Source organism: Aminobacter sp. GW821-FHT11F06 (assembly GCF_058808215.1).
Window position 1 is genome coordinate 1 of record NZ_JBXARL010000015.1, and the last position, 57,671, is coordinate 57,671.

At 63.3% G+C, this 57,671-nt stretch carries 48 protein-coding genes and 1 pseudogene (1 of these 49 running past the window's edge); 20 read left to right on the forward strand and 29 right to left on the reverse strand.

Going from position 1 to position 57,671, the window contains the following annotated elements; all coding sequences use genetic code 11:
* Positions 1 to 521 precede the first annotated feature (521 nt).
* Complete coding sequence (locus AC1RTB_RS25210) at positions 522 to 3,560, reverse strand: putative Ig domain-containing protein (protein ID WP_492882013.1); 3,039 nt, start codon at positions 3,558 to 3,560, stop codon at positions 522 to 524.
* A gap of 626 nt (positions 3,561 to 4,186) precedes the next feature.
* On the opposite strand from AC1RTB_RS25210, the gene AC1RTB_RS25215 reads away from it, so the two are divergent.
* Positions 4,187 to 4,870: a Crp/Fnr family transcriptional regulator gene (locus tag AC1RTB_RS25215; RefSeq protein ID WP_492882012.1), complete on the forward strand. Its 684-nt coding sequence runs from the start codon at positions 4,187 to 4,189 to the stop codon at positions 4,868 to 4,870.
* A gap of 178 nt (positions 4,871 to 5,048) precedes the next feature.
* On the opposite strand, the gene AC1RTB_RS25220 is transcribed toward AC1RTB_RS25215, so the two are convergent.
* From AC1RTB_RS25220 to AC1RTB_RS25275, 12 genes are all read right to left on the reverse strand, one after another.
* Positions 5,049 to 5,840 (reverse strand): transporter, encoded by a 792-nt coding sequence (locus tag AC1RTB_RS25220; RefSeq protein ID WP_492882011.1) that lies wholly within the window; start codon positions 5,838 to 5,840, stop codon positions 5,049 to 5,051.
* 66 nt (positions 5,841 to 5,906) lie between these two features.
* Positions 5,907 to 6,701 carry a hypothetical protein gene (locus tag AC1RTB_RS25225; protein ID WP_492882010.1) on the reverse strand — a complete coding sequence of 265 codons (795 nt, stop codon included), beginning with the start codon at positions 6,699 to 6,701 and terminating at the stop codon, positions 5,907 to 5,909.
* Between the two features lie 658 nt (positions 6,702 to 7,359).
* Entirely contained in the window at positions 7,360 to 8,985 is a 1,626-nt protein-coding gene (locus AC1RTB_RS25230; RefSeq protein ID WP_492882009.1) for a GMC family oxidoreductase, read from the reverse strand.
* A complete protein-coding gene (locus AC1RTB_RS25235) occupies positions 8,982 to 10,496 on the reverse strand; it encodes an FGGY-family carbohydrate kinase (RefSeq protein ID WP_492882008.1) in 1,515 nt (504 codons plus the stop codon). The genes AC1RTB_RS25230 and AC1RTB_RS25235 overlap by 4 nt, the downstream gene beginning before the upstream one ends.
* Positions 10,497 to 10,518: 22 nt before the next feature.
* A complete protein-coding gene (locus AC1RTB_RS25240; RefSeq protein ID WP_492882007.1) occupies positions 10,519 to 11,361 on the reverse strand; it encodes a class I fructose-bisphosphate aldolase in 843 nt (280 codons plus the stop codon).
* Positions 11,352 to 13,064, reverse strand: a complete 1,713-nt coding sequence (locus tag AC1RTB_RS25245; protein ID WP_492882006.1) for a glycerol-3-phosphate dehydrogenase/oxidase — start codon at positions 13,062 to 13,064, stop codon at positions 11,352 to 11,354. The genes AC1RTB_RS25240 and AC1RTB_RS25245 overlap by 10 nt, the downstream gene beginning before the upstream one ends.
* Positions 13,065 to 13,082: 18 nt before the next feature.
* Positions 13,083 to 14,078, reverse strand: a complete 996-nt coding sequence (locus tag AC1RTB_RS25250; RefSeq protein ID WP_492882005.1) for an aldo/keto reductase — start codon at positions 14,076 to 14,078, stop codon at positions 13,083 to 13,085.
* A complete protein-coding gene (locus AC1RTB_RS25255) occupies positions 14,075 to 15,055 on the reverse strand; it encodes a sugar-binding transcriptional regulator (protein ID WP_492882004.1) in 981 nt (326 codons plus the stop codon). Before AC1RTB_RS25255 ends, AC1RTB_RS25250 begins: the two co-directional genes overlap by 4 nt.
* 20 nt (positions 15,056 to 15,075) lie before the next feature.
* Positions 15,076 to 16,062, reverse strand: a complete 987-nt coding sequence (locus AC1RTB_RS25260) for an ABC transporter permease (protein ID WP_492882003.1) — start codon at positions 16,060 to 16,062, stop codon at positions 15,076 to 15,078.
* A gap of 19 nt (positions 16,063 to 16,081) precedes the next feature.
* Positions 16,082 to 17,620 (reverse strand): sugar ABC transporter ATP-binding protein, encoded by a 1,539-nt coding sequence (locus tag AC1RTB_RS25265; RefSeq protein ID WP_492882002.1) that lies wholly within the window; start codon positions 17,618 to 17,620, stop codon positions 16,082 to 16,084.
* Positions 17,621 to 17,712: 92 nt separating this feature from the next.
* Positions 17,713 to 18,744: a substrate-binding domain-containing protein gene (locus AC1RTB_RS25270; protein ID WP_492882001.1), complete on the reverse strand. Its 1,032-nt coding sequence runs from the start codon at positions 18,742 to 18,744 to the stop codon at positions 17,713 to 17,715.
* Between the two features lie 332 nt (positions 18,745 to 19,076).
* The gene (locus tag AC1RTB_RS25275; RefSeq protein ID WP_492882000.1) at positions 19,077 to 20,321 is read right to left on the reverse strand and encodes a TCR/Tet family MFS transporter; all 1,245 of its coding nucleotides are present in this window, start codon (positions 20,319 to 20,321) and stop codon (positions 19,077 to 19,079) included.
* 218 nt (positions 20,322 to 20,539) lie between these two features.
* On the opposite strand from AC1RTB_RS25275, the gene AC1RTB_RS25280 reads away from it, so the two are divergent.
* Positions 20,540 to 21,988 carry an aldehyde dehydrogenase family protein gene (locus tag AC1RTB_RS25280; protein WP_492881999.1) on the forward strand — a complete coding sequence of 483 codons (1,449 nt, stop codon included), beginning with the start codon at positions 20,540 to 20,542 and terminating at the stop codon, positions 21,986 to 21,988.
* Positions 21,989 to 22,238: 250 nt separating this feature from the next.
* Here AC1RTB_RS25280 and AC1RTB_RS25285 read toward each other — a convergent pair whose 3' ends face one another.
* From AC1RTB_RS25285 to AC1RTB_RS25295, 3 genes are all read right to left on the reverse strand, one after another.
* The gene (locus tag AC1RTB_RS25285; RefSeq protein ID WP_492882015.1) at positions 22,239 to 22,910 is read right to left on the reverse strand and encodes an MBL fold metallo-hydrolase; all 672 of its coding nucleotides are present in this window, start codon (positions 22,908 to 22,910) and stop codon (positions 22,239 to 22,241) included.
* Positions 22,911 to 22,960: 50 nt separating this feature from the next.
* The gene (locus AC1RTB_RS25290) at positions 22,961 to 24,127 is read right to left on the reverse strand and encodes a diphosphate--fructose-6-phosphate 1-phosphotransferase (RefSeq protein ID WP_492881998.1); all 1,167 of its coding nucleotides are present in this window, start codon (positions 24,125 to 24,127) and stop codon (positions 22,961 to 22,963) included.
* Between the two features lie 109 nt (positions 24,128 to 24,236).
* Complete coding sequence (locus AC1RTB_RS25295; protein WP_492881997.1) at positions 24,237 to 24,983, reverse strand: L,D-transpeptidase; 747 nt, start codon at positions 24,981 to 24,983, stop codon at positions 24,237 to 24,239.
* A gap of 175 nt (positions 24,984 to 25,158) precedes the next feature.
* Between AC1RTB_RS25295 and AC1RTB_RS25300 the strand changes: the two genes are divergently transcribed.
* From AC1RTB_RS25300 to xylB, 3 genes are all read left to right on the forward strand, one after another.
* A complete protein-coding gene (locus tag AC1RTB_RS25300; protein ID WP_492881996.1) occupies positions 25,159 to 25,782 on the forward strand; it encodes a LysE family translocator in 624 nt (207 codons plus the stop codon).
* Positions 25,783 to 25,796: 14 nt separating this feature from the next.
* Positions 25,797 to 27,116, forward strand: a complete 1,320-nt coding sequence (locus AC1RTB_RS25305; RefSeq protein WP_492881995.1) for a tetratricopeptide repeat protein — start codon at positions 25,797 to 25,799, stop codon at positions 27,114 to 27,116.
* A 209-nt stretch (positions 27,117 to 27,325) separates the two neighbouring features.
* Positions 27,326 to 28,777, forward strand: coding sequence for a xylulokinase (gene xylB, locus AC1RTB_RS25310; protein ID WP_492881994.1), 1,452 nt, complete (start codon positions 27,326 to 27,328; stop codon positions 28,775 to 28,777).
* Between the two features lie 212 nt (positions 28,778 to 28,989).
* Here xylB and AC1RTB_RS25315 read toward each other — a convergent pair whose 3' ends face one another.
* Positions 28,990 to 29,349 carry a nuclear transport factor 2 family protein gene (locus AC1RTB_RS25315; RefSeq protein ID WP_492881993.1) on the reverse strand — a complete coding sequence of 120 codons (360 nt, stop codon included), beginning with the start codon at positions 29,347 to 29,349 and terminating at the stop codon, positions 28,990 to 28,992.
* A gap of 151 nt (positions 29,350 to 29,500) precedes the next feature.
* Between AC1RTB_RS25315 and xylA the strand changes: the two genes are divergently transcribed.
* The 3 genes from xylA (at position 29,501) to AC1RTB_RS25330 (ending at position 31,973) form a co-directional block, all read left to right on the forward strand.
* The gene (gene xylA, locus AC1RTB_RS25320; protein WP_492881992.1) at positions 29,501 to 30,826 is read left to right on the forward strand and encodes a xylose isomerase; all 1,326 of its coding nucleotides are present in this window, start codon (positions 29,501 to 29,503) and stop codon (positions 30,824 to 30,826) included.
* 102 nt (positions 30,827 to 30,928) lie between these two features.
* Positions 30,929 to 31,156, forward strand: a complete 228-nt coding sequence (locus AC1RTB_RS25325) for a hypothetical protein (protein ID WP_492881991.1) — start codon at positions 30,929 to 30,931, stop codon at positions 31,154 to 31,156.
* A gap of 25 nt (positions 31,157 to 31,181) precedes the next feature.
* Positions 31,182 to 31,973 (forward strand): TIGR01458 family HAD-type hydrolase, encoded by a 792-nt coding sequence (locus AC1RTB_RS25330; protein WP_492881990.1) that lies wholly within the window; start codon positions 31,182 to 31,184, stop codon positions 31,971 to 31,973.
* Positions 31,974 to 32,191: 218 nt separating this feature from the next.
* Here AC1RTB_RS25330 and AC1RTB_RS25335 read toward each other — a convergent pair whose 3' ends face one another.
* Positions 32,192 to 33,172 (reverse strand): GlxA family transcriptional regulator, encoded by a 981-nt coding sequence (locus AC1RTB_RS25335; protein WP_492881989.1) that lies wholly within the window; start codon positions 33,170 to 33,172, stop codon positions 32,192 to 32,194.
* A 76-nt stretch (positions 33,173 to 33,248) separates the two neighbouring features.
* Between AC1RTB_RS25335 and bcoG the strand changes: the two genes are divergently transcribed.
* The 7 genes and pseudogenes from bcoG to AC1RTB_RS25370 all read left to right on the forward strand — a co-directional run bounded on the left by bcoG (position 33,249) and on the right by AC1RTB_RS25370 (position 41,917).
* The gene (gene bcoG / locus AC1RTB_RS25340) at positions 33,249 to 34,166 is read left to right on the forward strand and encodes a 3-dehydrocarnitine:acetyl-CoA trimethylamine transferase BcoG (RefSeq protein WP_492881988.1); all 918 of its coding nucleotides are present in this window, start codon (positions 33,249 to 33,251) and stop codon (positions 34,164 to 34,166) included.
* Between the two features lie 32 nt (positions 34,167 to 34,198).
* Positions 34,199 to 34,828, forward strand: a complete 630-nt coding sequence (locus tag AC1RTB_RS25345; RefSeq protein ID WP_492881987.1) for an HD domain-containing protein — start codon at positions 34,199 to 34,201, stop codon at positions 34,826 to 34,828.
* On the forward strand, positions 34,825 to 35,913 hold the full coding sequence (locus AC1RTB_RS25350) for a carnitine 3-dehydrogenase (RefSeq protein ID WP_492881986.1): 1,089 nt from the start codon (positions 34,825 to 34,827) through the stop codon (positions 35,911 to 35,913). Before AC1RTB_RS25345 ends, AC1RTB_RS25350 begins: the two co-directional genes overlap by 4 nt.
* 293 nt (positions 35,914 to 36,206) lie before the next feature.
* Positions 36,207 to 37,370: an acyl-CoA dehydrogenase family protein gene (locus AC1RTB_RS25355; RefSeq protein ID WP_492881985.1), complete on the forward strand. Its 1,164-nt coding sequence runs from the start codon at positions 36,207 to 36,209 to the stop codon at positions 37,368 to 37,370.
* A gap of 216 nt (positions 37,371 to 37,586) precedes the next feature.
* Positions 37,587 to 39,806 (forward strand): annotated as a pseudogene (locus AC1RTB_RS25360) (acetate--CoA ligase family protein); the annotation flags it as partial.
* Positions 39,807 to 39,970: 164 nt separating this feature from the next.
* On the forward strand, positions 39,971 to 40,753 hold the full coding sequence (locus AC1RTB_RS25365) for a carnitinyl-CoA dehydratase (protein WP_492881984.1): 783 nt from the start codon (positions 39,971 to 39,973) through the stop codon (positions 40,751 to 40,753).
* Between the two features lie 222 nt (positions 40,754 to 40,975).
* Positions 40,976 to 41,917 (forward strand): alpha/beta hydrolase, encoded by a 942-nt coding sequence (locus AC1RTB_RS25370; protein WP_492881983.1) that lies wholly within the window; start codon positions 40,976 to 40,978, stop codon positions 41,915 to 41,917.
* A 9-nt stretch (positions 41,918 to 41,926) separates the two neighbouring features.
* On the opposite strand, the gene AC1RTB_RS25375 is transcribed toward AC1RTB_RS25370, so the two are convergent.
* The 7 genes from AC1RTB_RS25375 to AC1RTB_RS25405 form a co-directional block, all read right to left on the reverse strand.
* On the reverse strand, positions 41,927 to 42,229 hold the full coding sequence (locus AC1RTB_RS25375) for a type II toxin-antitoxin system RelE/ParE family toxin (RefSeq protein WP_492881982.1): 303 nt from the start codon (positions 42,227 to 42,229) through the stop codon (positions 41,927 to 41,929).
* A complete protein-coding gene (locus AC1RTB_RS25380; RefSeq protein ID WP_492881981.1) occupies positions 42,219 to 42,464 on the reverse strand; it encodes a type II toxin-antitoxin system ParD family antitoxin in 246 nt (81 codons plus the stop codon). Before AC1RTB_RS25380 ends, AC1RTB_RS25375 begins: the two co-directional genes overlap by 11 nt.
* 40 nt (positions 42,465 to 42,504) lie before the next feature.
* The gene (locus AC1RTB_RS25385; protein WP_492881980.1) at positions 42,505 to 44,163 is read right to left on the reverse strand and encodes an ABC transporter ATP-binding protein; all 1,659 of its coding nucleotides are present in this window, start codon (positions 44,161 to 44,163) and stop codon (positions 42,505 to 42,507) included.
* Entirely contained in the window at positions 44,156 to 44,986 is an 831-nt protein-coding gene (locus AC1RTB_RS25390; RefSeq protein ID WP_492881979.1) for an ABC transporter permease, read from the reverse strand. Before AC1RTB_RS25390 ends, AC1RTB_RS25385 begins: the two co-directional genes overlap by 8 nt.
* 10 nt (positions 44,987 to 44,996) lie before the next feature.
* Positions 44,997 to 45,956, reverse strand: coding sequence for an ABC transporter permease (locus AC1RTB_RS25395; RefSeq protein WP_492881978.1), 960 nt, complete (start codon positions 45,954 to 45,956; stop codon positions 44,997 to 44,999).
* A 16-nt stretch (positions 45,957 to 45,972) separates the two neighbouring features.
* The gene (locus AC1RTB_RS25400) at positions 45,973 to 47,556 is read right to left on the reverse strand and encodes an ABC transporter substrate-binding protein (protein WP_492881977.1); all 1,584 of its coding nucleotides are present in this window, start codon (positions 47,554 to 47,556) and stop codon (positions 45,973 to 45,975) included.
* Between the two features lie 142 nt (positions 47,557 to 47,698).
* Positions 47,699 to 49,711 carry a CocE/NonD family hydrolase gene (locus AC1RTB_RS25405; RefSeq protein WP_492881976.1) on the reverse strand — a complete coding sequence of 671 codons (2,013 nt, stop codon included), beginning with the start codon at positions 49,709 to 49,711 and terminating at the stop codon, positions 47,699 to 47,701.
* 151 nt (positions 49,712 to 49,862) lie between these two features.
* On the opposite strand from AC1RTB_RS25405, the gene AC1RTB_RS25410 reads away from it, so the two are divergent.
* Positions 49,863 to 50,111 (forward strand): type II toxin-antitoxin system Phd/YefM family antitoxin, encoded by a 249-nt coding sequence (locus AC1RTB_RS25410; protein ID WP_476802881.1) that lies wholly within the window; start codon positions 49,863 to 49,865, stop codon positions 50,109 to 50,111.
* Positions 50,101 to 50,382 carry a type II toxin-antitoxin system RelE family toxin gene (locus tag AC1RTB_RS25415; RefSeq protein WP_492881975.1) on the forward strand — a complete coding sequence of 94 codons (282 nt, stop codon included), beginning with the start codon at positions 50,101 to 50,103 and terminating at the stop codon, positions 50,380 to 50,382. Before AC1RTB_RS25410 ends, AC1RTB_RS25415 begins: the two co-directional genes overlap by 11 nt.
* A 4-nt stretch (positions 50,383 to 50,386) precedes the next feature.
* Here the strand turns inward: AC1RTB_RS25415 and AC1RTB_RS25420 are convergent, their stop codons facing one another.
* The 4 genes from AC1RTB_RS25420 to puuE are packed head-to-tail and all read right to left on the reverse strand — an operon-like array spanning position 50,387 to position 53,793.
* Positions 50,387 to 50,980 carry a nucleoside deaminase gene (locus AC1RTB_RS25420; protein ID WP_492881974.1) on the reverse strand — a complete coding sequence of 198 codons (594 nt, stop codon included), beginning with the start codon at positions 50,978 to 50,980 and terminating at the stop codon, positions 50,387 to 50,389.
* Positions 50,981 to 50,984: 4 nt separating this feature from the next.
* Complete coding sequence (locus AC1RTB_RS25425; RefSeq protein ID WP_492882014.1) at positions 50,985 to 51,485, reverse strand: ureidoglycolate lyase; 501 nt, start codon at positions 51,483 to 51,485, stop codon at positions 50,985 to 50,987.
* Between the two features lie 22 nt (positions 51,486 to 51,507).
* A complete protein-coding gene (locus AC1RTB_RS25430) occupies positions 51,508 to 52,353 on the reverse strand; it encodes a bifunctional allantoicase/(S)-ureidoglycine aminohydrolase (protein ID WP_492881973.1) in 846 nt (281 codons plus the stop codon).
* Between the two features lie 6 nt (positions 52,354 to 52,359).
* Positions 52,360 to 53,793, reverse strand: a complete 1,434-nt coding sequence (gene puuE / locus AC1RTB_RS25435) for an allantoinase PuuE (RefSeq protein WP_492881972.1) — start codon at positions 53,791 to 53,793, stop codon at positions 52,360 to 52,362.
* 181 nt (positions 53,794 to 53,974) lie between these two features.
* On the opposite strand from puuE, the gene uraH reads away from it, so the two are divergent.
* The 3 genes in view from uraH to xdhB are tightly spaced (at most 3 nt apart) and all read left to right on the forward strand, a layout consistent with a single transcriptional unit that may run on beyond the window.
* A complete protein-coding gene (gene uraH, locus AC1RTB_RS25440) occupies positions 53,975 to 54,340 on the forward strand; it encodes a hydroxyisourate hydrolase (protein WP_492881971.1) in 366 nt (121 codons plus the stop codon).
* 3 nt (positions 54,341 to 54,343) lie between these two features.
* Positions 54,344 to 55,825 (forward strand): xanthine dehydrogenase small subunit, encoded by a 1,482-nt coding sequence (xdhA, locus tag AC1RTB_RS25445; RefSeq protein ID WP_492881970.1) that lies wholly within the window; start codon positions 54,344 to 54,346, stop codon positions 55,823 to 55,825.
* A gap of 1 nt (position 55,826) precedes the next feature.
* Positions 55,827 to 57,671, forward strand: partial view of a xanthine dehydrogenase molybdopterin binding subunit gene (gene xdhB, locus AC1RTB_RS25450; protein WP_492881969.1) — the 5' portion only. Its footprint extends 516 nt past the window's final position; the window shows 1,845 of its 2,361 coding nt (coding positions 1-1,845); its start codon is at positions 55,827 to 55,829; its stop codon lies beyond the right edge, outside the window.

The window sequence follows — 57,671 nt, forward strand, 5'->3', positions numbered from 1 at the left end:
CGGGGTGGAGCAGCCCGGTAGCTCGTCAGGCTCATAACCTGAAGGTCACAGGTTCAAATCCTGTCCCCGCAACCAAACCAACTTGCAAACAACCCGCCCTCAAGGCGGGTTTTTTGTGTTCGGCGCTATGGCAAGGATTCCAGCGAGATCACCGCGCACGTCGATCTGGAGCTTGTCTGCTTGCGGTGTCAGGACGATCTCTTTCACCAGAAGACCGGAAAATCTCGGTAGCGGACAGTTCGGCGCCCTGCACCCGGTAGTAGGTCGCCATGTTCGGGTGCAGCGGGGGCAGATGGATTACCTCGCCTTCCGACAGTATGACGATCTTCACGCCATCATAAGCCATCCGGGTGGCGAGCCATCGCGTCATCCACGCCCGGGTCCATGAAAAAGACCTCAGGCGTTAGCTATACCCTCTCAGCCGGCCCTGCCTTTGCCAGATGGCCTCGGACATCCAAGGCCATAGGTGCAGGCCAGCATTTGGCCGCGGCTTTCCTTGTCAGCGCTTGCCTTGATACGGCTCAGAAGCTGCTGCTTGTACCAAGCTTCGCGCCGACGGACTTCTCGCCCTCGCCTTCGATGTTGAACAGCAAATCGGCGTCGAAGGCCCAGCCATTGACCGTCTGCAGCGACAGGCCGGTCGAGACCGAACCGAACAGGCCGGAGCCGTCGAGACCGGAGTAGCCCGCTGTTGCGCCGAACTTCGGCGAAAGCGTCGCCCCGTCCTGCAGCGTGAACGAACGGGTGATCTCGGCGCCCAGGCTGACGCGCAATTGCTCCTGTGTGAAGCCGTCGAGGCCGATCTCGGCGCCGGCGTCGTTGCGGACCGCGTAATCCTCGACCTTTTCGGCGAAGTACACCGCCCGCAGTCGCGGCGTCAGCACCGTGATGTCGTCGAGCTGCCACTGCCCGTTGAGCGAACTGTCGAAGAGCCAGCGGCGGGTATCGAATGTCCCATCCCAGAACGTCGTGTCGATGTCGTTGGAAGAGCCGCCATAGAGCAGGCTGGTATCCCAGAACACGTTGCTGCCGATCTCGAAGGACGCATATGGCCCAGCCATCCAGCCATTGCCGGTCAGCTTTGCGTCTTCATCGGTCGGATCGGTCATCCGGTCATAGTGGACAGACAGACCGAGCAGGGCTTTTTCCGACACCAGATAGTCCGCGCCGAGCGAGATCATCGCAAAGCTGCCCCACCTGCCGCCATTCTCCTCGCGGTTATGGGCAAGCAAGGCACCATCCACCCAGACATTGAAGGGTAACGAGGCCGTGCCGCCAGCCGCCTGCATCTGCGCCAGGCTGGTGGCGAAGCCAAGCGTGAGCCCGTCGGCTGAAGGCGACATGCGCGTGGTGAGGGGATCCATCGCCTTGCCCATGCGGCGGCGCTCCGTCAGGCCGGGAACCTTGATCGTCGAAGCGATCATGCTCTGGCGCGTCTGAACGAAGCCATGCACAAGGGCGTCGACATCCTGTGCCACCTTGGCCGCGTCATAACCGAGCGTATAGGTCACGCTTCCGATGTTGGAGCTACCGATGGCGTTGGTCAGGCGGAAGCGAACCCGCACCTGTCCCGAATAGGCCGGGTCGGGTGAAAACTTCAGATACCAGCCGACCGGCGCGACCGGGCCTGCCGCGGCATAGTCGCCCCAGGTGATCTCGGCGCGGCCGCCGTTGGCCGGCTCCACCGAAACCAGCTCGGCTCCGTCGAACGGGCCGCCGGTTGCACCCGCATCCAGCCGCACGTCCTGCGGCGTTGTGCCATCGCCGACCACGATCGTCTGGTCCTGCACCGTGGGCTGGCCCGACGTCACGGCCAGCGAGTAGCTGGCCGATCCCGTCGCGCTGTTGGCGTCGGTGGCGGTGATGGTGAAGCTGGCGTTGCCGGCCGTTGTCGGCGTGCCGGAGATTGCACCGGTCGAGGCATCGAGCGTCAGGCCATCTGGAAGCGAACCCGATGTCACTGCGTAGCCGTAGGGCGATGTGCCGCCGGCAGCCGCGATCGTCACCCCAGCGTAAGCTACGCCCGTCGTGCCGCCGCCCAATGCTCCAGCCGCCGGAGACAGCCCAAGCGCTGGCGCCCCCACGGTGATCGTCACCGTGCCGGGCGCCGAAGTGCCGCCGCTGTTGGTCGCGGTGTAGGTAAAGCTGTCGGTGCCGGAAAAGCCTGCCGTTGGCATATAGGTGACCGACGTGCCGGAAGCCAGCGCGTTGCCGTGGCTGGCGTCGGAGGCGATTGCAACTGATGTGGCCGCCCCGCCGGAGAGGGCGAGCGTGATGGTGCTGGTTGGCGAGTTGGCGGCGACCGTCACCGAGACGTTGCCGGCGATCGGCGCTACCTCGGCGATGGTGATGGAAAAGTTCGCAGTAAGCGAAGCGTGATCGGCGCCCGTCACTTGCAGCGTGAAGCTGGCATATCCGGCTGTCGTCGGCGTGCCGGAGATCGTGCCGGTCGAGGCATCGAGCGTGAGGCCATCCGGAAGTGAACCCGATGTCACCTCGTGGCCGAGGGGCGCAACGCCGCCAGAGGCGGTCACCGTCCGGCTGTAGGCTATGCCGACAGTGCCGCCGGCCAACGCGCCGGGCGGCGGTGTAAAGGACATAAAGGGCGCGGAATAGGTATAGCTATTCGTCAGTGCTGTCGTGCCGCCAGGAGCGGTCACACTGACATCGACTGTGCCGATGACATGGGCCGGCGCAACGGCGGCGATGGTGGTGTCGCTGTCAACGGTAAAGCTTGTCGCGGCTGTTCCCCCGAATGAGACAGCGGTAGCGCCGGTAAAGTTCGAACCCGTGAGCGTGACGGTGTTGCCCCCGGCGGGAAGGCCGGAATTCGGGCTGACCGAATTGAGCGTGGGTGTAGCAGGATTGACCGTCAGCGTCGCCCCGTTGGAGGTGGCCACGGGCGAAACCAGGCCGGTTGCGACGACGCGGTACTGATATCCGTTCATGGTGGCGGTTGCGCCGGTGATGGTCAGGGTCGCGGTGGTTGCGCCGGAATAGGGGGCGCCGTTGCTGATGTTGGTGTAGCCGGCGCCGGCATTGACCTGCCACTGATAGGTGGTGGCATTCGAGGCCGTCGTGCTGAAGGTGGTGTTGGCGCCGGCAGCAATTGTCGAGTTGGACGGTTGTGCGGTGATGGCGGGCGGGGGAACGACCGTCAGCAAGGCCGCATTGGAGGTGGCGTCGGGCGACGCCAGACCGGTTGCGACGACGCGGTACTGATATCCGTTCATGGCGGCGGTTGCGCCGGTGATGGTGAGGATCTCGGTGGTCGCGCCGGAATAGACACCGCCGTTGCTGATGTTGGTGTAGCCGGCGCCGGCATTGACCTGCCACTGATAGGTGGTGGCATCCGATGCCATCACGCTGAAGGTGGTGTTGGCGCCGGCCGCAACGGTGGAGTTGGAAGGCTGTGCGATGATGGCGGGCGGCGCTCCCGCGGCCTGGGCGTTCCCCGGTGCCAACAATCCAAAGGCGGCGGCGACCAGCCATGGAAGAAGCAGCAGCCGCAGCAGGTGAAATGCGCCTACGCGCTGCGTGGTCGTCGTATCGGCAGTCAAGATTTCGCCCCCCGGCTGGCAGGCGAAGTCTTCACCTACTTTCATTTCGATTTATGAGATTCGTCCGGCAACGCGCAACGGCCAATGCACTGTATAGCTTGCGAAAATGCACTTCAGGCAGGTCTGTCCGAGTGAGGCACGGGGCGCTGAATACTCTGCCCGAGACGCCGAAACCGTTGCTACATGTCAGGACGGGGTCGCAAATGCTAGAGCGGCGGACGTTCAGGTTGAACCGCGAGGGATTCCGATGAAGCCGGGTTTGTGGTTCACTTCCTTGTTGGCCGGGAACGTAGAGCCGGTCCACCATCTCCTGCCGGACGTGGAAACGACTAAAGGACCACCTTTCTATTGCGCCGCCACTGGCTGGTGCAGTCCGGTCGGCGCGATGCGAGATGGTAGCCAACCTGCGCCAGGAAGGATGCGATCTCGTTGCGCCTTTCGCCTCTTGCGAGGGGACGGCGCGATTGCCGGGTGTGACGTCCATGCCCGCTTGCGGCCTGGACAGTCGTGCAGAGATTGCCACGTCCCTGTAACAGTAGAAAACTAAGCTGATGCGGAATATTCCCCTTGGAACAACTCGCAAAAATTGCGCTACACCGTTTTCTTGAGCACGGCATTTGACGAGCATGACATTGATCAAGAGAGATACCGCTGAGTCCATCCTGCGGCAGAATGGATGGCTGTCCAATCAACCTGAGGACTTCCAGAACGAGGTCCTGCGACGCTCCATCCTGATGCGTTTCTCACCCGGAGACGTGATCTATCGCTTCGGCGACGACTTGGGAGGCATCCATGGTCTGGTGGACGGCGCAGTGACGGTAAACCTCGCTCCGCCGGCCAGTACTCCGCAGTTGATCCACATGGCCCGGCCCGGCGGCTGGACCGGCGAAAACTGCTTTTTGACGCGCCAGCCACGGCGGGTGGAACTGCGCGCGCTGTCGGATCTCTGTGTAATGCATCTTCCCCTGGACCAGATGGACCAGATGGCCAGCGCCGATCCGACAGTCATTCGCAACTTCAGCCACATTCTCATGAACGCCGTCGAGGTGCTCATCAGGGTCATCCATGATCTGCAGAAGCCCGATCCCGATCGCCGGATAGCCTCTGTCCTGCAGCGCGCGGCACTGGTCGGTGATCGGCCTATCCCGCTGACGCAGACCGAGATTGGTACGATGGCCTGCGCTTCACGCAGACAAGTCAACGCTGCATTGAAGCGATTTGTCGAGAACGGATGGGTGCAGGCCAGCTATCGGTCGATCACCATCCTGAATGCCGATAAACTGCAGCGCTTCGCAACGGAAGACCTTTGAGCGTAAAGCCGATGCATGGGGGTTTTCCGAGCCTGACAATGTCAAACAGCCGGCTGGCCGCCATGGCAAGGGTGCCGGACCGTCGTAAAAGGATCAGCTTCTTCGCATGGAGTCTCCCTTCCCTGGGTGCGCATGCCCCCAGGGAACGCGCGTTCGCATCGCCCCATGAAAGAGCGAACTACTTGGGGAAGAGAAGGCTCACGCCGGCGCGAAAGCCCCAACCGTCCGGCCCATTTTCGGGTGATGCGGCCCAGTAGCGCGGGCCACCTGAGAAACTTATCGGCTGCTTGCCGAACATTACGAGCTTCGACACCGTAAAGTTGATCGGCACGCTCCATTCTTCGCTTGTCCAGTCATAGGTGCTCTCGGTATCGAGCGCGAACGTCCAGGCATCCGTCGTCGTATAGGAGATGAAGGGCTGCAGGAACGTGGAACTGATGTTGCGCCGATCGCTGTCGCCGGCGACGGACCAGATATGGTTGCCAAGCGCTCCATAGGTCCAGGGCCCCTCCTGCTTCAACAAGACCGCCGTCGGACCGATGCCCCATTTCTCCCCGCCCAGAAGCGGATCGGTTGCGGTAGGCAGCAGAATGGCGGGCCCAACGCCCCAGATCAGGCCTCCGGCGGTTGGCTGCTTCGGCGACAGGAAGAAGCTTTGCACGACGTCGCCGATACCGGCCTGACTGCCCGAATTCCCCGCGATATCGTTCTGCGAGATGACCGGAACAATCGTACGGGAAATGACGTTCCAGTCTTCATTGATCGAGAACGGAATAACCGGCTGGATGTTCAAAACCGACTTGTGGCCGCCATTGGGACCGTAGCCGCTGTCGTGATTGAACTGGAACGGAACGCTGATCAGCGATGCGACGGGATTCGATAATTGCTTCGCAAGTTCGGCCTCCTCTGCGGCAGCCGGACCGGCCAGGACTGTCGCTGCGATCAGGAGCAAGAGCGATTTCGGATTCATGATGTCCTCGATTGAAATTTTCCGGCTGTCGTGCGCCGGCCACCGATAGCGCGTGCGCTATCGACGCTAAAAATGGTAAGCTAGGCCGAGGATCGGACCTTGCTGGACAACGTCGAAGACGAAGCCGTCATGGCTGTAGTCGACGCCAAGGGCGCGGTATCCGGCGACGGCCGAGAGACTGTCCTTGATTTGATAGCCCACGGCGGCCGCGACATCCCAATCGAGCTTCGCCTGCCCGGTGCCGACGTTTCCCCAACCCGTCAGATAAACCCGGTCGGAGAGGAAATACGTTCCGCGCACGCCCGCCACGGCATTGATCCACGTCGCGCTGTCGGTGCGGTTTATGCCATCGAGCAGCCCGCCTTGCAGGGACAGCTCCGTGCTTGCGTACCAGACGCGCGCCCCGGCGATCACATCCAGATGGTCCCTGCCGTTCGCCAGGACACTGTAGCCGCCGCCGAAGAAGCCGGTGAAGGTCTGCGACGTCACACCGATGCTTTGCGTCAGAACTCCCTTGGGGCTGGCATCGGACGTGGAAATCTTCGTGTAGATGATGTCGCTGAAAACGCTGAAGCGGTCATTCCTGCCTTCGGCCATTCCCATGAAGGCGAAGTCCAGCTGGTGGAGAATGTCGCCAAAGGCGGAATCGAGGCTGGCCGGAGGAAGACCGAACTGCCCGACCGTGCCATCGACGCCTGCGGCCCACAAATACGGACTGGCGCTGAAATGCCAGCCGGGGGCGGCCTCGCTGCCATAGTCGGGCTGGAGCGGCAATGGCGCTATGGCGTCGGCGGCCTGCGCCGACAGGGAAAGCATCAGAAGCGATGCGAGCGCAATGGGGGATACCGCAAGAGACGTCATGCTTTTCGCCAGGAACGGGTGCTGTTCAATCATTTCTGTGACAACGCAGCCGCTTCGGCGGAACAGTCGGCTTTGAGGGCTTCACTCGCCGCCCTGGCGTCGCGGCATCTGAAGAAGCTTGTGCGCCCGCACTCCCAAGCCCCGCCAGAGATACCGCAACAAAACAAACCGAAGACAAATATCGCATCAAAACGCCCCGTAAAATTATCCAGCCTTGGGCTCTTTGTAAGTGGATTTCCGAGCCACGACCGTCCGTCTCCGAAATGCCATTCCGCTCGACAGCAAAAAATACAGGGCACGCCGAATGAGATTGTCCCGCTGGAACAATCTGCAAAAAATTTGCGCTACGAAGACTTTTCCAGTTTGTCGGGATTGGACGCGGATGATCGTTCTACGCGGCAGCGCGAAACACTCCGTTCCCAGACGATGCCACGAGTTTTGCTAATAGGCGGTACCCTGATGCTTAAACGCGCAATTTGAGATTGTTGCGCGCCCGCAACCAAATACGACAGGCCCGCACGGTCAAAACCGGCGGGCCTTTTGGTTTTTTAAGCGGGTAGGCGAGCAGGTCTTGTCGCGCCCGGGCTAGACCTTGATAGTTTCGTGACGTTTCGTTTGCGCGAAATCCAGGCAGGGCGGACGTTAACTCGCCCCGCCGTCAGCCCGTCGCGGATGCATCCTGCAGGATCATTTCGGCCGCCCGCTCGGCGATCATGATGACCGGCGAGTTGGTGTTGCCGGAGACGATCGTCGGCATGATCGAGGCGTCGACGACGCGCAGGCCTGCGAGCCCATGGACGCGTAGCCGGTCGTCGACCACGGCCATGCTGTCCGACCCCATCTTGCAGGTGCCGACGGGGTGGAAGATGGTCGTGCCGATGTCACCGGCCTTGCGGAGCAGGTCTTCGTCGCTGTCATATTGGGTGCCGGGCAGCATCTCTTCCGGCGCGAAGTGGGCAACGGCCTTGGCCTTCATCAGGCGGCGGACATGGCGCAGCGAGGCGACGGCGACGTTGCGGTCACCTTCGGTGGAGAGGTAGTTCGGCTGGATTTTTGCGGCCTCACGCGGATCGACTGATGCCATGTGCACGGTTCCCCGGCTCTCGGGGCGCAGGTTGCAGACCGATACGGTCACCGCGGGAAAACGGTGCAGCGGCTCGCCGAGCCGGTCGGTACTGAGCGGCTGGACGTGGTATTCGAGATCGGGCGTTGCAAGGCGCGGATCACTCTTGGCGAAGATGCCGAGCTGGCTTGGGGCCATCGACAGCGGGCCGCTGCGCTTCAACGCATATTCGAGGCCCATCGCCGCACGGCTGAACAGGTTGTGGTAACGCTGGTTGAGGGTGGCTGCGCCTGTCACCTTGAACACGGTGCGGATCTGCAAATGGTCCTGCAGGTTTTCGCCGACGCCGGGCAGAGCGTGGCGCACTTCGATGCCGAGATGCGATAGCAGCTCGGGCCGGCCAACGCCGGAAAGCTCCAGTATCTTCGGCGAGTTGATGGCGCCTGCGGCGAGGATTGTCTGACCCGCCTTGACCTGATGGAGTTGGCCGTCCTTGCGGAAGACGAGGCCGGTGACGCGACGGCCGTCGAAGGTCAGCCGCTCTGTCTCCGCTCCGGTGACGACGCGCAGGTTTTGGCGATCAGCTATGCCGCGCAGGAACGCCTTGGAGGTGTTCCAGCGCACGCCCTTCTTCTGGTTGACCTCGAAATAGCCGGAACCCTCATTGGTGCCGGTGTTGAAATCGTTTGTGCGCGGTATGCCGAGTTCTTCGGCGGCGTCGCGGAAGGCGTCGAGGATCGGCCAGGACAGGCGCTGCTTTTCGATGCGCCATTCGCCGCCTGAACCATGCATGGCGCTCTTGCCGCCGTGATGATCCTCCGATTTCAGGAAATAGGGCAGGACATCGTCCCAGCCCCAGCCGACATTACCGGCCTGGCGCCAGCCGTCATAATCGGCGGCCTGGCCGCGCATGTAGATCATGCCGTTGATCGACGAGCAGCCGCCCAGCACCTTGCCACGGGGATAGTTGAGGCTGCGCCCGTTGAGGCCGGCTTCCGGCTCGGTCTTCATCAGCCAGTCGGTGCGCGGATTGCCCATGCAGTAGAGATAGCCGATCGGGATGTTGACCCAATGATAGCGGTCGGAACCGCCGGCTTCGAGCAAAAGCACGCGGTTGCGCGGGTCGGCGGAAAGCCTGTTGGCGAGCACGCAGCCGGCGGAGCCGGCACCGACGATGACGTAGTCGTATTCGCCGAATGAGGAGGAAGGAACTTCGGTCACTGCGGTGCCTGCTCAGTGGCGATGCGCTGCCAGATTGGCGTCATCGCCTGGTTGATCTCGCCATACAGGCGATAGCGCCTGGCGTAGGCGCAAGCAATCGCGCCGTTGGGCGTATAGTGCCGCGCAGCTGCGGTCATTGCGGCGGCACCGGCGCTGTAGTTCTCAAAGATGCCGACGCCAGTGCCTGCTGCAATCGCAGCACCCAGGGCGCCGGTCTCGCGGCTGCGCGCTACAGTGACGGGGACGCCGAGCACATCAGCAAAGATCTGCGGCCAGACGGCGCTGCGCGAGCCGCCGCCGGACAGAACGACCTCTTCGAAGACGGCACCCGCCTTTCGCAAGGTCTCGACATGGCGCTTATGTTCGAAGGCGACACCCTCGAACAGCGCGCGCAGCATGTGGGCGCGCGTATGCCAGCCGGCGATGCCGTAGAAGCCGGCACGTGCCCGGCCGTTCTGCTGCGAGCCGTAGAGGAAGGGGTGGTAGATCGGGATGTCGCCGTCGGGATCGACGGAAGCGACGAGTTCGCTGCACAGCTCGAAGGGCGATTTGTCAGCCTCGTGGCCGTGCTCGAGGAATTCGCGGACGATCCATTCGAGATTGGCGGCCGAGGTGGCGCTCGATTCGATCGCCAGAAAGCGCTTTGGGTCGAAGGTCGAGAGCATGAAGATCCTGGGATCGCGGATCGGCTCGTCCGTGATGACCTGGTTGACGCTCCAGGTTCCGGCGATGATCGAGGCGGCGCCAGTGCGGGTGACGCCCGAGCCGACGGCACTTGCGACAACGTCGAACAGGCCGGCGACGACAGGCGTGCCGGCGCGCAGGCCGGTCAGGGCCGCGACCTCCGCTGTGATGTGGCCGGCGATTTCAGCCGATTCCAGTACGGGGGGCAAAAGCTCCATGCAGTCGCCGAGCCCGTAGGCGGCGAGCAGGTCGTGGTCGTAGCGCCTGTCAGGCATCTGCAGCAGGCCGCAACCCGACATGTCGGAGGTGTCGGTCGAGCGCGCGCCGGTTAGCCTATTGACGACAAAATCCTTGCACAGGAACACAGTGCCGATGCGGCTGAAAAGCTCCGGCGAATGGCGCTTGAGCCAGGCGAGCAAGGTGGGTGTCTGCGCCGCCCACGGCTTTTGCAGGCAATGGACATAGGTTCGGGCGCCGACATCTTGTTCGGCCCATTCAGCAACGATGCCTATGGCGCGGGTGTCGAGCGACTGGATGCCGATCAGCGGGGCGCCATTGCGGTCGAGCGCGTAGAGGCCATTGCCATGGCCGGCGCAGCCGATGGCGACGATCTCGCTGGGGTCGATGCCGGCCTGGTCGATGCACTGGCCGATGACCGCGACCGCATTGCGCCAGAGCTCGTTGAGGTCGCGCTCGACATGACCTGGCTTGGGCATGCAGGAGCGGCCGTCGCGAGCGGCGAGCGCCAGTTCGTTGCCCGACATGTCGAAGATGATCGCCTTGATGACGGTGTTGCCCGCATCGAGGCCGAGAATGTATTTGCCCATTGGCTCCTCCCGATGCCGCAGTCTATGCCTGCTTGTACAGGTCAAAGGCCGTGGCGCCATCCGCACCGTCGTGGATGATCGCCATCAGCCCGCGCACCACAGCGCTCGGATTGGCATGCTGGTAGATGTTGCGGCCATAGACCATGCCCATTGCGCCCTGCGCCATCAGGGCAGCTGACTTGTCGAACACCGCGCGCAGATCCTCCTTGCCGCCGCCACGGACAAGCACCGGGCAGCGCGCCGCCTCGACGACGCGGTGGAAATCGTTGGGGTCGGTCGTCGGATCGGCCTTGATGATGTCGGCGCCCATCTCGCGGGCGAGCCGCGTCAGCGTCACGATCTTTTCGGCATCGCCGTCGACCATGTAGCCGCCATGCTGGTCGACCGGCAGCATGGCCAGCGGCTCGATCATCAACGGCAGGCCGTATTTCTCGCAGTCGGCGCGGACACGGGCGATGTTCTGGACGCATTGGCGAAACAGGTCAGGCTCGTCGGGCAGCATGAACAGGTTGACGACGACGCAGGCCGCATCCATCTCGATGGCGCCGAGCAGCGGCTCGGCCTCGTTCTGCAGCACCGCCCACATCGCCCGGTGGCGAATCCGGTTGTAGGGGTTGCCCATGTCGATGCGCATGACGAGTGCCGGCTTGTCCTTGCCCGGAACCGTCTGCAGCAGGTCGGCCTGGCCGTAGTTCATCTGGATGGCGTCGGGACCGGCCTTGACCAACTGGCCGACGACGCCGGCCATGTCCTCGAGCCCGTTGAGAAAGCTCGGCTCGTTGCAGACGCCGTGATCGATGGCGACGTCGAGGCAGCGGCCGCCGGACAAGAGCCGGTTCATGCGGACTTTGTGGTTCACGCGCATAGGGCGCTCCTTTTGTCGTTCGTCTGGGAGAGGTCTGAAAGGTCGATGCCGTGCTGGTGGGCGAGCAGAGCGAGGAAGGCTGAGCGTTCGGCGGCGGCTTGTGCTGCGTTCCAGCCTTTATGGGCGGCGAGGATGTTCAAGACGGCGTCGATGAGGTCGAGGTTGAGGCCGCCCGAGATGGCGATGGTGGTGCGGCGCAGGAAGATGTCGGCCAGGCATTCGACCTGCTCGCGCTCGACGATCAGGCGGATTTCACCGGTCGAATAGTCAGATCTCGCCAGCATCGGCTCAAAGGTGAGGTACGCAGCGAAATCCGCTGCCGAAGTACCGTAGCGCTCAAGCAAGGCATGCGCGCGTTCGACGGTGAGTCCATGCTTGGCTGCCAGCTCGGCGCACCATTTGTCCGGCGCTGCCGGGAAGTCGCGGCCGCCACCGATGGCGAGGTCCTCGGTGCCGATCTTGCGCGCCAGGCCAAGCCGCTGCAACGTCATGTCGGCCGCCATCTCGCCGAAGGAGCGGAAGGTCGTCCATTTGCCGCCGATCATGCAGAGCGTGGCCGGCAGATTGCCGCTCGGTTCGACGAATTCGCAGAAATGGTCGCGCGGAATGCGCCCGGTGAAGCTGTCGTCGCTGGCGGGCAAGGGGCGCACGCCGGCGAAGCGGAAGACGATTTGCTCTTCGGCGATCACGATCGAGGGGAAGACAAATGCAAGCGACTGCAGGATGTAGCTGCGCTCGTCGTCCTCGCAGCACACCTGGTCGGGATCGTCGACGCGGATGTCGGTCGAGCCGACCAGCACCTTGCCGAGATAAGGAAACAAGATGCAGATGCGGCCATCCTCGTTTTCGTAGTAGACCATGTGGCCGCCAAGCGCGTCATGGAGTTCGGTATTGTCGACGATCAGGTGCGAACCCTTGGTGCCGCCCATCATGCGGGGTGCTGCTGCACCGATGGCCTTGTTGGTGAGGTCGATCCAGCCGCCGGTGGCATTGATGATCAGCTTTGGACGGACCGGCAATGTCTCGCCGGTCAAGGTGTCGGTGAGGGCAAGGCCGTCGTCGGATGCGGCGACCGAGGCGTAGTTCAGGGCCCGCGCGGTTTGGCTCGATGCCATGGCGTCGAACAGCATTTCCAGCCCGAGGCGCTCGGGACGGCTGACCCAGGCATCATAGTAGGTCGCGGAGCTGCGGATATCGGGATTGATATCAGGCCAGGCCTTGAGCGTTTCGGCGCGCCCCCGGAAGCGGTGCTTCGGCATCAGTCGCCTGGCCTTGGTGAACAAGTCGTACATGGTGAGCCCGGCCTTGATCACCAGAGCGCCGCGCCGGCTTGGCCGGCGCGTCAGGCCGAGGAAGCGGACAGCACCATTGGCGATGCCCGAAAACGTGTCGAAGATCGGCACCGTCGTCGGCAGCGGCGCGACATAGTGCGGGGCGTTTTTCAGCAACCGGTCGCGCTCGACCAGCGACTCGCGCACCAGCTTGAACTCGCCGTTTTCGAGATAACGCAGGCCCCCATGGACCATGCGTGACAGGGCAGCACTTGCGCCTGAGCAATAGTCGCCCTTGTCGGCCAGCACGACGTCGACGCCCTGCAGGGCCAACTCGCGAAAGACCGAGATGCCGTTGATGCCGCCGCCAATCACCAGCACGGCAATATCGGGCCGCTCGCGCAGAGCGGCGAGTGTGTCGTTGCGGTTCATGTGGGTTATGCCTTTCGCTCAGGCATCCATGGAGGTGAGATGCGTGGCGATTGCCGTATCGATAGCGGTCAGCTCGTCCGCACCAAGCGTGATCTCGCCGGCGCGGGCGTTGTCGAGCGCCTGTTCGGCATTGCGCGCGCCGCACAAGGCGAAGGTGATGCCGGGCTGGGCCAGTGTCCAGGCGATGACGATCTGGGCCATCGAGGCCTTGTGCTGATCGGCGACCGGGGCGATGGCCCGCTTGAGCTTCGCCACCTTTTGCCGGTTGGTGGCGGAGAAGCGCGGGTTGTCCTTGCGCTGGTCGTCGCCGGTGAATTCGCGCGACGGGTCGATCGCACCGGTCAGCAGGCCGAGCGCCAGCGACGAGTAGCTGAGGGTCGCGACATCGTTGCGGCGGGTGATCGGCAGCAGGGTCTCTTCGATCTCGCGATCGATCATCGAATAACGCTCCTGGATCGCATCGATCTGGCCGGCGGCGACATATTGTTCGAGGTCTTCGGCGCTGACATTGGAAGCGCCAATGGCGCGGATCTTGCCTGATGCCTTGAGTTTTTCGAGCGCTGCCATGGTGTCCGCGATGGGTGTCGTCGGGTCCTGCCAGTGGGTGATGTAGAGGTCGATGTAATCGGTGCCGAGGCGGCGCAGGCTTTGCTCGATCTCATGGGCGATGCCATCGGCGCCGAGGTAGCGATGCACCGGCTTGCCGTCCTGGTCGAAGAAATGGTTGCCCTTGCCGGAATGCCAGTTGAGCCCGCATTTGGTGGCGATGACGACCTTGTCGCGCTTGCCCTTGATCGCCTTGCCAACAATCTCTTCGCTGCGGCCAAGGCCATAGGCGGGGGCGGTGTCGATCAGGCTGATGCCGGCGTCAATGGAAGCTTCGATGGCGCGGATCGAGGCCTGCTCGTCGGTGCCGCCCCACATCCAGCCGCCTATCGCCCAGGTGCCGAGGCCGACAGCCGATGCGGAGACGTTGGAGCGGCCGATGCGGCGTTGGATCTGTCGGGAGCTCATGCTGCCTCCTGTTCGGCAAGTTCGAGAATCTGGAGGCTTGTCGCCTCGTCGGTGACGATGGTGTCGAGATGGTTGCCGCGCATGGCGCTGAGGATAGGTGCTGCCTTGCTTGGCCCGCTGGCGATGCCGATCGAGCGCGGGATGGTGGCGAATTCGTCGAGCGTCAGCGACACCAGCGATCGGTTGAGCGCGTAGCTGCAAAGCTTGCCGTGGCGGTCGATCAGGTGGGCGAGCAATTCGCCCGACGCTCCTGACTGCTCGATGGCCCGGCGGTCGGCGCTCGATGACGGATGCAGGTCGTAATAGCTGGAATCGTCGGTCAGGATCGAACCGATGCCGATCACAGCGACGTTGGCCTCGCGCGCCTTGCGGAAGACGTCGGCGACGGAGCGCACCCCCATCAGCATCTCCCGCTGCTCCGGCGTGTCGGCAAACAGCGGCGCATGGACCTGATAGGCGCGGCCGCCAAGCTTGTCGGCCATCAGCGACGCGACGTGGTTGACGTCGGTGTAGTGCTTGCCCTGGACGAGGCCGGTGGCCGGGATGACTTCGACGTCATAGCTGCGGCCGGGCTTGAGGCCGGCAACGAGGGCGCTGACGCCCTTGCCGCCGGTGATCGAGATGGTGTCGCCGTCCTTGATGGTGTCGAGCAGCAGGCGCGCGGCCGCTTCGCCGACACGTTGAAGTGCTGTCTGCGGATTGTCTGATACCGAGGGCACGACCACGGCGCGTTCGATGCCGCCGAGCGCGACAAGACGCGCCTCGATATCAACGAGGTGGTCGATCGGCGACTTGATCTTGATTTCGACGAGGCCGAGTTGGTGGCCGCGCTTGATCAGGCGGTTGACGGTGGCGTGCGAGATGCCGAGTTCTTTGGCGATCTCAGCCTGGGTCTTGCCTTCGACATAGTGCAGCACAAGCGCCTGATGCATCTGGCGGATGGTCGCAATGTCGTCGCGGGTGTTTGGGGGTGCCATGATCTGTCTAGCCTAAATGCTCAGGACTTCTTGCGGTGCAGGAAGTGGTCGATGGAGACGGCGGCGAGCAGGATGCAGCCCTTGATCATGTCCTGCCAGTAGACCGAGACGTCGAGCAGGATCAGCGAGCTGGTGACCACCGAGAGCAGCGCCATGCCCAGGATGGCGCCGAAGATGGTGCCCGATCCGCCATTGAGCGAGGCGCCGCCTATCACCGCTGCTGCGATGATGTTGAGTTCCATGCCGGCGCCGAAGGTCGGTGTCGCTGCGCCAAAGCGGGCCATGTAGATGACGCCGGCGAGACCAGCGAGGGTCGAGCACAGCACCGTCACCCAGAACTTCACCTGCCTGGTCTTGATGCCCGAGAACTGCGCCGCCTTCTCGTTGGAGCCGGTGTAGAACACCTTGCGGAAGGCGGTGGCGCGGCGCAGCAGGAAGTCGAAGATCGCAACGACCACGACGAAGATGATGATGACATAGGGCAGGCCGTGGAAAGTGCCCTGGCCGATGGCCTTGAACGATGGCGGCAAGGTGAACAGCGACAGCGGCGTGCCCTTGGTGATGACCAGGCACATGCCGCGCACGATGACCATTGCGGCAAGCGAGGTGATGAAGTGATTGAGCCCGACAACCGTGACGAAGAAGCCCATGGCGGCACCAATCAAGGCGCTGACGCCGATGCCGATCAGGCTGGCCGTCCACGGGTCGAGCCCGGCCAGGAATAGCGCGCCCGAGACGACCATCGAGAAACACACGACCGAGCCGACCGAGAGGTCGATGCCGCCGACGATGAGCAGGATGGTCATGCCGACAACGACGATGCCCTCGATCGAGAAGCTCATCAGCATGGCGCGGAAATTGCCCCATGTCAGGAAGTGCGGCGAGGCAAAGCTCATGGCGATGCACAGCGCCAGGATGATGACGATCAGGCCGGCCTCGCGCATCGAGGCGAGGCGGGCGAAATTGATGCGCCTAGCGCCACCTTCTGCCTTGATATCGGCGTGCATGAGGGTTTCTCCCGCTTCCCTAGGCGACATTTGCGGCCTGCTTTTTTTGATTTGACGCGTTCTGGACGCCGGAGGCCAGCATGATGATGGCTTCCTCGCTGAGTTCGTCTGCGCCGAGCTCACCGGCGATCCGGCCTTCGCGCACCACCATCACCCGGTCGCACAGGCCGATGAGTTCCGGCAGCTCCGACGAGATGACGACAACGCCGACGCCCTTGGATGCGAGCTGGCGCAGCAGGCGGTGGATCTCAACCTTGGCGCCGACGTCGATGCCGCGCGTCGGCTCGTCCATGATGATGACTTTTGGGTCGATCGACAGCTGCTTGGCGATCGCCACCTTCTGCTGGTTGCCGCCGCTCAGCGTCGAAACCGCAACGTCGATGCCGGCCATGCGCACGCCGAGGCGCCTGGTGAGGTCGGTCGCCTGGCGGTCTTCCGCCTTGCGGTCGAGCAGGCCGAGCGATCCGGTCAGCTTGCCAAGGTCGAGGGCCGAGATGTTCGCCGCGATCGGGATGTCGAGGAACACGCCCGAGCCCTTGCGGTCTTCGGAGAGGTAGACGAGGCCCGCCTTGACGGCATCGCTGTAGTTGCGGATGCGAAGCGGCTTACCGTCGAGCGCGACCGTTCCTGAAGTCGCCGGCCTCAGTCCGCAGATGGTTTGCGCGATCTCGCTGCGGCCAGCGCCGATCAAGCCGCCAATGCCGAGGATTTCGCCGGCGCGCAGTTGCAGGTTCACGTCAGCGAAGCGGTCGCCGTCGGAAAGGCCTTCGACTGAGAGCAACAGGCGCCCGGGTTCCTGCGGCGCCAGCTTGTCGGGATAAAGCTGGGTGATCTCGCGGCCGACCATCTTGCGCACGACGTCGTCGGGTGAACTTTCGGCGATCGGATCGGTGGCGACATAGTGGCCGTCGCGGAAGACGGTGACGCGGTCGCACAGTGAAAAGATCTCGGCCATGCGATGGCTGATATAGACCACCGAGATGCCGCGCTGCTTGAGGCCACGCACGATGGCAAACAGCCTTTGCGCCTCGCTTTCGGTCAGCGCCGCGGTCGGCTCATCGAGCATCAGCACCTTGCAGTCGAGCGTCAGCGCCTTGGCGATCTCGACGAGCTGCTGGTTGGAAATGGAGAGGTCGGCAACCTTGGTGCGCACCGGAATGGGGGCGAGAAGGTCCATGACCTTTTGTGCATCGGCATAAAGCCTCTGGAAGTTCATCAGCGGCGCGCGGCGGGCGTTGATCGCGGCCATGTAGATGTTTTCGGCGACAGTCGCATCCTGGCACAGCGCGATCTCTTGATGGACAAGTGCTATGCCGAGGCGTTGTGCTGCGGCCGGCGAGGGGATGGAAACACTGGTGCCGTCGATAAGGATGTCGCCCTGATCCGGCTGAAGCACGCCGGCGATCATGTTCATCAGCGTCGACTTGCCGGCGCCATTTTCGCCGCACAGCGCATGGATCTCGCCGCGTCGCAGTTCGAACTGCACCTCGCTCAGCGCCTTGACCGGGCCGAACGCCTTGGACAGGCCGCGTATTTCAAGGATGGGCGTCTCAGTCACGCCATGCTCCTGCGATGGGCGCTGCGAGGGGGAAGGGGGCGCAAACCCCCTTCCGGCTTTATCCGCCCCGACTGGGGCAAAGGAGATCGAGCTTATTCCTCGATGCCCTTGGTGCCGCGACGCTTGAGGTACTTGTCCCAGTAGAAGTCGTCGGCGTTTTCAGCCGTCACGATGGAGAAGCCATTGTCGACGAAGGGCACGCTCATGCCGTTGGCGCCCGAGCGCTTGGTGTCGTTCATCGGGTCGATCAGCTCGGGATGCTTGGCCATCCACAGCAGCATGAAGCCCATATAGCCCTGCATGCCTTGGTTCGGATTGACCGAGCCGTAGATCTCGCCGGCCTTGATCATGTCGAGGATCTTGGCGTTGACGTCGGCCAGCATGACCTTGATCTTGCCGCCGCCTTCCTTGGCCGCCTGGGCCGCACCGATCGCCGAATTGGCTTCCGGCATGAACACGGCGCCGAGGTCGGGATGCGCCTGGGCCAAGCTGAGCACGGCCTGATAGGCCTTGGTCGGGTCCTGGTTCGAAGCCGCGCGGCCGACCAGCTTCATGTCGGGCCACTTGGCTTCCATGCGGGCGACGAAGGCGTTGACGCGCTTGTCGTGATTGTCCTGGCCGGGGTTTTCCAGCACGGCATATTCGCCCTTGCCGTCCATCGCCTTGGCAACGGCGTCGGCGGCATAGGTGCCTTCGGCCAGATTGTCCGAGGTGATGAAGGAGACGCGCTTGGAATTGGGCGAGTCGGCGGCGAAGGTGACGACTGCGGTGCCTTGCTCTATGGCGCGGTTGATTGGCTCGATGAACGGATCGGAGTTCATGGGATGAACCAGGATGCCGGCCGGCTTCTGGGCGAGCGCCTGATCGAAAGTGGCGATCTGCTTGTTGACGTCGTATTCGGGCGTGCCGGTGTATTCGGTCTCGCAGCCGAACTGCTGGCCGGCCTGCTTGAACATCTCATAGACCGGGAACCAGTATTCAACGCCCGAGACCATGACGTTCATGACGTATTTCTCACCCGGCTCGCACTTGAACGGGTTGGCGGTTTCGGCAAGCGCCTGGGTCGAAGCCAAACAGGTCGACGCAGCCGCCGCGATTGCGAGCGTGCTCAAAAATTTGCGCAAGTTTCCTCCCTTGGCCGAAGCCATCCTCAATGACCGTTGCGGCCGCTCAAGGCGCCGCTATGTGGATTGATTGCCGCCGACCTCCTCCCGAAAGCCGACGGTCAGAGATTACAGGCTCTTCGCGATGAGTCAATAAAATTCATATAGTGAAATATATTTCACATTGGATGTCAATTGAAGGCGGAGCGCTATGCTTTCTAAGCCGGATATGTGGTGCGGCAGATCACCCCTGTTCTGCGGGCCCGACTGCACTTCTCGACACAATGCTTGGCAAATGCGCGCCTGGCAGGAACAAGTGCAATGCCGGGAAGACCGCTTGAGGCAGCGTGGGGTTAGGCGGCCTTTTCCGCTTCGTCGGCGCGGCCGGCCTTGCGCGCCACCGCCCAGCCGAGAAAGGCTGCGACAAGCAGCACGACGGCGGCGAGGTAGAAGGCGAGGCCGGGGTAGGGCATCGGCGTGCCTTCACGCAGCGTCCAGGCATAGACGGCGCCGAAAAACAGCGGCGACATGACGCCGGCGATGCTTGCCACGCTCATATTGGCGCCTTGCAGCTGGCCCTGCTCGGATTCCGAAACGCGCTGGGTCATCAGCGACTGGGTGGTGGGCATGGCGAGGCCCCACAGGGCGTTGGGGATCATCGCCAGCGTGAACCATAGGCCGGTGGGCGCCCAGCCCATGCAGGCGATGCCGACAGCACCGCCGAACAGGCCGAACACCATGGTGGCACGGTCGCCGAAGCGCTTGACGACCGGGCCGACGATCAGGCCCTGCATGATCATGTCGAGCACACCGACCAATGCCAGCAAGGTGCCGACTTCCCAGGCATGCCAGTTGTAGCGGTAGGCGGCATAAAGCACGAACACGGCCGAGAAGACGTGGTGGGCGAAATGCAAAAGGAAGGTCACCGCGGCGAGGCCGGTCAGTTCGGGGTGCGAGCGCAGCAGCATCATCGCGCCAAACGGGTTGGCCCTGCGCCAGGAGAATTGCATGCGCTTTTCTGGCGCGAGCGACTCCGGCAGGACGAAGGCGCCATAGAGAAAGGCGAGCCCGCTCATCGCAGCAGCCACCCAGAACGGGGCGCGCGGCGAGATTTCGCCGAGGAAGCCGCCCATCAGCGGGCCGGCGACGAAGCCGGCGCTGAAGGCGGCTCCGATCAGGCCATAGGCACGGGCGCGACCCTCGGGCGGGGTGATGTCAGCCATGTAGGCGAACACGGTGGTGAAGCTTGACGAAGTGACGCCGGCGACGATGCGGCCGAGTGCCAGCCACCACAGGTTGGGCGCCAGCGCCATCAGCACATAGTCGGCGGCAAGGCCTGCGGTCGACAAAAGGATCACCGGCCGGCGGCCATAGCGATCCGACAGCGAACCGATGATCGGCGAGCAGACGAACTGCATGCCGGCCCAAAGGGCGATGAAGACACCGTTGATCCAGCCAGCATCGGCATTGGAACCGACGAATTCCTCGATCAGCGATGGCAGCACGGGAATGATGATGCCCATCGCCACGATGTCGAGGATGGCGGTGACAAAGATGAAGGCGATCGCCGCCTGGCGACGCGAACCTGTTATGGACATGATGCTGGCCTCGATGGACGAGCCTTATAAAAACAACTCGGCGCGCGATCCACCCGCTACGGGCTATATTACCAAAACCTACTGACATTGTGTCACAGCGGCTGAAACGATGCCCCAAGGCTATCGGCGACGCGGCCAGCCGCCTACAAATGCGGTCGGATTCAAGACACGGGCGCGCTCAGCGCTGTTCTACAACTCCGCCAAACAGGGAGCCTGCCATGCTGCGCAAGACGAATTTCTTCATCGACGGAAAATGGGTCGCGCCAACAGTGGCGAAGGAACTCGAGGTCATCAACCCGGCTGACGAGCAGGCCTTTGCCGTCATCTCGCTGGGCTCGGGCGCCGACGTCGACAAGGCTGTGGCAGCGGCCCAGCGCGCCCTTCCGGCATGGAGCGCGACAAGCCGCGAACAGCGCCTGGCGCTGCTCGAAAAGCTGCTCGCCGCCTACAACAGGCGCATGCGCGACATGGCCAATGCGATCTCGTGGGAGATGGGCGCGCCGATCAAGCTGGCGCTCGAATCCCAGGCCGCCTGCGGCGCAGGCCATATCGAGAGCTTCATCGAAGTGCTGAAGGGCTTTGAATTCGAAGAAGCGCTCAGCGAGAAAAATCCGCAGGAGCGCATCGTGCGCGAGCCGATCGGCGTCTGCGGGCTGATCACGCCTTGGAACTGGCCGATGAACCAGGTGACGCTGAAGGTGGTGCCAGCACTTGCCGCCGGCTGCTCTGTGGTGCTGAAGCCGTCCGAGATCGCGCCGATGTCGTCGATCGTCTTTGCCGAGATGATGGAGGAGGCAGGCTTCCCGGCCGGTGTGTTCAACATGGTCAATGGCGACGGCCCGACTGTCGGCGAGGCGATGTCGCGCCACCCAGGCATCGACATGATGTCGTTCACCGGCTCGACGCGGGCCGGTGTCGCCGTCACCAAGGCTGCTTCCGAAACGGTCAAGCGCGTGGCGCTGGAGCTCGGCGGCAAGTCGCCCAACATCGTCTTCGCAGATGTCGATCTTGAGGATGCGGTGACGCGCGGACTGGCGCATTGTTTCGAGAATACCGGTCAGTCCTGCAACGCGCCGACGCGCATGCTGGTGCAGCGCCCTGTCTACGACAAGGCTGTCGACATCGCGGCGAAATATGCTGCCAGTGTCAAGGTCGGCAATCCGGCCGAGGATGGCGACCATATCGGCCCGCTGTCGTCCGATGTGCAGTTCGACAAGGTTCAGGCTCTGATCGACGTCGCCATCAAGGAAGGCGCGCGTGTCGTTGCCGGTGGGCTCGGTCGTCCCGAGGGTTTCAATCGCGGCTATTATGTCAGGCCGACGGTGTTTGCCGACGTCAACAACGACATGCGCATCGCCCGTGAGGAGGTGTTCGGACCGGTGCTGGCGATGATCCCGTTCGAGACGGAAGAAGAGGCGATCGCCATTGCCAACGACACGCCCTACGGCCTGTCGGCCTATGTGCAGTCAGCCGACAAGGTCCGCGCCCAGCGCGTGGCGCGCAAGCTGCGCGCCGGCATGGTCCAGATCAATGGTGCCGACCGTCCCTATGGCAGCCCGTTCGGGGGCTACAAGCAATCGGGCCTCGGCCGTGAAGGCGGCAAATGGGGTCTGGAGGATTTCTTGGAGGTCAAGGCGATCAGCGGGTTCGAAGAAGGGTTGGGGTGAGGTTTCCGAAGTTATCGAGGTTGCTGTCGTTTCCCTTGTAGATGGTCCCCCTCTCCGTCACGGCTTCGCCGTGCCACCTCTCCCCCACTTCGTGGGGGCGAGGAATCGCCAATCGCGTCCGCTGCATTGTGAGGTATGACCTCCCAGAACTTGGGTTCCTCGCCCCCACAAAGTGGGGGAGAGGTGGCACGGCGAAGCCGTGACGGTGAGGGGGTGTCGCTGGGCGTGAAGGATCAGACTTGGCGCGCACCTAGCCCTCATTCCTTCTCAGATAGTCCTCGGCAATCTCGCGCATCCTGGCGCCGTCGATGCTCTCGGCGTGGCCGCCATGTGCGACGCGCACCGGAAGCTGGATGAGCCGGTGCATCGTCGCGCAATAGGCTGTGCGGTCGGAATCGGGCATGTCGTCGATCAAAAGCCCGCCATGGATGGCGTCGCCGCTGAATAATGTGCCGTCGTGCGCGTCGAACAGCCCGATCGAGCCTGGCGAATGGCCAGGCAGATGCAGCACGCCGAAGCGCCTGTCGCCTAGGTCGATGACGTCGCCCTCGTCGAGCAGGCGGTGCAGCGGCGCGGGCTGGATGGCGTAGTCGGCGGAGTGCCAGCCGGGATAGGGAAGTTCCGACACCGCGCCGGGGAAATCGCGGAACATGTGGGCGTAGGTCACGGCATCGGGCATGGTGGCGAAGGCGTCCGCCTCGATGCGCGGGCCGGCGCGCCATGCAAATTCGTGCAGCGAGCCGACATGGTCGAGATGGACATGGGTCGCGACCACCAGCAGCGGCTTGCCCGGCGTCGTTGCAATCTCTGATACCAGCGGGCAGATGCCCATGCCGGTATCGACAAGAAGATCGAGATCGCGCCCGCGCACCAGCCACATATTGGCGCGGCAGTAGTCGGTGACGAAAGGTTCGGTCAGCATCGTCGTGCGGGCGTCGACGATGGTCTTGCTGAACCAGCCGGGACGCTGCCTCAAACGAACGGCCTGCCGATCTTGAAGCGGCCAGGCACCAGGCGCCTGAAATAGTCCATGCCCTTTTCCGACAAATGGTTGAGGTCCGGCAGCATGTAGTCGTCGGGCATGTGACGGGTCTTGCCGGCGACATTGGCCAGCGGCACGAGCTTGAGCACCGTCTTGCCGCCTTCGTATTTCAGCGCAACAGAGCCGCCGCCTCTGTCGGCCGCATCGATGGCGAAGACGCCGGCGTCGAAGGCTTCCTGCGCATCGACAGCGTTGACCGCGCCGATATAGCCACGTGGCATGTAGCCGAGCGCATCGACGCGCGCACGCTTGCCCGGAAGCCCCTCGGCCAGCGCGTTTTCGAAGGCGCGGCTCAGATCGCTGCCCGACAGCTTGATGTTGCCATGGGCGTCGCGTTCGAGCTTGTCGGCGGGCACGATGCTTTCGACCAGCGCCTTGCCGTCGGCGGTGGTGACGCCCTCGGAGACGGCGACGACGCAACGGCGATGGCGCGCCAAGGTTGCCTTCACCTCATCGATGAAGCGCGGCACCGAAAAGGCGCGCTCCGGCACATAGATCAGGTGCGGGCCGTCGGTGTCATCGCCGCGCCAGGCGGCTGCGGCCGCAGTCAGGAAGCCGGCATGGCGACCCATGACGATGCCGACATAGATGCCGGGCAGGGCGCGGAAATCGAGATCGACGCTGAGAAAGGCGCCGGCGACGAACTCGGCCGCCGAGATGAAGCCCGGCGTGTGGTCGTTTTCCTCAAGGTCGTTGTCGATGGTCTTGGGTGCGTGCACGAAGGCGATGCTGCCTTGGGCCGCTTCGGCCAGGATCTGCTGGGTTCCGGCGGTGTCGTTGCCGCCGATATAGATGAAGGCGCGCGCGTCGGCTTTCTTCAGACCTTCAAGGATGATGTCGCAATAGGCGGCGTCGGGTTTGTCGCGGGTGCTGCCGAGCGCGGCACTCGGCGTTGCGGCTATGCGCAGGAGCTGTTCTTCGGCAATGTCGGTCAGATCGACATAGTCGCCGTCGCGGATGCCGCGCACGCCGTGGCGCGAGCCCAGAATGCGGGCCTTGGGATGGCGCCTGCGGATTTCGAGCACGGCACCGGCCATCGTCTGGTTGATCACGGCGGTTGGTCCGCCACCTTGCGCGATCACGAATGTCGAAGGCATGGACGTCGTCCTCCCAGCTGCGATTTTCTTGAACATGCGCCCTTGAGGGGAGCGGACGCAATGGGAGATTCGAGGCCTTGGGCCGGAGCCAGGGCCCCGGCCAGGTCGGTCAACTCACGACGATCGGTGTCTTGCCGTTGACGCGGCTGTACAGGTCGATGACGTCCTGGTTGATCATGCGCACGCAGCCCGACGACATCGCCTGGCCGATGGTCCACCATTCAGGCGAACCGTGGACGCGGTAGCCGGTGTCCTGGCCGTCCTTGTAGATGTAGAGCGCGCGCGCGCCGAGCGGATTGTCGAGGCCGCCGGGCTGGCCACCGCTCCATTTCACCAGTTCCGGCTTGCGCGCGATCATCTCGCGCGGCGGCGTCCAGGTCGGCCACTTCTTGCCGTACTGGATGTTGGCGCGGCCGTTCCACAAGAAGCCGTCGCGGCCGATGCCGACGCCGTAGCGGATGGCGTCGCCGCCGGGCTGGACAAGATAGAGATAACGTTCCTGCAACCGCACCACGATGGTGCCGGGTGCTTCGCCTGTCGGATCGACGACGATCTGGCGGCGGAATTGCGGGTTGACCTTGGCGAACGGAATCTCGGGCAGCTGGTAGCCTTCATCGGTGAAGGAGGCATACATCAGCTCGGGGCGCGTTACCTGCTTGTCGACGCTGATCTGCGGCCGTATCGAGCCAGTTGTGGTGGTGTCGAGCCCCATGGCTGGGATTTCGAAGTCCATGCTGCGGCTGCAGCCAGCGAGCAGTCCGGCAGCGCCGAGGCCGAAAAGCACGTTGCGGCGCGAGGCAAGTCTTGGGGCGCGATCGTTCAGGTCGGGCTTCGAGGCGGCAGGCGATTTCGACACGGCACAAATCCACTGTTTACGCGGGGGCGGCCAGACACCGGGCAAGCCCGGCTGGATAATTCGCATTTTCACCATTCATGGTTGAAAAAGCGTGAATGGCGCGTGTGCTGCGTTAAGGGCTTTACATCAGTGCCGTGGCGGAGCTTGATCGCCTTTCCAAAGAGGGAGAATTGCGATGTCGTTTGAAAGCTGGGCCGCCTTTGCTGCCGCGTCCGCGGTGTTGCTTGTCATTCCGGGGCCGACCATCCTGCTGGTTGTATCCTACGCGCTCGGCCAAGGCTGGCGCACGGCGCTGCCGATGGCGGTCGGCGTGGCACTTGGCGACTTCACCGCAATGACGCTGTCGATGCTCGGCATCGGCGCGCTTCTCGCAGCATCGGCGACGGTCTTCACCATCCTCAAGTGGATCGGTGCCGGCTACCTGATCTATCTCGGCATCAAGCTGTTTAGAGCCGGCGGGTCGCTTGACGCGACGCCGCGCACGGACGCTGCCTCGGCAGCGAAGATGATGGCGCATGCCTGGATCGTCACCGCGCTCAATCCCAAGAGCATCACCTTCTTCGTCGCCTTCCTGCCGCAGTTCCTCGACCGCAACGGCGATTTCTGGACGCAGATGCTGATCTTCGAGCTGACCTTCCTGACGCTCGCCTTTGCCAATGCCTTCGGTTACGCACTGGTCGCGGCGCGCGCCCGCAGAGTGGTCGCCAATCCGCGCGCCATCCGCATCTTCAACCGCACTGGCGGCACGCTGCTGGTCGGCGCCGGTATCGCCGCTGCCGCGGTGCGCACCGGGCACTGAGGTTTGATGCGGTGGTGAGGGATCGGCTTGGTCTCACGCTTTCCGGCACCGGCGACGATGCGGTGGTGCATTACGAACGCGGCGTGAGCGAATTGCAGCGCTTCGTTGGCGATCCGGTCGGCTCGGCCAATGCGGCGATCGCCGCTGCGCCCGATTTCGTCATGGCGCATGTGCTGAAAGGCTGGCTCTACGGCCTCTCGACCGAGCGCGAGGCGATGGCCGTGGCCCGCGATTGCCACGCTGCGGCGGCTGCACTGGCTGCGACATCGCGGGAAAAGGCGCATGTCGAGGCACTTGGCCGCCTTGCCAATGGCCACTGGCATGACGCCGGGCGTATCCTTGAGGAACTGACCAGCGAATACCCGCGCGATGCGCTGGCGCTGCAGGCCGGCCACCAGATCGATTTCTTCACCGGCAATGCGCGCATGCTGCGCGACCGCATCGCCCGCGCGCTGCCGGCGTGGAGCGCTGCCATGCCGGGATATCACGCGATGCTGGGCATGCAGGCCTTCGGCTTGGAGGAGATGGGCGAGTATGCCAGGGCCGAAAAGCTCGGCCGTGAAGCGATTGCGCTCGAGCCGCGCGACGGCTGGGCCCAGCATGCTGTGGCGCATGTCATGGAGATGCAAAGCCGCCAGCGCGACGGCATCGCCTGGATGCGCGCCAATACCGACGCCTGGACGAAAGAGAGTTTTCTCCAGGTCCATAACTGGTGGCATCTGGCGCTGTTCCACTACGACCTCGGCGAAACCGACGAGGTGCTCGCCCTGTTCGACGGGCCGATCTATGGCGCACACTCGACGGTCGCGCTCAACATGGTCGATGCCTCGGCGATCTTGTGGCGGCTGCATCTTGGCGGCGTCGATGTCGGCGACCGCTGGGCCATTGTTGCGGCCAACTGGGCGCCGAAAGCCTGCGCCGGCAACTACGCCTTTAACGACGCGCATGCGATGATGGCTTTCGTCGGCGCCGGGCTTGAAGCACCGGCGCGGGCACTGCTTCAGGCGCAGCGCGAGGCGATCGCAGGAGAAGACGACAATGCCGCCTTCACCCGGGATGTCGGCCATCCGGTCACTCTCGCTATCAAGGCTTTCGGCGAGGGCCGCTACGGCGAGACCGTGCGGCTGCTCCAGCCGGTGCGCGCCATTGCCCATCGTTTCGGTGGCAGCCACGCCCAGCGCGACGTTATCGACCTGACGCTGATCGAGGCGGCACTTCGGGCCGGTGACGATGCGCTTGCCGTCACCCTCGCCACCCAGCGGAATGCGGCGCGACCGGCAAGCCCTGTGTCCCAGCTGTTCGTCGAACGCGCGGCATTTCTCGCCCATGGATGACCGAGTTGACCCCGTTTCGCAGTGGTTTGATATTTTTTGCGAGATTCGAAAAAAATAGCCGTGCGGTAGGTTTCGGGCTCCGTATTTTTTGATATGAAACGATGTCCGTCGGAGGAACGGGCCTGAGGCGGGGCCGTTTTCGGACCATGCCGATGAAAATGAGAGGCCGTGGCGCTGAGTTTCTGCGCTTGCCGTCGGGAGGAGCGATCATGTATCTCGGGCTGGATCTCGGCACGTCTGGCGTCAAGGCGCTGCTCATCGACGCCGCGCAGAAGGTCATAGGCTCCGGCCATGGTTCGCTCGACGTGTCGCGGCCGCATCCGGGCTGGTCCGAGCAGGATCCGGCCGACTGGATCCGCGCCACCGAAGATGCCATTGCCGAGCTGAAGGCGGCTTACCCTAGAGAATTCGCTGCCGTTCGCGGCATCGGTCTGTCGGGCCAGATGCATGGCGCTACGCTTATCGACGCAGCCGGAAAGGTGCTTCGCCCCTGCATTCTCTGGAACGATACCCGCAGCCATGCCGAAGCTGCCAGGCTCGACGCTGACCCGCGCTTCCAAGAGATTACCGGCAACATCGTTTTTCCAGGCTTCACCGCGCCCAAGCTGGCCTGGGTGAAGGCCAACGAGCCGGCCATTTTTGCCAAGGTCGCCAAGGTGCTTTTGCCCAAGGATTATCTCCGGCTCTGGCTGTCGGGCGAACACATCTCCGAAATGTCTGATGCCGCCGGCACCGCATGGCTTGATGTTGCGGGGAGACGCTGGTCGTCCGAACTTCTGGCCGCGACCGATCTCGATGAAAGCCACATGCCGCATCTGGTCGAAGGCACCGAACGTGCCGGACAATTGCGCGCCGAACTGGCAGCCAGATGGGGCATGGCACCTTCGGTCGTGATCGCGGGTGGGGCAGGTGACAACGCGGCTTCAGCCTGTGGCATGGGCACAGTTCGGCCGGGCTCGGCCTTCGTGTCGCTCGGCACATCTGGCGTGCTGTTTGCCGCCAACGGCGCTTATCTGCCCAATCCCGAAAGTGCCGTCCACACCTTCTGTCACGCGCTGCCCAACGCCTGGCACCAGATGGGCGTCATCTTGTCGGCGACGGATTCGCTCAACTGGCTGAGCAACATCACAGGCAAGGATGCCGCTGAACTGACGGGCGAGCTTGGCGATGAACTACGTGCGCCCTCGGGCGTCAGCTTCCTGCCCTACCTCTCGGGTGAGCGCACGCCGCATAATGATGCGGCGATCCGTGGTTCGTTCACCGGTCTTGCCCATGAGATCGATCGCGCGGGGATGACACAGGCCGTTCTCGAAGGCGTGGCCTTCGCCTTCCGCGACAGCCTTGAAGCGCTTGAGAAGGCCGGCACCAGGCTGGAACGGGTGACCGCCATCGGCGGCGGCTCGCGCTCGCGCTACTGGCTGAAGGCGATTGCCACCGCACTTGGCGTTCCCGTCGACATTCCCGCCGACGGCGACTTTGGTGCGGCCTTCGGTGCCGCGCGCCTTGGCCTGATCGCGGCGGAAGGGGTCGATCCCTATGCCGTCTGCACGCCACCCGTGACCGCCGAAACCATTGAGCCCGTTGCAGCGCTGTCAGGCGCCTATGACGAGGCCTATCGCCGCTACCGTAGGCTTTATCCAGCGATACGGGGCGTGATGTGAAACCGCCCCCCTCTGGCCTGCCGGCCATCTCCCCCTCAAGGGGGGAGATTAGTCGCGTCGGCGACGGTAACTGGCCTGCAATGCAGCTTTTCGTGGCGGCCCGGCTGGTTACGAAGCTTGAGATTGACGAAGGTGTCAATGACAGCCGATCTCCCCCCTTGAGGGGGAGATGGCCGGCAGGCCAGAGGGGGGTGAAGCCCTATCTGCGGACCTCAGCCCGGCACCTTGTCGAGAAAGCCGGTCACGCGGCTCAGTCGGCCATTTTCGACGACGCCGAAATCGGTGCCTTCGATGACGGCGTCGGCACCATCCGGGCCAAGGCTCCAGGAAAAACGGACATTGTCGCCGAAGCCGTCGACATTGCCCTTGAGCGTGAAGCGGAAGCCCGGGAACTGCGCGTGGACACCCTGGATCAGTGCCGCGACGCCCTGATGGCCGTCGCCCTGCATGACCAGGTCGCGGTACATCACGTCGGCGGTGAACGCAGCTTCCACAAGTCCGGCCCGGCGCGCGGCGTCGGTTTCGTTCCAGGCTGCGATGTAGTTCTGGGCGATGGTGGTGTGGTCGGTCATCTGAGGTCTCCGTCTGACACGTCTTGGTTGACGCAGCCGTTTTGCCACCCGGTTCGACCCAGACCAATTACCGCAGAAGTAATCGAATTCGGAATTTCGCACGCCGCTCCGCAACGGGCGGTTATCGGCACTCATTGAAAGGAGTTCCCATATGAGCACCGGCTATTTCGGCGACATCAAGCCCGTCAGATATGAAGGCCCCGACGGCACCAACCCGCTGGCCTACCGCCATTACAATGCCGATGAGGTGGTGCTCGGCAAACGCCTCGAAGACCATCTGCGCTTTGCCGTCGCTTACTGGCACACCTTCGCCTGGCCGGGTGGCGACCCGTTCGGCGGCCAGACGTTTGACCGCCCCTGGTTTCCAAAAATGGGGTTCGGCGAGACGATGGAGCATGCCAAGCTGAAGGCGGATGTCGCTTTCGAGCTGTTCTCGTTGCTCGGTGTTCCCTATTTCTGCTTCCACGATGCCGATGTCCGTCCCGAGGGCGCGACTTTCTCCGAAAGTGCCGCGCGGCTCGACGAGATCGCCGAGCATTTCGAAGGCAAGATGGCCAAGACCGGCGTCAAGCTGCTTTGGGGCACCGCGAATCTGTTCTCCAACCGGCGCTTCATGTCGGGTGCTGCCACCAATCCCGATCCGGATGTCTTCGCCTACGCAGCCGCAACGGTGAAGCATTGCATCGACGTCACCAAGCGCCTCAAGGGCGAAAACTACGTGCTGTGGGGCGGCCGCGAGGGTTATGAGACGCTGCTCAACACCGACATGGGCCGTGAGCTCGACCAGCTCGGCCGCTTCCTCAATCTGGTCGTCGACTACAAGCACCGCATCGGGTTTACCGGCACGATCCTGATCGAGCCCAAGCCGCAGGAGCCGACCAAGCACCAGTATGACTACGACGTCGCCACCGTCTACGGCTTCCTCAGGAAGTACGGGCTGGAGAACGAGGTGAAGGTCAACATCGAGCAGGGCCACGCCATCCTGGCCGGCCACTCCTTCGAACATGAGCTGGCGACCGCCAATGCGCTGGGCATCTTCGGCTCCATCGACATGAACCGCAACGACTACCAGTCTGGCTGGGACACCGACCAGTTCCCCAACAATGTGCCTGAGATGGCGCTGGCCTATTATCAGGTCCTGCTTGGCGGCGGCTTCAAGACGGGCGGCACCAATTTCGACGCCAAGCTGCGCCGCCAGTCACTCGATCCGGAAGACCTGCTGATCGCCCATGTCGGTGGCATGGACGCCTGCGCGCGCGGCCTAAAGGCGGCGGCGAAGATGATTGAGGACAAGGCGCTGTCTGGCCCGCTCGACGCGCGTTATGCCGGCTGGAATTCGGCCGAAGCCAAGGCGATGCTGGCCGGCCAGCGCACACTCGAAGACATCTCCGCCCGCGTGATCAAGGACGGCATCGAGCCGCAGCCGAAGTCGGGCCGGCAGGAGTATTTGGAAAACGTCGTCAACCGTTACGTTTGATGCCGCAACCAATCGGCGAGGGGGAATCAGCACTTCCCCCTTGCCGCCGTATTGCCTCTTTCTCGCCCTCAAGACGCCCGTCGAATCAGTGACTTACGGCGCATGAGACGGGAACAAAAGACTTTCACCACATATTCCAACGAGCCTGAGATCGACGCCCTGCTTTGCCGGTCGCAGACCGCTTCATTCGTCGATCGCCTGATGGCCCTGCCTCCGCTTATGGAGGCCGAACAGTCAAACGATTGGAGCCGGGCGGTGGCCTCGCGGCTCGAGGCCGTGCTGGCCCAGAGCATGCGCTCGCGCATCGGTTCGGAAAGCCGCGCCGCCTGATCGCTCGCGGTTTGACGAACGAAGCATGGTCCGCCATCCTTCGCCGATGATACGCGCCGTGCTTCTGGACCTTTCCGGCGTCGTCTATGACGGCGACACGCCGATCCCGGGCGCGGTCGATGCTGTGGAGCGGTTGCGGTCAGAAGGCCTGGCCGTTCGCTTCGTCAGCAACACCACACGCTCGCCGCGTACCGCCGTCATCAAGCAGCTTGCTGGCCTTGGCATCGACATCAGCGACGACGAATTGCTGACGCCAGCGCGAGCGGCCGTGGAATGGCTGCGCGATCACGGGTGCTCGCCGCATCTGCTTGTCCATCCCGACCTTGAAGTTGAGTTCGCAGGATTTGAAGGCGGGCCGCGTAAGGCGGTCGTGGTCGGCGATGCCGGCGAGGCCTTTACCTATGCGGCGATGAACACTGCTTTCCGGCAACTTATCGACGGTGCCGAGTTTCTCGCGCTTGCGGTCAACCGCACCTTCAAGGACGCCGATGGCTGGCTCAGCCTCGATGCCGGCGCCTTCGTGGCTGCGTTGGAGTTCGCCAGTGGCCGGCAGGCGACCGTGCTCGGAAAACCGTCGCCGGATTTCTTCCGTGCAGCGCTTGCTGGATTGGATTGTGGGCCCGGCGATGCGGTGATGGTCGGCGACGATGCGGAGAGCGATGTCGCCGGGGCATTGAGGGCAGGGCTTGGGGGCGGGCTGCTGGTGCGTACCGGCAAATATCGTGCCGGAGACGAAGGCCGATTTGCGCCTCATCCGAGCGCTGTCGTCGACGATCTGGCCGCAGCGATAGAGTGGATATTCGCCAAACGGCGTTGAGCGCTGTTTGCTTCGGTCGCATCTAGGATCACCCCCACCCCTAGCCCCTCCCCACAAGGGGGAGGGGGACGATTGTGCCGCGCTACTACCAACATGCCGAATATTTGGCGCTGGGCGACTATGCCGCAAAGGTTCCCCTCCCCCTTGTGGGGAGGGGCTAGGGGTGGGGGTATATGCCGCAAGCAAGCATCCGCATGATCCCTCGCGAGGCCACGACGCTACCCGCGCCGCATCTTCACCGGTGCGGTTCCGAAAGCGCGGGAAAAGCTGCGCGAGAAGGCTGCCGCCGAGGAAAAACCGGTGCGCTCGGCGATCTCTGCCATGCTGACCTTGGTGTCGACCACCAGCCGGCGCGCAGCGCTCAGGCGCAGGCGCAGATAATAGGTGCCTGGCGTCTCGCCGATCGAGACACGAAAGATGCTCTCCAAAGTCCGCGAGGTCACGCCCGCGCGCTTGGCGATCGCCGCGACGGTCAGCGGCTGGTCGACATGCGCCTCCATCAATCGGATCGCTTGCGCCAGACGCGGGTCGTAGCCGTCGAGCCGGCCGAGCGAAACCAGCGGCTGGGCGTCGGTCGCCGCGCGCGACTGGTCGTAGATGAACACACTTGCCACATCGAGTGCCACCGCCATGCCGAGCCGCGAACGCACAAGATGCAGCATCAAGTCGAATGTCGGCGCAGCACCGCCACAGGTGAACACCGGCCCGTCGATGATGTAGCGGTCGGGCCGCACGTCGATTTCGGGAAAGGCGGTGGAAAAATCCTCCATGTCCTCCCAGTGGGTCGTCGCGGCACGGCCTTCGAGCAAACCGGCGCGCGCGACCAGCCATGTGCCGGCCTCGACACCGCCGACGGCGCGGGCGTTCCGTGCCGCCCGGCGTAGGCCGCCGAGCAGCTTGGAGGTGGCGTAGCCTTGCGTGCCGAAGCCGGCGATGACGACGATGACGTCACTTGTGTCGTCAGGATCGAAGGCGCCGCTCACTGCCACCGGCAGGCCGCAGGTGGTGATCGCCGGCTCGCCGGATGTCGAGACCAGACGGAAATCGAACAGCGTCTCGCCAGCAATGCGATTGGCCGCACGCAGCGGGTCGATGGCTGAAGCCACGCACATGATCGATGCGCCAGAGAAGACCAGCATCGTCACCTTGAGCGGCGTGCGCTCGGCGCGAAAGATCGTAGGCTTTTCGCTTTTTGCCATTTTGGTTTCGTAAAGTGCAAAACAGACTTCTGCAAGTCAGGCATGTTGATGGCATATCCGATTGGGAGGAAGTCCGATGCCGCTTGCCATGAACCAGGACGTGTTCATCACTTGTGCTGTGACAGGCTCCGGCGGCACGCAGGACCGCAGCCCGCATGTGCCGCGCTCGCCCAAGCAGATCGCCGACTCCGCCATCGACGCCGCCAAGGCGGGTGCTGCGATCGTGCATTGCCATGTGCGTGACCCTGAAACCGGCAAGCCGCGCCGCGATGTCCATCTCTACCGTGAAGTGACCGAGCGCATCCGCGACGCCAATGTCGATGTCGTGCTGAACCTCACCGCCGGCATGGGCGGCGACATGGTGTTCGGTTCGCCGGAGGCGCCGCTGCCGCTCAAGCAAGCCGGCACCGACATGGGCGGTGCCTCCAATCGCGTCGAGCATGTGCGCCAATGCCTGCCGGAAATCTGCACGCTCGATTGCGGCACCATGAATTTCGCCGAGGCCGATTACGTCATGACCAACACGCCGGGCATGTTGCGTGCCATGGGCGGCATGATGACCGCACTTGGCGTCAAGCCGGAAATCGAGGCTTTCGACACCGGTCATCTGTGGTTTGCCAAGCAGTTGGTCGAGGAAGGCGTGCTCAAGCCCGATGCGCTGGTGCAGCTGTGCATGGGCGTGCCGTGGGGTGCGCCCGACGACCTCAACACCTTCTTGGCGATGGTCAACAACGTGCCTTCGACCTGGAACTGGTCGGCTTTCTCATTGGGCCGCAACCAGATGGCCTATGCGGCAGCCGCGGTGATTGCCGGCGGCAATGTGCGTGTCGGCCTCGAAGACAATCTCTGGCTCGGCAAGGGCGTGCTGGCCACCAACGCCCAGCTAGTCGAGCGCGCGGTGAGCATCGTCGAGAATCTGGGTGCGCGGGTGCTCGGACCGGAAGAGGTTCGCAAGAAGCTCAACCTGACCAAGAGGGCGCCGATTGCGGCGTGATTGGAGATGTCGATCAAGGAGAGGAAGTCGGCATGACCACAGTCAAATTCACCGCGATGAAGGATGGCGACAAGGACGACTATGCGTTCCTCACCGCCCATGAGATCGACTATGCCGCCAAGACCGGCGACCGCCTGCTTGACGCGCTGGTCCAGCTCGACGAGGGATTGTCGGGCTACAAGATCAGCCGTCTCGGCCATTCGCTGCAGGCAGCCACACGCGCCTTTCGCGACGGCGCGGACACCGACTGGATCGCCTGCGCGCTCTTGCACGACATCGGCGATATCTACGCGCCCTACAATCACGACGAATACGCAGCGGCGATCCTGAAACCTTTCGTGCGCGAGCAGTGCGCCTGGGTGGTGGAAAAGCACGGCGACTTCCAGCGCCTCTACTATGCGCATCATCTCGGCGGCAATCGCCACGCGCGCGATAAATTCGCCGGCCATGCCTATTACGACGACTGCGACCAGTTCTGCGAGCGTTGGGACCAGTCGAGCTTCGACCCTGACTACGAAACCTTGCCGATCGCGTTCTTCCGGCCCTTCGTGATCGAGGTCTTCGCCCGCAAGGCATACGATCCTTCCGTCATCCGTGCCGGCGAACGCGTCCCGCTGGTCAATCCTGAAGCAGCCAGAGAGAGAAGCGGAGCGCCCGCATGAGCACCATCACCAAAGCAGCCGCCATCGGTGGCGGGGTCATCGGCGCCGGCTGGGTGGCGCGGCTGCTACTCAATGGCATCGACGTTTCGATTTTCGATCCCGATCCGGAGGCCTCGCGCAAGGTCGGCGAAGTGATGAAGGGCGCGCGACGCGCCTATAAGCAGATGCTTCCAGGCGGCCTGCCCAAGGAGGGAAAGCTGACCTTCGCCAAGACCATCGCGGAAGCGGTGGCGGACGCCGATTTCATCCAGGAAAGCGTGCCTGAAAGGCTCGACCTCAAGCACAAGGTGCTGGCCGAGATCGATTTCCATGCGCCCGCCAACGCCATCGTCGGCTCGTCGACCTCCGGCATCAAGCCGTCCGACATGCAGGTGGCAATGAAGAAGCACCCCGAGCGGCTGGTCGTTGGCCATCCGTTCAACCCTGTCTATCTGCTGCCGATTGTCGAGATCGTCGGCGGCGAGCAGACTTTTCCCGAGGCCATCGAGGTCGCCAAGGAGATCTACGCGTCCATCGGCATGAAGCCGGTGGTCATCCGCAAGGAGATCGAGGCTTTTGTCGGCGACCGCCTTCTCGAAGCCGCCTGGCGCGAGGCGCTGTGGCTGATCAAGGACGGCATCTGCACGGTCGAGGAACTCGACGACATCATGCGCTACGGCTTCGGCCTGCGCTGGGCCCAGATGGGCATGTTCCAGGTGTATCGCGTCGCTGGCGGCGAAGCCGGCATGCGCCATTTCATGGCCCAGTTCGGGCCGTGCCTGAAATGGCCATGGACCAAGCTGATGGATGTGCCCGAGTTCAACGATGAGTTGGTCGACCTGATCGCCACGCAGTCCGACGACCAGTCCGACAAATGGTCGATCCGCGAACTGGAAAAGATCCGCGACGACAATCTTGTCGCGATCATGGATGCGCTGTCGAAGCAGAACAAGGGCAAGGGCTGGGGTGCCGGCGCGCTGTACAAGGACTACACCAAGCAACTGGCGGCGCAGGCCAGGCCCAAGGTCTCGAAGGCCGCCGAAAAGGCAAAGGCAAGCAAGCCGGTGAAGAAGCCGAAGAAGGCAGCTGCCAAGAAGAAGGGCTGAGACGATGCAGTTCGAGCAGGTCGACCCCCACTCCGGTTTGCTGCGCAAACCACCTCTCCCCCGTTCGACGGGGGAGAGGAAGGGTGCCAAGGCTTTGCACGCCGTGCAGTTCGACGGGCAGTCCGGTCGTCCATGCCGTCTGTCCAGCAAGTCCCGAGGTCCCAAGCGGCACGCCGGCCTTCCTCTCCCCCGGGCAGGGGGAGAGGTGGCGCGCGGAGCGCGACGGAGTGGGGGTGATTGCCTGCCGGCGAAGACGTCCGGCACTCTGATCCATGCGAAGAAGGGCTAGCGACATGCATTTCGGTCTGTCCGAGGAACAGCAGCTCATTGTCGACACCACGCGCGCCTTTGTCGAAAACGAGCTTTACCCGCATGAGCGGGAGGTCGAACGCACCGGCCACCTCAGGCGCGAACTGATCGAAGAGATCAAAGCCAAGGCGATCACCGCCGGGCTCTATGCCGCCAACATGCCGGCTGACGTCGGCGGTGCCGGGCTCAATACGCTAACCTGGCTGCTCTACGAAAAGGAGCTTGGCCGCGCCAACTATGCGCTGCACTGGACCTGCGTTGCGCGGCCGTCGAACATCTTGCTCGCCGGTACGCCTGAACAGCGCGAAAAATACCTTTTTCCGTGCATCCGTGGCGAGAAATCGGACTGCCTGGCGATGACCGAGCCGGGCGCCGGCTCCGACCTGCGCGGGATGAAGGCGAGCGCTGTCCAGGACGGCGGCGACTGGGTGCTCAACGGCACCAAGCATTTTATCAGTCACGCCGACATCGCCGACTTTGCCATCGTCTTCATGGCCTCGGGCGAAGAGGATTCGCCACGCGGCAAACGCAAGAAGATCACCGCCTTTTTCGTCGACAAGGGCACGCCGGGGTTCACGGTGCGTGACGGCTATCGCAACGTCTCGCATCGTGGCTACACCAATTCGGTGCTGGAATTCGACGACTGCCGGCTGCCGGGAGCCCAAGTGCTGGGCGAGGTCCACAAGGGCTTCGAGGTTGCCAATTCCTGGCTGGGTGCGACCCGCCTGCAGGTCGGCGCTACTTGTCTCGGGCGTGCAGAACGCGCGCTCGGCCACGCCATCGAATATGCCGCCCAACGCGAGCAGTTCGGCCAGCAGATCGGCAAGTTCCAGGGCGTGTCGTTCAAGCTCGCCGATATGGCGACGGAACTGAAGGCGGCCGAGCTGATGGTCATGGAGGCTGGCTGGAAATACGACCAGGGCACTGTCACCGACCAGGACATGGCGATGGCTAAGCTCAAGGCCACCGAGATGCTGGCCTTCGTCGCCGACGAGGCGATCCAGATCCATGGCGGCATGGGCCTGATGGACGACCTGCCGCTCGAACGCATCTGGCGCGACGCGCGCGTCGAGCGCATCTGGGAAGGCACGTCGGAAATCCAGCGCCACATCATTTCGCGCGCGCTGCTCAGGGCGGTGGGGGGCTAGGCATGTTGGCGCTCTTTCATACCCCCCTCTGGCCTGCCGGCCATCTCCCCCTCAAGGGGGGAGATCAGCCTGCACTTCGTCCTCGACTCATCGCTGCCGTTGCAAGGTGGGCGGCAAGATCGCCACTGCCAATCTCCCCCCTTGAGGGGGAGATGGCCGGCAGGCCAGAGGGGGGCAACGTAGAGCGCCAAGCCTGGCCAGAAAGGCGTCGCACTCATGCATAGGCTCGAACGCCTTCTCCGCCCCAAATCCATCGCCGTATTCGGCGGTTCCCAGGCTGCCGCCGTGGTCAAGCAGTGCCTCAAAATGGGCTTTTCCGGCGACATCTGGCCGGTGCATCCGACCAAGGACGAGGTCGAGGGCATCAGGACTTTCCGCTCGGTCGCTGAGCTGCCATGCGCCCCCGACGCCGCTTTCGTCGGGGTCAACCGCTTTCTCACCATCGAAGTCATCAAGGCGCTTGCCGAGTGTGGCGCCGGCGGGGCGATCTGCTTTGCCTCCGGTTTCCGCGAGGCCGGCAATGACGATGCCGACGGCGAGCGGTTGCAGGTCGAACTGGTCGCGGCCGCCGGTGCCATGCCGGTGATCGGACCCAATTGCTACGGCCTGATCAACTATGCCGACGGCGCGCTGTTGTGGCCCGACCAGCATGGCGGCCAGCGCCTCGCCGCAGGCGCGCGTGGTGCGGCGATCATCACCCAGTCGTCCAACATTGCTTGCAATTTGACCATGCAGAAGCGCGGCCTGCCGGTCGCCTTTCTGATGACGGCGGGCAACCAGGCGCAGACCGGTCTGTCCGAGATGGCGCTGGGCCTGATCGAGGACGAGCGTGTCTCCTGCCTCGGCCTGCACATCGAGGGTTTTGACAAGGTTGCCGGCTTCGAGCGGCTGGCGGCGCGGGCGCGCGAACTCGGCAAGCCCATTGTCGCCATGAAAGTCGGCCGCTCCGAACAGGCGCGGGCGGCGACCATCTCGCACACCGCCTCGCTTGCCGGCTCGGATGCCGCATCCGACGCCTTCCTCAAGCGCCTCGGTATCGCGCGCGTCGACACCATCCCGTCATTCATCGAGACGCTGAAGCTGCTGCACGCGCTCGGCCCGTTGCCTGGCCGCAGGTTGTCGTCGATGAGCTGTTCGGGCGGCGAGGCGTCCGTCATGGCCGACAGCGTCGAGGGCAGGCGGCTCAGCTTTCCCGCGCTCACGCCGGATCACTACGCCAAGGTAAAATCGACGCTCGGCGCCTTCGTCGCGGTCGCCAATCCGCTCGACTACCACACATTCATCTGGAACGACGAACCGGCGATGACGGCGACTTTCACGGCGATGGTGTCAGATAGCTTCGATCTCAACATGCTGGTGCTCGACTTTCCGCGCAACGACCGCTGCTCGGACGCCGACTGGTGGCCGACGGTGCGGGCGTTCGAAACGGCACTGAAGGCCAATTCCGCGCGCGGTGCGGTGGTGGCGTCGATGTTGGAGAACCTGACGGAAGCGCACGCAACCGAGCTGTTTCGACGTGGCATCGTGCCATTGCAGGGCATTGCCGAGGCGATGGACGCGGCGGAGGCGGCGGCGTTTGTGGGAGAGGCTTGGGCGAAGCCGGTTGCTGCGAGGGTGAGCGCGAGTTCGCCCCCCTCTGGCCTGCCGCCCATCTCCCCCTCAAGGGGGGAGATCATTCGCGTCTGTGACGGCGCCTTTTCCGTGACCGCAGAGGCTGTTGGAACGACATCTCAGATTGGCCAGGGCGTGGATGCGGGCCTGATCTCCCCCCTTGAGGGGGAGATGGCCGGCAGGCCAGAGGGGGGTGTTTCGCGCAAAACCCTCGACGAAGCCGCCGCCAAATCGCTGCTGCGTGAGGCGGGTCTCGCGGTGCCAGCCGGACGTCGCGCGGCGACCGTTGCAGAAGCGATCGAGGCCGCCGACGTGCTCGGCCACCCTGTCGCGCTCAAGGCGCTGGGTGTTGCCCACAAGAGCGAGCTGGGCGCGGTGCGGCTCAACCTGAAGAATGCCGAGGAAGTGGGATCGGCGGCGGCGGATCTGCTGCCGCTCGGTCACGGCCTCTATGTAGAGAAGATGGTCACAGGCGGCATTGCCGAACTGATCGTCGGTGTCGTCAGCGATCAGCTATTCGGGCCGGTCATGACCATTGGAACAGGCGGCGTTCTGGTCGAGTTGCTGAAGGACAGCGCGACGCTGCTTTTGCCGGCGTCGCGTTCCGAGATCGAGGCTGCGCTGCGCGGCCTGAAAATGTTCCCGCTGCTCGATGGCTATCGCGGCAGGCCCAAGGCCGACCTCGATGCGGCAATCCAGGCGATTGTCGGCATCGCCGCTTTCGTTTCGGCCCATGCCGAGGTGATCGAGGAACTCGACATCAATCCGCTGATCGTCTGTGGCAAGGGTCAGGGCGCCTGGATCGCCGATGCGCTGCTGGTTGTTTCCTCCCCCCTTGAGGGGGAGGTGGCCGCGAAGCGGCCAGAGGGGGTAGCCTCAGAGGGCACCGCCGCGACGTCGAACACTGCCGCAACGACCCCACCCGTCCGAACTTCGTTCGGACACCCTCCCCTCAAGGGGGAGGGGACCGCCAGCGCAGGAGAGTGAACATGTCCGACGTTGTCAAAACCCGCCGCGAAGGTGTGATCCTCGAAGTCACGCTCGACCGGCCCAAGGCCAATGCGATCGACCTCAAGACCTCTCGCGAAATGGGCGAGACCTTCAAGGCATTCCGCGACGACCCTGCGCTGCGGGTCGCCATCGTCAAAACCGCAGGCGACAAGTTCTTCTCGGCCGGTTGGGATCTCAAGGCGGCTGCCAATGGCGATGCGGTCGATGGGGATTACGGTGTCGGCGGTTTCGCAGGCCTGCAGGAACTGCGCGACATGAACAAGCCGGTGATCGCTTGCGTCAACGGCATGGCTGTCGGTGGCGGCTTCGAACTGGCGTTGTCCTGCGACCTGATCTACGCCTCCGAACATTCGAGTTTCGCGCTGCCCGAGATCAAGGCCGGTACGCTGGCCGATGCCGCGACGATCAAGCTGCCCAAGCGCATCCCCTACCATGTCGCCATGGACCTGCTGCTCACCGGGCGCTGGATGGACGTTGCCGAGGCGCATCGCTGGGGCCTGGTCAACGAGGTGCTGCCCGCCGACAAGCTCGAGGATCGGGTCTGGGAGATCGCGCGCCTGCTCGCCGGGGGACCTCCGCTGGTCTTCGCCGCGATCAAGGAAGTGGCGCGAGCGGCTGAGGTGATGGGTTTCCAGGAGACGATGAACCGCATCACCAAACGGCAATTCCCGACAGTCGACGAACTTTATGCCTCTGACGACAACCTTGAAGGCTTTCGCGCGTTTGCCGAGAAACGCGACCCGGTGTGGAAGGGGAAGTGAGGCCTTTGCGGAGATGATGGTGCTCTTACACGCCCCCCTCTGGCCTGCCGGCCATCTCCCCCACAAGGGGGGAGATTGGCTGTCACCTCCATTTTCGCCAATCGCCAAAATTGCAACTGGAGCGCTGCCCAAGAAACTGCTGATCTCCCCCCTTGTGGGGGAGATGGCCGGCAGGCCAGAGGGGGGCGACGTCGGGCGCGGCCTCAACCGGGGCGCGCTCCCATGACCGACTACACAAAACTCATCGACGCCGAGACCTGGGCCTTCATCGAGCGGACCAATTCCTATTATCCGCCCGACACGATCGACTACACCATCACCCAGCAGCGCGAGATCTATGATCGGATGTGCGGCGAGTTTTTCGTCGGCTACCCCGAAGGCGTCGTGGCTGAGACGACGGCCATTGCCACGCCGACACACAAAATCCCCATCCGCATCTACCGCCTGACCGGTAAGAAGCCGGAGGCGGTGGTGGTCTATTTCCACGGTGGCGGCTTCATTCTCGGCGGACTCGACAGCCATGATGATGTCTGCGCCGAACTGTGCGGGCGCACCGGCTACAATGTGATTTCGGTCGACTACCGTCTGGCGCCCGAGCATCGCCACCCCGCAGCCTTTGACGATGCGATACGCGCCTTCGAATGGGCGACGGATGAATACGACCTGCCCAACGTGCTTGCCGGCGACAGTGCCGGCGGCAATCTCGCCGCCGCTGTCAGCCATGCCACGCGCGGCCATATGCGTAAGCCCGCTGGCCAGGTGCTGATCTATCCCGGCCTCGGCGGTGACCAGTCGCGCGGTTCTTACGTCCAGCATGCCGATGCGCCGATGCTGACCATGCGCGATCTTCATTTTTACAAGGATATCCGCACCGGCGGCGAAGACCGCACTGGCGACATCACCATGACGCCGCTCGCCGATGGCGATTTCGCCAACCTGCCGCCAACGGTAATCGTCACCGCCGAATGCGATCCGCTGTCATCGGACGGCGAGGCCTATGGCGAGCGCGTGATTGCCGCCGAAGGTCGTGCCTTCTGGCACGAGGAGCCTGGGCTGGTGCATGGCTACCTCCGCGCCCGCCATACCGTTAGCCGCGCCCGCGAAAGCTTCGCCAGGATCGTCGATGCGGTCGCTGTGCTCGGACGAGGGGAATGGGTTTGGTGAGCGCCCGGTCTACTGGTTGAGGCGCGCGCTGATATCCATGCGCTGATGAAGAATACGGACCACATCGATCGCTTCGCCTACGACGCGATAGACGATGAAGTGGGAGCCGACGCTCACCTTGTGGTAGCCGGCGCGAATATCGGCGAGCGAGCGACCCTTATGTCGACCCGTGGCAAGATCCATGCATGAAGCGTGAATCCGCAGGACGTACTCGTCGGCCTGATCTGCGTTCCAGGTTTCGGCGGTGTAGCGCCAGATCTGCTCGAGATCCGCTTCGGCTGCCGGAGAAAAGATCAGCCGCTTAGCGGCCATGGCCGGCGCGCATCCGGCCAAGGAAACTCTCGATATCGAGCGGACTGGACGGCCCGCTTTCCTCACCTTCGATGATCGCCGCGCGCAGTTGGGCCACCTGTAGCTCGTGCTCTTCAAGCAGCCTCAAGCCGGCGCGGATGACCTCGCTGGCCGAGCTGTAGCGACCATCCTCTACCTGCTGGTCGACGAACTGGGAGAAATGCTGGCCAAGGGAAATGGACGTGTTTTTGTTCATGCGGCAATAATACCAAAAATTGGTATTATTGCCAACAAGTTCAATTCCCAGCGCTTTCCATCCTCCGGCCCTTGATCGCTTTTTCCAGCCAGCCGATTTCCATTTCCGGCACCGACGACAACAGCAGGTCCGTGTAGGCGTCGAAAGGCGGCTTCAGCACCTCGGATTTCGGCCCGTAGCGTACGACCTCGCCGCGATACATCACAGCGATGGAATCGGCGATCGACTTCACAGTCGCCAGATCATGGGTGATGAAGAGATAGGCGACGCCTTCCTCCGCCTGCAGGTCGAGCAAAAGCTTGAGGATGCCGTTGGCGACCAGCGGGTCGAGCGCGCTCGTCACCTCGTCGCAGATGATCAGCCTGGGCTTGGCGGCGAGCGCACGAGCAATGCAGACGCGCTGCTTCTGCCCGCCTGAAAGTTCGGCCGGATAGCGGTCGGCAAAGCCGCGTCCCATCTCGATCTTGTCGAGCAGTTCGGCGACGCGCTTGTCGCGCTCGGAGCCGCCCATCCCGAAGTAAAACTCCAGGGGCCGGCCGATAATGGTGCCCACGGTCTGGCGCGGGTTCATCGCCACGTCGGCCATCTGGTAGATCATCTGCAACTCGCGCAGGTCGTCACGGCTACGGTCGGCGAGGCGATTGGAAAGCGTGCGGCCGGCAAAGGTGATGCTGCCTTGCTCGGGCGGCAACAGGCCGGTGATAGCGCGCGCCAGCGTCGACTTGCCCGAACCGGATTCGCCAACCACGGCCAGCGTCTGGCCGGGCAGGATGTCGACGGAGACGTTTTTCAACACCTTGATCTTGCCGCCGCCATAGGCGGCCGTGATGTTCTTGACCGACAGGAAGGGGGCCGCGCCCGGCTTTTTTTCCTCGTGTTCGATCTCGTGCACCGACACCAGCGCGCTGGTGTATTCCTGGCGCGGTTCCTTGATGATCTGGCGCGTGCCGCCCCATTCGACCAGCTTGCCGTGCCTCAGCACCATGATCTCGTCGGAGACCTGGGCGACCACGGCGAGGTCGTGGCTGATGTAGAGTGCTGCCACGCCCGTGTCGCGGATGGCTTCCTTGATGGCGGCCAGCACGTCGATCTGGGTGGTGACGTCGAGCGCGGTCGTCGGCTCGTCGAAGACGATCAGGTCGGGCTCTGAGCACAGCGCCATCGCCGTCATGACGCGCTGGAGCTGGCCGCCAGAAACCTGATGCGGAAAACGCTTGCCGATGTTTTCGGGATCGGGAAGGCTGAGCTTCCTGAACAGCGTAACCGCGCGTTTTTCGGCTTCAGCACGGCTCGCAACGCCGTGCAGGATCGAGGCTTCCACCACCTGGTCCATCAGCCGATGCGCGGGGTTGAAGGCGGCGGCCGCCGACTGCGCGACGTAGCAGACCTCGCGCCCACGAAGCGCACGGATGCCTTGCGTGCCACCCTTGCGGATGTCGCGCCCGTTGAGAATGATCTCGCCGCCCGTGATCTTCACCCCGCCACGGCCATAGGCCATGGATGAGAGCCCGATCGTCGACTTGCCGGCACCTGATTCACCGATAAGGCCGAGTACCTTGCCCTTCTTCAGCGACAGCGAGACGTCATGGACCAGCGTGATGGTGCGCGGCGCTTCGCCGGGGGGGTAGACCTTGGCCTCGATCCTGAGGTTGCGGATGTCGAGCAAGGTCTCGTAGCCGTTCGCAGGCGACTTAGCCATTGCCGCGCCCTCCCTTGAGATCGGTGGTGCGGTTGAGCACCCAGTCTGCGACGAGGTTGACGGAGATGGCGAGAATAGAAATCGCCGCCGCCGGGATCAGGGCTGCCGGAATGCCGAAGACGATGCCGTCCTTGTTTTCCTTGACCATGCCGCCCCAGTCGGCGTCCGGCGGCTGGACGCCGAGCCCGAGGAAAGAAAGGGCGGACAAAAACAGCACCGCATAGATGAAGCGCAGGCCGAGTTCGGACACCAGCGGCGACAGCGCGTTGGGCAGGATCTCGCGGAAGATGATCCAGCCCTTGCCTTCGCCGCGCAGCTTGGCGGCCTCGACGAAATCCATGACATTGATGTCGACGGCGACAGCACGCGACAGGCGGTAGACTCGGGTCGAGTCGAGGATGCCCATGACCAGGATCAGCGTCACCAGCGTCGAAGGCAGCACCGACAAAACGACGAGCGCGAAGATCAGCGTCGGGATCGCCATCAGCAGGTCGACGAAGCGCGACATGCCTGCGTCGAACCAGCCACCGACGACGGCGGCGGTGAAGCCCAGGATCGCGCCGAGCGAGAAGGACAAGGCTGTCGCCAGCACGGCAATGAAGATCGTCGTGCGTGCGCCGTAGATCATGCGCGACAGCAGATCGCGGCCGAGATTGTCGGTGCCAAGCAGGAACTTGCTCGACATCGGCGCCCAGACATCGCCGACGATTTCGCCGAGGCCGTAAGGTGCGATCAACGGCGCGAAGACCGCCGCGATCAGGAAAAGCGTCGTCAGGATCAGGCCGATCCAGGCGGTGATGGGGATGCGTTTCAGATCAAGCATGACGCGCCCCTCATTTCGGATGCCTAAGGCGCGGATTGGCGATGATGGCGGCGATGTCGGCGATGATGTTGAGACCGATATAGACCGCAGCGAAGATCAGCCCCACCGCCTGCACCACCGGCACGTCGCGCTTGGCGACATGGTCGACAAGATATTGGCCCATGCCGGGGTAGACGAAGATCACCTCGATGACGACGACGCCGACGACGAGGAAGGCGAGGTTGAGCATGACGACGTTGATGATCGGGGCGATGGCATTGGGGAATGCGTGCTTGCGGATGATGTTGAAGGGCGAAAGTCCCTTGAGTTCGGCCGTTTCGATATAGGCAGACTGCATGACGTTGAGGATCGCCGCGCGCGTCATGCGCATCATGTGGGCGAGCACGACAAGGGTCAGTGCCGTTGCCGGCAAGGCGATCGCCTTCATGCGTTCGAGAAACGGCATGCCGTCATAGACGGTGGAGATGCCGGGGAATATCTGCCACTTCACGGCGAAGAAATAGACGAGCAGATAGCCGACGAAGAATTCGGGCAGCGAGGTCGAGGCAAGTGCCAGGCCAGAGATGGTCTTGTCGATCCAGCCATTGCGGTAACGCACGGCAAGCAGGCCAAGGATGATGGCCAGGGGAATGGAAACAACGGCCGCCCAGAAGGCGAGAAACAGCGTGTTCCAGAGGCGTCCGCCGATGGCGTGCGCGATGTCCTGCCGGCTCGACAGAGCGGTGCCGAGATCGCCGGTCAAAACCCCGCCGAGCCATCTGAAGTACCTGATGTAGGCCGGATCGTTGAGGCCGAGTTCCTGGCGCAGATTGGCGAGCGCCTGCGGCGTTGCCGACTGGCCGAGGATGGATTGGGCGACGTCGCCGGGCAGGATTTGCGTGCCGGCGAAGATCAGGACCGAAACGGCCAGAAGCAGGAGCAGGCCCAGCGCGATGCGCTGGGCTATCAGTCTCAGGATTGGATTGGACATGCGGACAACACCGTTGTCACGCGTTGAGCCAGCATTTGGACAGCGCGTAGCCGCCCATCATCTCCTGGTTGCCGTCGGGGACCCAGCCACCGACCTTGGCGCTGGTGGCGTCGATGAAATCGTTGAACATCGGCGTGATGACACCGCCTTCGTCGCGCACGATCTGGCCCATGTCGGCGTAAAGCTTCTTGCGCTTGTCCTTGTCGAGTTCGGAGCGCGCCGCAAACAGCATCTTGTCGAAATCGTCGCGGAAAAAGCGCGTGTCGTTCCAGTCGGCCTTGGAATAATAGGCGGTCGAATACATCTGATCCTGGGTCGGACGCCCGCCCCAATAGGAGGCCGAGAAAGGCTGCTTGTTCCAGACTTCCGACCAGTAGCCGTCGCCCGGCTCGCGCTTGACCTCGAGCGTGATGCCGGCCTTTGCGGCACTTTGCTGATAGAGCTGGGCGGCATCGACTGCGCCAGGGAAGGCAACGTCTGAGGTGCGCAGAAGCACCGAGCCGGAATGGCCTGATTTCTTGTAGTGGAACGCCGCCTTGTCCGGATCATATTTGCGCTGCTCCATCTCGGTGAACAGCGGATAGGCCTTGTTGATCGGCGTGTCGTTGCCGACCGAGCCATAGCCCATCAGGATCTTCTGCAGCATCTCCTCGCGGTCGAGCGCGTATTTCAGCGCGAGCCTGAGGTCGTTGTTGTCGAAGGGCGCTGTGTTGCAATGGGCTATGAAGACGTAGTGGCCACGGCCAGCGACGTTGCGGATGACCACGCCGGGCACGCGCTTGATCAGATCGACGATCTTGGGCTCGACGCGGTTGATGATGTCGACCTGGCCGCCTTGCAGCGCCGACGTGCGAGCGGTGGCGTCATTGATCACGATGATCTCGATCTGGTCGGCGAAGCCGCGGTCGTCGCGCCAGTAATTGGCGAATTTCTCGCCGCCGAGCCGCACGCCGGCTTCGTTGACGGTGACCTTGTAGGGGCCGGTACCGATGCCCGCGTCCGGCTTGTCCTTGCCACCATTGGGCTGGATCATCAGGTGATAGTCGTCGAGCAGGAAGGGCAGGTCGGCGTTGGCATCCTTCAGGGTGAAGACGACGTTTTGGCCGTCGGCCTTGACCGAGGCAATGCCGCCCATCAGGCCGAGCGCACCGGATTTCGCCTTTTCATCGGAATGGCGTTCCATGGTCGCCACGACGTCGGCCGGGGTCATTTCCTTGCCGTTGTGGAACTGCACGCCCTTGCGGATCTTGAAGGTCCAGACCTTGGCGTCGTCGGATGCGCCCCATTCCTCGGCGAGCGCCGGTTTCGGCTCGCCCTCGGGCGAAATCTGCACCAGCTGCTCGGCCCACTGGCGGCCGAAGAAGTAAGGCACCTGGCTCGACCATGAGGCGGGATCGAGGCTGTCGGTGGCCGCACCACCTTGCATGCCGGCGCGCAGGATGCCGCCCTTGACGGGGCCTTCCGCCTTGGCGGCGCTCGCCAGCAGGGAGTTGGCAAAGGTTGCCGCGACGCCCAGGGCCGCGGCGCGGCCGAGGAAATCGCGGCGGCTCAACTTGCCCGCAGCTACGCTACGGCTCAAGAACTCAAGTTCATTCGACATTGGCAAGGTTCCTCACTCTGGCGGTCGTTATTGCTCGACTTCTGGCAGCAATATTGACCGTAACGTAAGGGAATGGGCAAGGCCGAATGCGACATGATGTGGCGCAATCGTCATGTCGCATCTGGGCCAATGGCCCAGGATGTCAGATGTGGTCGCGCGGAACGATTTCGTTGAAATCGCGCTGGAAAATCAGTTTTTCGCCCTCATAGGCCTCGATCCGGCCGGTGAGGTGGAAATTTTTCCCATCCGAGCGCATGGCGGTGAATGCTTCGGTCCTGATCGCCCAGTCGTTTCTGGACAAGGTCTGTGTCCAGTGGGTTTCGCCATGGGCCGAGAGCGGGTTTTTCGGATCGATGGTCCAGAGCTCGCGGGCGATCTCGCCGGTGACAAGGCCGTGGTCCATGTCGCGGATTTCGCCGAAGTCGTCGACGATGCGCAGGCTGACCGTGCTTGTCTTTTCATCATGCTCGACAACGCGGCTGTTCGAGCTTTCGCGCAACGTTTCGGTCTGCCACGGCGTTGCCGCTTCCGGTTCGGCGAAGCGCCATTCGTCGTCGCCGCTGCCCGACGACGGGCGCACCGGCAGGTCGATGGCGCCTTCATGGAGCTTGAGCGTCACCTCTTCAGGCGAGGGCCAGACAAGCGGCCAGTAGGTTGACGATATGGCGACGCGCAAGCGGTTGCCCTTGGCGACGCGGTAGGCGATGTCGTCAAGCTTGAGGACGATCTCCATCACCTCGTCGGGGGCCACGCGCTCAGGGAATTCGTGGCCATTGCGATGGGTGAGGTTGAGCACACCATAGGTGATGCGGGTCGAGGCGCCGTCCGGCTGGACGTCGCACAGGCGCACGGCCACCATGCCATGCCTGCGGTTTGCCGAAAGCTTCAGCCGGATGATGGGGCCGCCGACGACATCGAGCGGAGCGTCGAGCGGGGCACTGTCGAAGCAGGCTGATTTTCCATCGTCGACGCGCTGGTCGCCGGGCAATTCAGGGCCGAGCCAGATGGCGCAATATTCGCCGCCCGCCATGCCGCAATCCTGCGGCGAGTTGATCGCGACAGATTCTCCGAGACTACCGGCTTCGGCTAGCTTGCCGCCCGCGCCGAGCGAAAGGCGCTTCGCAGCGATGTTCGGCGACGGCCATTTCTGCTCGGCGATCCAGCGGCCCTGGCGTTCGAGATACCAGTCGCGCGGCGGCTCGGAATCCATCACATAAAGCCGCATCGCCGGGTCGTTCTCGACACCGGTGTCGATGCCTTTCAGCCAGCGGTCCCACCAGCGCCGGGCTTCCTGCAGGAAGCCGATGGCAGGCTTTGGTACGGCGAAATGCGGGTATTTGTGGACCCATGGCCCGACGATGCCCTTGACCGGCGATTGCACGCCTTCGACCAGCCGCGACACCGTATTCTTGTAGGCGTCGCCCCAGCCGCCGACAGCCAGCACGGCCGCCTTGATCGCTGGAAAATCCTCGCAGACCGAGCCGCGTTTCCAGTAGGCGTCGCGGGTCTGGTGCTTGAGCCAGAGCGCAGGCAGGAACGGCTCGTTCTGCAGCCGGTCGAGCCACATGTCGCGCCATTTGTCGCCGACCAGCGCCGGGTCCGGCGGCCGCGACGAATAGGACAGCATGGTGGCGCCCCAGCCCATGTTCTCGTTGAGCAGCAGGCCACCCTTGTAGTGAATGTCGTCGGCATAGCGGTCGTCGGTCGAGCACAAGGTGATGACAGCCTTCAGCGCCGGCGGCTGCTTGGCCGCCACCTGCAGGCCGTTGAAGCCGCCCCAGGAAATGCCCATCATGCCGACATTGCCGTTGCACCAGGGCTGCGCCGCTGCCCAGGCGATCACGTCGCAAGCGTCCTGCCATTCCTGTTCGGAGTATTCGTCCTCCATCAGCCCTTCGGAATCGCCGTTGCCGCGCATGTCGACACGAATGCAGGCGTAGCCGTGGCCGGCGAAAAAGGGATGCGTGAGGTTGTCGCGCGCCGTGGTGCCGTCGCGCTTGCGGTAGGGCAGGTGTTCCAGAATGACAGGCACCGGGTCCTGGTCGGCATCGACGGGCATCCACACCCTTGCCGACAGCCGGCAGCCGTCGGGCATGATGATGCCCATGTCGGGGAACTCAACGATGTCGCGCGGAAACTCGGTGATGGTTTTCATGGCAGCAGTCCGATGCTTGGTCACACCATTTGTGCACACTGACATTGCCGCTGGCTAGCATGGAAACGCCATCAGCGGCCGCAATGCACGGCAACTTGAAAAGACCTGTTAAAGGTACTAATTACAGTGCCAGCAACACGACGAGGTCGCCATGCCGCATTCCGTTCTAGCAGAAGTCACGGCCAGCGTTTCGGAACTGAAGAAGAACCCGATGGGCACCGTTGCCGCCGGCGAGGGTTTTCCCGTCGCCATCCTCAACCGCAACGAGCCCGCCTTTTATTGCGTTCCCGCCAAGGCGTTCGAAGCGATGATGGAGCGGCTCGAGGATATCGAACTCAACGCCATCGCAGATGCGCGCAAGGGCGAGAAGCGGATCCGGGTCGACCTGGATGAGCTATGAGGTCGAATTCCTCGAATCGGCCTTGAAGGAATGGAAACGGCTCGACGCCAACACGCGCGAGCAATTTCGCAAGAAGCTGAAAGAGCGCTGCGAAAACCCGCGCGTTCCCTCAGCCAAGCTGCACGGCGCCAAGGATCGCTACAAGATCAAGCTCAGAAATGCCGGATATCGGCTCGTCTACGAGGTTGAAGATGCGCGCGTGGTTGTGCTCGTCATAGCCATAGGCCGGCGTGACCGGATGGAGGTCTACGCCGCAGCTGCCAGGCGCTGATAGGTCAATTCAGCGGAATGTCGTTGTCGCTCTTGTTGGCCTGGTAGGCGCCCGACATCTCGTCATAGCGTGCTGAAATCTTTGCGATGCGCGCTTCCAGACGCTTGCGGTCGGGCTCCGGCAGTTCGCGCACCAGTTTGCGCAGCGAATAGCTCTTCCAATAGGCGTTTTCGGCGTTGTAGCCGCCTGGCTCCAGCGTGAAGACCTCTTTCAGGATCTTCAAATCGTGCGGAATGGCGAAGCTGTCGCGCGAATCCTCGTGGCTGAACAGATAGTAGAAATTGTCGAAGCCGGCCCAGGTGATGGCCGACAGGCACAACGAGCAGGGCTCGTGCGTCGACAGGAAGATGCAATCCCTGGTCTCTGGCCGGTCAGCTTTGGGCATTTCGTAGAAGCGCTTCAGGCAGTGCATCTCACCGTGCCAGAGCGGATTTTCGATCTCGTTGTTGGTCTCGGCGAGCACGAGCGAACGGTCGCCTTTGTTCAGGAGTGCCGCACCAAACAGCTTGTTGCCCTTGGCCACGCCTTCGGCGGTCTTGGGCACGATGTCGTCTTCGATGACGTCGAACAGGCGCTCGATCAGGGAAAGCTCGGCCATGATGTCAAAACCCTTCGGGCAGGACGATTTCGTAAGGATGCGAGAAGTGGAATTCTTCGAGATTGGAACCTGTGCCGCCACGATCGACGACGACAAAATCCTGGTTCTCGCCGATCGGCGTCAGCACGCCGTGCCACAGATTGCGGGGGTAGTTCACGCCCTGTCCGGGCGAAGTGATGAAGGCATGCGGCTCGCCGGGGCCGTCGCCGATGTCGTGGCAGACGACGACGAGATAGGGGCGCGGCGACAGCGGAATGAAGGCCTGGCTGCCGAACGGGTGGCGCTCGACCATCGAGAGCTTCAGCGGGAACGGATAGGGCGTGCCCTTGAAGATGTTGATGATGACATGGCCGTCAGGTCCCGCAGCCTCGGCGCGAGCGAGCGCATGGTAGCGCTCGCATTTGCCGGCATTGATCGGGTAGTGGCTGTCGCAGTTGGTGTCGATGACCTCGCCGAATTCGGCGAAGTTCTCCCGCGTCAGAGGCCTGGCCACGATCCGCTTCATCTCGCCTGACATTGCCCGGAACTCAGCCGCGGCGCGGGGCGGCAAATGTCCCCAGCTGCATGTGGCGGTTGACGTCCTTGTAGAGCAGGTAGCGGAACTTGCCGGGTCCGCCGGCATAGCAGGCCTGCGGGCAGAAGGCACGCAGCCACATGAAGTCGCCGGCCTCCACCTCGACCCAGTCATTGTTCAGCCGGTACACCGCCTTGCCTTCCAGCACATAGAGACCGTGCTCCATGACGTGGGTTTCGGGGAACGGGATGATCCCGCCCGGCTCGAAGGTCACCACCGTGACATGCATGTCGTGGCGCAGATCGTTGGGGTCGACAAAGCGGGTCGTTGCCCATCTGCCGTCCGTGTCTGGCATGGCGTTGGGCTCGACGTCGTTGTCGTTGAGGAACAGCGGATCGGGCGCATCGAGACCGTCGACATATTCGTAGGCCTTGCGGATCCAGTGGAAGCGCGTGACCTCCTTGCCGGAATTGCGCACTGTCCATTTGCTGGCCGGCGGCAGATAGGCGTAGCCGCCTGGCGTCAGCACATGGTTCTTGCCGGCAATGGTCACTGTCACTTCGCCTTCGACGACGAAGAACACGCCTTCAGCGCCGATATCCGGTTCCGGCCGGTCGCTGCCGCCGCCCGGCTGAACTTCCATGATGTATTGCGAGAAGGTCTCGGCGAATCCCGACAACGGACGCGCGATGACCCACAGCCGCGTGCCGTCCCAATGCGGCAGGAAGCTGGTGACGATGTCAGAGAACTCGCGCTTGGGGATCACCGCATAGGCTTCGGTGAAGACGGCGCGGTCGGTGATCAGGTCGGTCTGGGGCGGCAAGCCGCCTTTCGGAGCGTAATAGGAGCGGTGTGCCATGGTCTCTTAGCTTGGAAGGAGGTCGTGAAGTCGGTACCAGGCGATGCGTTCCACCTGCTTGCAGGCGGTGGGGAATTCCTGGTCGCGGTTGTTGGCGATGCGGGTCTCGAACGCCTTCAATATGCTTGCCTTGTCATTGTCGCGTACGGCGATGATGAAGGGGAAGCCGAATTTCTGGACGTAAGTGGCGTTGAGTTCGGTGAAGCGGGCGCGCTCGGCGTCGGTCAGCGCGTCGAGCCCGGCGGAAGCCTGCTCCTTCGTCGACTCTTCCGTCAGGCGCTTGGCCTGGGCCAGCTTGCCGGCAAGGTCGGGGTGGGCGGTGAGCACGCCGAGGCGTTCGGTTTCGCTTGCCGAGCGGAAAGCGCGGCACAGCGCGTTGTGCAGGCCGCCAGCACTGTCATGGGCCGGTCCGAGCTCCAGTTCGAAAGCGCGTTCGGCGATCCAAGGAGAATGCTCGAAGATTGAGCCGAAGCGCTGCACGAATTCGTCGCGGCCCATGCGCGAAGGGCGCAGCGCCTGCGGCTGATAGGGATGGTTGTCTCGCCAGTGCGCGGCGATGTCCTGGCGGCGGGCGAGCCAGACCTTGTCGTGGCCCTGCACATATTCGATGAAACGGCGCAGCGCTTCGGCACGTCCGGGGCGGCCGACGAGGCGGCAGTGGAGGCCGATGCTCATCATGCGCGGCCGGCCGGCGGCACCTTCGCGATAGAGCGTGTCGAAGCTGTCCTTGAGATAGGCGTAGAACTGGTCGCCCGAATTGAAGCCTTGGGCGGTGGCAAAACGCATGTCGTTGGCGTCGAGCGTATAGGGGATGACCAGTTGCGGGGGAATCGCGTTGCCATGGCCGTCATGGTCGAGCCAGTAGGGCAATTCGTCGTCATAGGTGTCGGAAATCCATTCGAAGCCGCCTTCGGCAGCGGCGAGGCGAACCGAATAGACCGAGGTGCGGCCGAGATAGAGGCCCTTGGGGCGTTCGCCGACGACTTCGGTATGCAGGCGAATCGCTTCGAGGAGATCAGCGCGTTCGACGGCTTCGTCGTGGTCGCGGTAATCGATCCAACGCAGGCCGTGCGAGGCGATTTCCCAGTCGGCATCCTGCATTGCCGCGACATGGTCGGGCGAACGGGCAAGGGCGGTCGCCACGCCGTAGACTGTCACCGGCACATTGGCCTCGGTGAACATGCGATGCAGCCGCCAGAAGCCGGCGCGGGCGCCGTATTCATAGATCGATTCCATGTTCCAGTGGCGCTTGCCGGGCCATGGGGCTGCGCCCATGACTTCGGACAAAAACGCTTCTGACGCGGCGTCGCCATGCAGAATGTTGTTTTCGCCGCCTTCTTCGTAGTTGACCACGAACTGCACGCAGACATTCGCATTGCCTGGCCATTGCGGGTGGGGTGGATTGGCGCCGTAGCCGCGCATGTCTCTTACGTAACGCATGGTCCCTCGAAAGTCGGTCTCTTGCCGGGCACTTGAGCAGAATAGCGAAAGGAGCGGCAGACATTCCCTCGAAAAAATTTGAAAGTCTTTTTGTAGTGCTCTGCTCGACCACACCTTATGCAATGGCCTTAAATGGCGCAAAATCTATAGTGATGGCGCGTATCGCCAATAGGGAGAGCGAATGACAAAGGCCGAAGGCGGACGCCTCACCACCCATGTCCTTGATACTGCCACCGGAAAGCCTGCCGAGGGGCTGTCGATTTCGCTGTTTCGAATCGAAGGCGACGTGCGGACCCTGCTCAAGAAAGTCGCCACCAATGCCGACGGACGCTGCGACGCGCCGCTGCTGATCGGCGACGAATTCCTGACCGGCGAATATGAGCTGGTCTTTGCCGCCGGCGATTATCTACGCGGGCTGGGCAGCGATCTGCCCAAGCCGGCTTTCCTCGACATCGTGCCGATCCGCTTTGGCATGGCCGAGCGAACACATTATCACGTGCCGCTGTTGATCTCGCCCTTCGGCTATTCCACCTATAGGGGGAGCTGAGCCATGGCGACGGTCAAGACACGCGACGAGATTCGCTTCATCCTCAACGGCGAGGATGTGGCGCTGGGCAATGTTGCGCCCGCCGAGACACTGCTCGATTATCTCAGGCTGAAACGCACGCTGCGCGGCACCAAGGAAGGCTGTGCGGAAGGCGACTGCGGCGCATGTACGGTGCTGGTCGGCCGGCTGTCCGGCGGCAAGCTCGTCTACGAGAGCGTCAATGCCTGTATCCGTTTCATGGGCTCGCTCGACGGCTGCCATGTCGTCACTGTCGAACACCTGCGCGGCGAAAATGGCAATCTGCATCCGGTGCAGCAGGCTATGGTCGACTTCCACGGCTCGCAATGCGGCTTCTGCACGCCGGGCTTCGTCATGTCGCTCTATGGCCTGTGGATGAAGTCACCCGAGCCGTCGGATGCCGAAATCGAAAAGGCGCTGCAGGGCAATCTGTGCCGCTGCACCGGCTATGAGGCGATCATGCGCGCCGCGCGCGCCATTTCCGACTACGGCAAGGTCGCCAAGGACCCGCTGCTCGCGGAGCGCAAGGCGATCACCGTGCGGCTTGAGGCGCTCAAGGACGGCTCCCGCGTCGAGATCGGCGCGGGCAAGTCGCGACTTGTCGTGCCGGCCGATGTCGACGATCTCGCCGCCGTGCTCGAAGCCGAACCGACCGCTACCGTGGTTGCAGGCTCGACCGATGTCGGCCTGTGGGTGACCAAGCATATGCGCGAGATTGCGCCGGCGGTCTTTATCGCCAACATCGACGGTCTGCATGGCATGTCGGAAGACAAGGGCGTCATCACGATCGGCGCCGGCGTCACCTACACCGAAGCTTTCGCTCTGCTGTCGAAGCGCATCCCGGCACTTGGGCCGCTGTTCGACCGCCTCGGCGGCGAGCAGGTCCGTAACATGGGCACCATCGGCGGCAACATCGCCAACGGTTCGCCGATAGGTGACACGCCACCGCCGCTGATCGCGCTTGGCGCGACGCTCACCTTGCGCAAGGGCAAGACGCGACGGACCATTTCGCTACAGGATTTCTTCATCGCCTATGGCAAGCAGGACCGTGCACCGGGCGAATTCGTCGAAGCCGTGCATGTGCCGGTGCCTGCGAAGGGCGAAAACTTCGCCGTCTACAAGGTGACCAAGCGGCGCGACGAGGACATCACCGCAACACTTGGCGCGTTCTGGCTGAAGCTTGCCAAGGACGGAAAGGTGGCTGAGGTTCGCATCGCCTATGGCGGCATGGCGGCGACGCCGAAGCGCGCTTCGGCGGTCGAGGCGGCACTTGCCGGCAAGCCTTGGACCGAAGAGACGGTCGAGGCGGCGATGGCGAAATATGCGGAAGATTTCACCCCGCTGACCGACATGCGCGCCACCGCCGAATATCGCGCGCTGGCGGCAAGGAACCTGCTTTTGCGCTTCTACATGGAAACGACCGGCACCAAGGCGCCGCTGCAAGTATCGAGATACGAGGCTGCGTGAGATGACCGAGCACACTCCAAACCTCAAGGCCGCGAAAATCTCTGGCGGTGTTGCCACCGACCAGCGCCATGATTCCGCGCACAAGCATGTTGCCGGGACCGCCGTCTATATCGATGACATGCCCGAGCCGGCGGGCACGCTGCATGTCGGCCTTGGCCTTTCCAACGTGGCGCACGGCACGCTGAAGACCGTCGATCTTTCGGCGGTGCGAGCCGCACCCGGCGTGGTCGACGTTCTGACTTATGCCGATGTGCCTGGCGACAACGATGTCTCGCCGAGCGGCATGCATGACGACCCGGTGTTTGCCCAGGGCAAGGTCCAGTTCCATGGCCAGCCGATCTTCGCTGTCGTTGCTGAAACGCGCGAGCAGGCCCGTCGCGCCGCGCGGCTTGCCAAGATCGAATATGAAGAGCTGCCGGCGATCATCAGCATCTGGGATCTTGATACTGCGAAAGACAAGCAGGTCGCGAGCCCGCTGACGCTGAAGCGCGGCGATGCGGCGGCGGCCATCGCCGCAGCCCCCCGCCGCGTGAAGGGGCGGATGAAGCTTGGCGGCCAGGATCACTTCTATCTCGAAGGCCAGATTTCGCTGGCCGTTCCGGGCGAAGACGACGAGGTCGTCATCTATTGCTCGACGCAAGGCCCGAGCGAAACCCAGCATCTTGTCGCCCATGTGCTCGGCGTGCCGAGCAATGCGGTAACGGTGGAAGTGCGCCGCATGGGCGGTGGCTTCGGCGGCAAGGAAACCCAGGCCAACCAATGTGCTGCCATCGCCGCCATCGCTGCCAAGAAGCACAAACGCGCCGTCAAGATCAGGCTCGACCGCGACGAGGACATGACCGCCACCGGCAAGCGGCATGATTTCGCTATCGACTACGAGGTTGGCTTCGACGACGAAGGCAACATCCTTGGTGTCGACTACATGTTCGCGCTGAATGCCGGTTTTTCCGCCGACCTCTCTGGGCCGGTCGGCGACCGCGCGCTGTTTCACTGCGACAACACCTATTTCTACCCGAACGTTCACGCCAAGTCGGCGCCGCTCTACACCAACACCGTTTCCAACACGGCGTTCCGTGGCTTCGGCGGTCCGCAGGGCATGGTCGGTGCGGAGCGCGTCATCGACGAGGTTGCCTTTGCCGTTGGCAAGGACTCGCTCGAAATCCGCAAGCTGAATTTCTACGATCCGATGGGTGCGCCGGGTGATCGCAACCTCACGCCCTATCACCAGAAGGTCGAAGACAACATCATCCACCGTATCGTGGCTGAGCTCGAGGAAAGCGCCGATTATGCCGGGCGCCGGCGCGAGATCGCGGCCTTCAACGCCAATAGCCGCTTCATCAAGCGCGGCATGGCGCTGACGCCGGTGAAGTTCGGCATCTCCTTCACCAAGACCGAGTCCAACCAGGCCGGCGCGCTGGTCCATGTCTATGCCGACGGTTCGGTGCATATGAACCATGGCGGTACCGAGATGGGGCAGGGCCTGCATCTCAAGGTGGCGCAGGTGGTGGCCGAGGAGTTCCAGATCGACCTCGACCGGGTCAAGATCACCGCCACGACCACCGCCAAGGTGCCTAACACGGCACCGACGGCGGCGTCTTCGGGTGCCGATCTCAACGGCATGGCGGCACGGGATGCGGCGCGGCAAATTCGCAAGCGGCTGACCGACTTCGCCGCCGAGAAATATCAGGTGCCGGCCGATCAGGTGGTGTTCCTGCCCAACCGGGTGCGCATCGGCAACCAGGAGATCAGCTTCAACGATCTCGTCAAGCAGGCCTATCTCAACCGCGTCCAGCTTTCGGCCGCCGGTTTCTACAAGACGCCGAAGATCCACTGGGATCGAGCCAAG

Coding starts and splice junctions, on each gene's coding strand:
- AC1RTB_RS25400 (WP_492881977.1), bottom strand. CDS start 47,556: ATGTCGAATGAACTTGAGTTCTTGAGCCGTAGCGTAGCTGCGGGCAAG.
- bcoG (WP_492881988.1), top strand. CDS start 33,249: ATGCCGCTTGCCATGAACCAGGACGTGTTCATCACTTGTGCTGTGACA.
- puuE (WP_492881972.1), bottom strand. CDS start 53,793: ATGCGTTACGTAAGAGACATGCGCGGCTACGGCGCCAATCCACCCCAC.
- AC1RTB_RS25315 (WP_492881993.1), bottom strand. CDS start 29,349: ATGACCGACCACACCACCATCGCCCAGAACTACATCGCAGCCTGGAAC.
- uraH (WP_492881971.1), top strand. CDS start 53,975: ATGACAAAGGCCGAAGGCGGACGCCTCACCACCCATGTCCTTGATACT.
- AC1RTB_RS25335 (WP_492881989.1), bottom strand. CDS start 33,172: ATGGCAAAAAGCGAAAAGCCTACGATCTTTCGCGCCGAGCGCACGCCG.
- AC1RTB_RS25275 (WP_492882000.1), bottom strand. CDS start 20,321: ATGTCCATAACAGGTTCGCGTCGCCAGGCGGCGATCGCCTTCATCTTT.
- AC1RTB_RS25415 (WP_492881975.1), top strand. CDS start 50,101: ATGAGCTATGAGGTCGAATTCCTCGAATCGGCCTTGAAGGAATGGAAA.
- AC1RTB_RS25225 (WP_492882010.1), bottom strand. CDS start 6,701: ATGACGTCTCTTGCGGTATCCCCCATTGCGCTCGCATCGCTTCTGATG.
- AC1RTB_RS25260 (WP_492882003.1), bottom strand. CDS start 16,062: ATGCACGCCGATATCAAGGCAGAAGGTGGCGCTAGGCGCATCAATTTC.
- AC1RTB_RS25370 (WP_492881983.1), top strand. CDS start 40,976: ATGACCGACTACACAAAACTCATCGACGCCGAGACCTGGGCCTTCATC.
- AC1RTB_RS25290 (WP_492881998.1), bottom strand. CDS start 24,127: ATGCCTTCGACATTCGTGATCGCGCAAGGTGGCGGACCAACCGCCGTG.
- xylB (WP_492881994.1), top strand. CDS start 27,326: ATGTATCTCGGGCTGGATCTCGGCACGTCTGGCGTCAAGGCGCTGCTC.
- AC1RTB_RS25420 (WP_492881974.1), bottom strand. CDS start 50,980: ATGGCCGAGCTTTCCCTGATCGAGCGCCTGTTCGACGTCATCGAAGAC.
- AC1RTB_RS25285 (WP_492882015.1), bottom strand. CDS start 22,910: ATGCTGACCGAACCTTTCGTCACCGACTACTGCCGCGCCAATATGTGG.
- xylA (WP_492881992.1), top strand. CDS start 29,501: ATGAGCACCGGCTATTTCGGCGACATCAAGCCCGTCAGATATGAAGGC.
- AC1RTB_RS25330 (WP_492881990.1), top strand. CDS start 31,182: ATGGTCCGCCATCCTTCGCCGATGATACGCGCCGTGCTTCTGGACCTT.
- AC1RTB_RS25220 (WP_492882011.1), bottom strand. CDS start 5,840: ATGAATCCGAAATCGCTCTTGCTCCTGATCGCAGCGACAGTCCTGGCC.
- AC1RTB_RS25380 (WP_492881981.1), bottom strand. CDS start 42,464: ATGAACAAAAACACGTCCATTTCCCTTGGCCAGCATTTCTCCCAGTTC.
- AC1RTB_RS25240 (WP_492882007.1), bottom strand. CDS start 11,361: ATGCGCGTGAACCACAAAGTCCGCATGAACCGGCTCTTGTCCGGCGGC.
- AC1RTB_RS25375 (WP_492881982.1), bottom strand. CDS start 42,229: ATGGCCGCTAAGCGGCTGATCTTTTCTCCGGCAGCCGAAGCGGATCTC.
- AC1RTB_RS25345 (WP_492881987.1), top strand. CDS start 34,199: ATGACCACAGTCAAATTCACCGCGATGAAGGATGGCGACAAGGACGAC.
- AC1RTB_RS25215 (WP_492882012.1), top strand. CDS start 4,187: ATGACATTGATCAAGAGAGATACCGCTGAGTCCATCCTGCGGCAGAAT.
- AC1RTB_RS25385 (WP_492881980.1), bottom strand. CDS start 44,163: ATGGCTAAGTCGCCTGCGAACGGCTACGAGACCTTGCTCGACATCCGC.
- AC1RTB_RS25355 (WP_492881985.1), top strand. CDS start 36,207: ATGCATTTCGGTCTGTCCGAGGAACAGCAGCTCATTGTCGACACCACG.
- AC1RTB_RS25325 (WP_492881991.1), top strand. CDS start 30,929: ATGAGACGGGAACAAAAGACTTTCACCACATATTCCAACGAGCCTGAG.
- AC1RTB_RS25390 (WP_492881979.1), bottom strand. CDS start 44,986: ATGCTTGATCTGAAACGCATCCCCATCACCGCCTGGATCGGCCTGATC.
- AC1RTB_RS25430 (WP_492881973.1), bottom strand. CDS start 52,353: ATGGCACACCGCTCCTATTACGCTCCGAAAGGCGGCTTGCCGCCCCAG.
- AC1RTB_RS25235 (WP_492882008.1), bottom strand. CDS start 10,496: ATGGGCAAATACATTCTCGGCCTCGATGCGGGCAACACCGTCATCAAG.
- AC1RTB_RS25250 (WP_492882005.1), bottom strand. CDS start 14,078: ATGAGCTCCCGACAGATCCAACGCCGCATCGGCCGCTCCAACGTCTCC.
- AC1RTB_RS25255 (WP_492882004.1), bottom strand. CDS start 15,055: ATGGCACCCCCAAACACCCGCGACGACATTGCGACCATCCGCCAGATG.
- AC1RTB_RS25425 (WP_492882014.1), bottom strand. CDS start 51,485: ATGAAGCGGATCGTGGCCAGGCCTCTGACGCGGGAGAACTTCGCCGAA.
- AC1RTB_RS25410 (WP_476802881.1), top strand. CDS start 49,863: ATGCCGCATTCCGTTCTAGCAGAAGTCACGGCCAGCGTTTCGGAACTG.
- AC1RTB_RS25245 (WP_492882006.1), bottom strand. CDS start 13,064: ATGAACCGCAACGACACACTCGCCGCTCTGCGCGAGCGGCCCGATATT.
- AC1RTB_RS25395 (WP_492881978.1), bottom strand. CDS start 45,956: ATGTCCAATCCAATCCTGAGACTGATAGCCCAGCGCATCGCGCTGGGC.
- AC1RTB_RS25405 (WP_492881976.1), bottom strand. CDS start 49,711: ATGAAAACCATCACCGAGTTTCCGCGCGACATCGTTGAGTTCCCCGAC.
- xdhA (WP_492881970.1), top strand. CDS start 54,344: ATGGCGACGGTCAAGACACGCGACGAGATTCGCTTCATCCTCAACGGC.
- AC1RTB_RS25365 (WP_492881984.1), top strand. CDS start 39,971: ATGTCCGACGTTGTCAAAACCCGCCGCGAAGGTGTGATCCTCGAAGTC.
- AC1RTB_RS25280 (WP_492881999.1), top strand. CDS start 20,540: ATGCTGCGCAAGACGAATTTCTTCATCGACGGAAAATGGGTCGCGCCA.
- AC1RTB_RS25350 (WP_492881986.1), top strand. CDS start 34,825: ATGAGCACCATCACCAAAGCAGCCGCCATCGGTGGCGGGGTCATCGGC.
- AC1RTB_RS25300 (WP_492881996.1), top strand. CDS start 25,159: ATGTCGTTTGAAAGCTGGGCCGCCTTTGCTGCCGCGTCCGCGGTGTTG.